The organism is Streptomyces sp. NPDC001270, from assembly GCF_042896695.1.
Taxonomy (GTDB): domain Bacteria; phylum Actinomycetota; class Actinomycetes; order Streptomycetales; family Streptomycetaceae; genus Streptomyces.
The window spans coordinates 1-57,671 of record NZ_JBIAXM010000025.1 but is presented as its reverse complement, the minus strand read 5'-3'; the positions used below and the strand labels follow the sequence as shown (position 1 = coordinate 57,671).

Annotated in this window: 43 protein-coding genes and 2 pseudogenes (1 of these 45 running past the window's edge); 36 read left to right on the top strand and 9 right to left on the bottom strand. The window is 72.5% G+C overall.

Going from position 1 to position 57,671, the window contains the following annotated elements:
- On the top strand, positions 1 to 596 hold the 3' portion of the coding sequence (locus ACFY2B_RS32940) for an AIM24 family protein (protein WP_390766734.1). 220 nt of this gene lie to the left of the window's left edge; only the last 596 of its 816 coding nucleotides appear in the window; its start codon lies off the left edge, out of view; it ends in the stop codon at positions 594 to 596.
- Between the two features lie 179 nt (positions 597 to 775).
- Here the strand turns inward: ACFY2B_RS32940 and ACFY2B_RS32935 are convergent, their stop codons facing one another.
- Positions 776 to 1,171, bottom strand: coding sequence for a ribonuclease domain-containing protein (locus ACFY2B_RS32935; RefSeq protein ID WP_390766733.1), 396 nt, complete (start codon positions 1,169 to 1,171; stop codon positions 776 to 778).
- 259 nt (positions 1,172 to 1,430) lie between these two features.
- Positions 1,431 to 1,631 (bottom strand): hypothetical protein, encoded by a 201-nt coding sequence (locus ACFY2B_RS32930; protein WP_376532972.1) that lies wholly within the window; start codon positions 1,629 to 1,631, stop codon positions 1,431 to 1,433.
- A 198-nt stretch (positions 1,632 to 1,829) separates the two neighbouring features.
- On the opposite strand from ACFY2B_RS32930, the gene ACFY2B_RS32925 reads away from it, so the two are divergent.
- The 3 genes from ACFY2B_RS32925 to ACFY2B_RS32915 all read left to right on the top strand — a co-directional run bounded on the left by ACFY2B_RS32925 (position 1,830) and on the right by ACFY2B_RS32915 (position 5,342).
- Positions 1,830 to 3,077, top strand: coding sequence for a sensor histidine kinase (locus ACFY2B_RS32925; protein ID WP_390766785.1), 1,248 nt, complete (start codon positions 1,830 to 1,832; stop codon positions 3,075 to 3,077).
- A 161-nt stretch (positions 3,078 to 3,238) separates the two neighbouring features.
- Positions 3,239 to 3,955, top strand: coding sequence for a response regulator (locus ACFY2B_RS32920; protein ID WP_390766732.1), 717 nt, complete (start codon positions 3,239 to 3,241; stop codon positions 3,953 to 3,955).
- 202 nt (positions 3,956 to 4,157) lie between these two features.
- Positions 4,158 to 5,342: a cytochrome P450 gene (locus ACFY2B_RS32915; protein ID WP_390766731.1), complete on the top strand. Its 1,185-nt coding sequence runs from the start codon at positions 4,158 to 4,160 to the stop codon at positions 5,340 to 5,342.
- Positions 5,343 to 5,519: 177 nt separating this feature from the next.
- On the opposite strand, the gene ACFY2B_RS32910 is transcribed toward ACFY2B_RS32915, so the two are convergent.
- A complete protein-coding gene (locus ACFY2B_RS32910; RefSeq protein ID WP_390766730.1) occupies positions 5,520 to 6,560 on the bottom strand; it encodes a Gfo/Idh/MocA family oxidoreductase in 1,041 nt (346 codons plus the stop codon).
- Between the two features lie 116 nt (positions 6,561 to 6,676).
- Here ACFY2B_RS32910 and ACFY2B_RS32905 point away from each other — a divergent pair, with 116 nt between their 5' ends.
- The 14 genes and pseudogenes from ACFY2B_RS32905 (at position 6,677) to ACFY2B_RS32840 (ending at position 23,697) form a co-directional block, all read left to right on the top strand.
- Positions 6,677 to 7,426, top strand: coding sequence for a GntR family transcriptional regulator (locus ACFY2B_RS32905; RefSeq protein WP_390766784.1), 750 nt, complete (start codon positions 6,677 to 6,679; stop codon positions 7,424 to 7,426).
- Positions 7,427 to 7,525: 99 nt separating this feature from the next.
- Positions 7,526 to 8,674: an ROK family glucokinase gene (locus tag ACFY2B_RS32900; RefSeq protein ID WP_390766729.1), complete on the top strand. Its 1,149-nt coding sequence runs from the start codon at positions 7,526 to 7,528 to the stop codon at positions 8,672 to 8,674.
- Positions 8,671 to 9,252, top strand: a complete 582-nt coding sequence (locus ACFY2B_RS32895; RefSeq protein WP_390766728.1) for a sugar kinase — start codon at positions 8,671 to 8,673, stop codon at positions 9,250 to 9,252. Before ACFY2B_RS32900 ends, ACFY2B_RS32895 begins: the two co-directional genes overlap by 4 nt.
- 183 nt (positions 9,253 to 9,435) lie before the next feature.
- Positions 9,436 to 12,421, top strand: a pseudogene (locus tag ACFY2B_RS32890) (SNF2-related protein).
- 449 nt (positions 12,422 to 12,870) lie between these two features.
- Positions 12,871 to 15,309 (top strand): SWIM zinc finger family protein, encoded by a 2,439-nt coding sequence (locus ACFY2B_RS32885; RefSeq protein WP_390766727.1) that lies wholly within the window; start codon positions 12,871 to 12,873, stop codon positions 15,307 to 15,309.
- A gap of 542 nt (positions 15,310 to 15,851) precedes the next feature.
- The gene (locus tag ACFY2B_RS32880; protein ID WP_390766726.1) at positions 15,852 to 17,243 is read left to right on the top strand and encodes a sulfite oxidase; all 1,392 of its coding nucleotides are present in this window, start codon (positions 15,852 to 15,854) and stop codon (positions 17,241 to 17,243) included.
- An 86-nt stretch (positions 17,244 to 17,329) separates the two neighbouring features.
- Positions 17,330 to 18,628, top strand: coding sequence for a 4-carboxymuconolactone decarboxylase (gene pcaC / locus ACFY2B_RS32875; protein WP_390766725.1), 1,299 nt, complete (start codon positions 17,330 to 17,332; stop codon positions 18,626 to 18,628).
- Positions 18,629 to 18,662: 34 nt separating this feature from the next.
- A complete protein-coding gene (locus ACFY2B_RS32870) occupies positions 18,663 to 19,298 on the top strand; it encodes an MBL fold metallo-hydrolase (protein WP_390766724.1) in 636 nt (211 codons plus the stop codon).
- 43 nt (positions 19,299 to 19,341) lie between these two features.
- On the top strand, positions 19,342 to 20,121 hold the full coding sequence (locus ACFY2B_RS32865) for an exodeoxyribonuclease III (RefSeq protein WP_390766723.1): 780 nt from the start codon (positions 19,342 to 19,344) through the stop codon (positions 20,119 to 20,121).
- Positions 20,122 to 20,179: 58 nt separating this feature from the next.
- Positions 20,180 to 20,599, top strand: a complete 420-nt coding sequence (locus ACFY2B_RS32860) for a DUF6278 family protein (RefSeq protein WP_390766722.1) — start codon at positions 20,180 to 20,182, stop codon at positions 20,597 to 20,599.
- A 123-nt stretch (positions 20,600 to 20,722) separates the two neighbouring features.
- Positions 20,723 to 21,199, top strand: a complete 477-nt coding sequence (locus ACFY2B_RS32855) for a hypothetical protein (protein WP_390766721.1) — start codon at positions 20,723 to 20,725, stop codon at positions 21,197 to 21,199.
- 19 nt (positions 21,200 to 21,218) lie between these two features.
- Complete coding sequence (locus ACFY2B_RS32850) at positions 21,219 to 22,166, top strand: glutamate ABC transporter substrate-binding protein (RefSeq protein WP_390766720.1); 948 nt, start codon at positions 21,219 to 21,221, stop codon at positions 22,164 to 22,166.
- A gap of 11 nt (positions 22,167 to 22,177) precedes the next feature.
- A complete protein-coding gene (locus ACFY2B_RS32845; protein WP_390766719.1) occupies positions 22,178 to 22,822 on the top strand; it encodes an amino acid ABC transporter permease in 645 nt (214 codons plus the stop codon).
- Positions 22,819 to 23,697, top strand: coding sequence for an amino acid ABC transporter permease (locus tag ACFY2B_RS32840; protein WP_390766718.1), 879 nt, complete (start codon positions 22,819 to 22,821; stop codon positions 23,695 to 23,697). Before ACFY2B_RS32845 ends, ACFY2B_RS32840 begins: the two co-directional genes overlap by 4 nt.
- 228 nt (positions 23,698 to 23,925) lie before the next feature.
- On the opposite strand, the gene ACFY2B_RS32835 is transcribed toward ACFY2B_RS32840, so the two are convergent.
- Complete coding sequence (locus ACFY2B_RS32835) at positions 23,926 to 24,681, bottom strand: hypothetical protein (RefSeq protein WP_390766717.1); 756 nt, start codon at positions 24,679 to 24,681, stop codon at positions 23,926 to 23,928.
- A gap of 105 nt (positions 24,682 to 24,786) precedes the next feature.
- Here ACFY2B_RS32835 and ggt point away from each other — a divergent pair, with 105 nt between their 5' ends.
- Complete coding sequence (gene ggt / locus ACFY2B_RS32830) at positions 24,787 to 26,586, top strand: gamma-glutamyltransferase (protein WP_390766716.1); 1,800 nt, start codon at positions 24,787 to 24,789, stop codon at positions 26,584 to 26,586.
- Between the two features lie 124 nt (positions 26,587 to 26,710).
- On the opposite strand, the pseudogene ACFY2B_RS32825 reads toward ggt, so the two are convergent.
- Positions 26,711 to 26,912 (bottom strand): annotated as a pseudogene (locus ACFY2B_RS32825) (type I methionyl aminopeptidase); the annotation flags it as partial.
- 32 nt (positions 26,913 to 26,944) lie between these two features.
- Between ACFY2B_RS32825 and ACFY2B_RS32820 the strand changes: the two are divergent.
- The 12 genes from ACFY2B_RS32820 to ACFY2B_RS32765 all read left to right on the top strand — a co-directional run bounded on the left by ACFY2B_RS32820 (position 26,945) and on the right by ACFY2B_RS32765 (position 41,974).
- Complete coding sequence (locus ACFY2B_RS32820) at positions 26,945 to 27,196, top strand: helix-turn-helix domain-containing protein (protein WP_390766715.1); 252 nt, start codon at positions 26,945 to 26,947, stop codon at positions 27,194 to 27,196.
- Between the two features lie 148 nt (positions 27,197 to 27,344).
- Positions 27,345 to 29,153: a hypothetical protein gene (locus tag ACFY2B_RS32815; RefSeq protein ID WP_390766714.1), complete on the top strand. Its 1,809-nt coding sequence runs from the start codon at positions 27,345 to 27,347 to the stop codon at positions 29,151 to 29,153.
- 159 nt (positions 29,154 to 29,312) lie between these two features.
- Positions 29,313 to 30,155, top strand: coding sequence for a nitrilase-related carbon-nitrogen hydrolase (locus ACFY2B_RS32810; protein ID WP_390766713.1), 843 nt, complete (start codon positions 29,313 to 29,315; stop codon positions 30,153 to 30,155).
- Positions 30,152 to 31,435 carry an aspartate aminotransferase family protein gene (locus tag ACFY2B_RS32805; RefSeq protein WP_390766712.1) on the top strand — a complete coding sequence of 428 codons (1,284 nt, stop codon included), beginning with the start codon at positions 30,152 to 30,154 and terminating at the stop codon, positions 31,433 to 31,435. The genes ACFY2B_RS32810 and ACFY2B_RS32805 overlap by 4 nt, the downstream gene beginning before the upstream one ends.
- 110 nt (positions 31,436 to 31,545) lie before the next feature.
- On the top strand, positions 31,546 to 33,108 hold the full coding sequence (locus ACFY2B_RS32800) for a PucR family transcriptional regulator (protein ID WP_390766711.1): 1,563 nt from the start codon (positions 31,546 to 31,548) through the stop codon (positions 33,106 to 33,108).
- Between the two features lie 155 nt (positions 33,109 to 33,263).
- A complete protein-coding gene (locus tag ACFY2B_RS32795; RefSeq protein ID WP_390766710.1) occupies positions 33,264 to 34,106 on the top strand; it encodes a nitrilase-related carbon-nitrogen hydrolase in 843 nt (280 codons plus the stop codon).
- A gap of 382 nt (positions 34,107 to 34,488) precedes the next feature.
- Positions 34,489 to 35,892, top strand: coding sequence for a dihydropyrimidinase (hydA, locus tag ACFY2B_RS32790; RefSeq protein WP_390766709.1), 1,404 nt, complete (start codon positions 34,489 to 34,491; stop codon positions 35,890 to 35,892).
- A gap of 11 nt (positions 35,893 to 35,903) precedes the next feature.
- Positions 35,904 to 36,923: a TIGR03842 family LLM class F420-dependent oxidoreductase gene (locus ACFY2B_RS32785; protein WP_390766708.1), complete on the top strand. Its 1,020-nt coding sequence runs from the start codon at positions 35,904 to 35,906 to the stop codon at positions 36,921 to 36,923.
- Positions 36,924 to 37,024: 101 nt separating this feature from the next.
- A complete protein-coding gene (locus tag ACFY2B_RS32780; protein ID WP_390766707.1) occupies positions 37,025 to 38,557 on the top strand; it encodes an NCS1 family nucleobase:cation symporter-1 in 1,533 nt (510 codons plus the stop codon).
- 201 nt (positions 38,558 to 38,758) lie between these two features.
- Positions 38,759 to 40,090 (top strand): crotonyl-CoA carboxylase/reductase, encoded by a 1,332-nt coding sequence (gene ccrA, locus ACFY2B_RS32775; RefSeq protein ID WP_390766706.1) that lies wholly within the window; start codon positions 38,759 to 38,761, stop codon positions 40,088 to 40,090.
- 1 nt (position 40,091) lies between these two features.
- Entirely contained in the window at positions 40,092 to 41,090 is a 999-nt protein-coding gene (locus ACFY2B_RS32770; protein ID WP_390766705.1) for a 3-oxoacyl-ACP synthase III family protein, read from the top strand.
- Positions 41,087 to 41,974 carry a 3-hydroxybutyryl-CoA dehydrogenase gene (locus tag ACFY2B_RS32765; RefSeq protein WP_390766704.1) on the top strand — a complete coding sequence of 296 codons (888 nt, stop codon included), beginning with the start codon at positions 41,087 to 41,089 and terminating at the stop codon, positions 41,972 to 41,974. The genes ACFY2B_RS32770 and ACFY2B_RS32765 overlap by 4 nt, the downstream gene beginning before the upstream one ends.
- A 287-nt stretch (positions 41,975 to 42,261) precedes the next feature.
- Here the strand turns inward: ACFY2B_RS32765 and ACFY2B_RS32760 are convergent, their stop codons facing one another.
- A complete protein-coding gene (locus tag ACFY2B_RS32760; protein WP_390766703.1) occupies positions 42,262 to 44,940 on the bottom strand; it encodes a BTAD domain-containing putative transcriptional regulator in 2,679 nt (892 codons plus the stop codon).
- Between the two features lie 230 nt (positions 44,941 to 45,170).
- A complete protein-coding gene (locus ACFY2B_RS32755; protein ID WP_390766702.1) occupies positions 45,171 to 46,058 on the bottom strand; it encodes an ROK family protein in 888 nt (295 codons plus the stop codon).
- Between the two features lie 193 nt (positions 46,059 to 46,251).
- On the opposite strand from ACFY2B_RS32755, the gene ACFY2B_RS32750 reads away from it, so the two are divergent.
- Positions 46,252 to 47,775 carry an FAD-binding oxidoreductase gene (locus ACFY2B_RS32750; RefSeq protein ID WP_390766701.1) on the top strand — a complete coding sequence of 508 codons (1,524 nt, stop codon included), beginning with the start codon at positions 46,252 to 46,254 and terminating at the stop codon, positions 47,773 to 47,775.
- Positions 47,776 to 47,836: 61 nt separating this feature from the next.
- On the opposite strand, the gene ACFY2B_RS32745 is transcribed toward ACFY2B_RS32750, so the two are convergent.
- Complete coding sequence (locus ACFY2B_RS32745) at positions 47,837 to 48,271, bottom strand: type II 3-dehydroquinate dehydratase (RefSeq protein WP_390766700.1); 435 nt, start codon at positions 48,269 to 48,271, stop codon at positions 47,837 to 47,839.
- A gap of 266 nt (positions 48,272 to 48,537) precedes the next feature.
- Between ACFY2B_RS32745 and ACFY2B_RS32740 the strand changes: the two genes are divergently transcribed.
- The 3 genes from ACFY2B_RS32740 to ACFY2B_RS32730 are packed head-to-tail and all read left to right on the top strand — an operon-like array spanning position 48,538 to position 51,577.
- Positions 48,538 to 49,704, top strand: a complete 1,167-nt coding sequence (locus tag ACFY2B_RS32740) for a DegT/DnrJ/EryC1/StrS family aminotransferase (protein ID WP_390766699.1) — start codon at positions 48,538 to 48,540, stop codon at positions 49,702 to 49,704.
- Entirely contained in the window at positions 49,701 to 50,840 is a 1,140-nt protein-coding gene (locus ACFY2B_RS32735; protein ID WP_390766698.1) for a Gfo/Idh/MocA family protein, read from the top strand. Before ACFY2B_RS32740 ends, ACFY2B_RS32735 begins: the two co-directional genes overlap by 4 nt.
- Before the next feature lie 38 nt (positions 50,841 to 50,878).
- Positions 50,879 to 51,577 carry an HAD-IA family hydrolase gene (locus tag ACFY2B_RS32730; RefSeq protein WP_390766697.1) on the top strand — a complete coding sequence of 233 codons (699 nt, stop codon included), beginning with the start codon at positions 50,879 to 50,881 and terminating at the stop codon, positions 51,575 to 51,577.
- A gap of 93 nt (positions 51,578 to 51,670) precedes the next feature.
- Here ACFY2B_RS32730 and ACFY2B_RS32725 read toward each other — a convergent pair whose 3' ends face one another.
- On the bottom strand, positions 51,671 to 52,522 hold the full coding sequence (locus ACFY2B_RS32725) for a lantibiotic dehydratase C-terminal domain-containing protein (protein WP_390766696.1): 852 nt from the start codon (positions 52,520 to 52,522) through the stop codon (positions 51,671 to 51,673).
- Between the two features lie 236 nt (positions 52,523 to 52,758).
- Here ACFY2B_RS32725 and ACFY2B_RS32720 point away from each other — a divergent pair.
- Positions 52,759 to 57,671: beta-ketoacyl synthase N-terminal-like domain-containing protein (locus ACFY2B_RS32720; protein WP_390766695.1), on the top strand; the 4,913-nt coding region annotated here is incomplete at its 3' end.

Here is a 57,671-nt window from a genome sequence, read left to right as displayed (position 1 = left end):
CCATGCAGGTCGGCCAGCGTGCGCTCGCCGGTGAGTCACTGGCCTTCCAGCACTTCTCCGCCCAGGGCGGCGCGGGCACCGTCGGCTTCGCGGGCGTGCTGCCCGGCGAGATGCGCGCCCTCGAACTGGACGGCACGCGCGCGTGGTTCGCGGAGAAGGACGCCTTCGTGGCCGCCGAGTCGACGGTCGATTTCGGCATCGCCTTCCAGGGCGGCCGGACCGGCATGAGCGGCGGTGAGGGTTTCATCCTGGAGAAGTTCACCGGGCACGGCACGGTGATCATCGCCGGCGCGGGCTACTTCATCGACCTCGACCCGGCCGACTTCGGCGGCCGCATCGAGGTCGACACGGGCTGTGTCGTCGCCTTCGAGGAGGGCATCCAGTACGGCGTCCAGCGCATCGGCGGCCTCAACCGCCAGGGGATCATGAACGCGGTCTTCGGCGGCGAGGGGCTGTCGCTGGCCACCCTGGAGGGCAGCGGCCGCGTCATCCTGCAGTCCCTCACCATCGAGGGCCTCGCCAACGCCCTGAAGAAGGCCCAGGGCGGCGACAAGCAGGGGCCGACGGGCGGACTGTTCTCGACGCACGCCGGGTGACCGGGCGGTTCCCGGCCCACGACGGTGGCCCCCGCGGGGCCGGACGCACCCGCGCCGGCGACGCAGGGCACCCCCGGCCCCGCGGCGAATGCGTGGGGGCCGCGGAGTCAGGGGTGTCCGGGAGACGCGGTCTTCCTCAGCCGTGCGTCCGGTGGGTCAGCCGGTGACGCCGACGGCTCTCAGCAGCCGTAGTCGATGAGGTCGAACGAAACGTAGTGGTCGGCCGTGTAGTAGTCCTCCCGGTAGTCCTCACCGGTGACGATGCGGCGCGCGCCGCGTGTGGAGGAGCCCGGGGTCTTCACGGTGTACTCGTGGTAGTAGCCCTGCGACTGGCTCGGCAGCACGCCCTCGCGGTTCTGGAAGACGATGCCGTCCTGCGGGTAGGGGTAGGGGCCGCCCTGGTCGATCAGCCTGAGTGTGTCGTACGCCTGGGAAGGCAGGGCGCCGTAGCAGATGTCGCCGACCGCGGTGGCTGCGGCGTCGGCCGTGGTGGCGGTGACGGTGGCGCCCATGAGCAGCGCGGACAGGAGCGCCGCTGTGGCGCCGATACGGGTGCGGTGTGGGGGGAATCTCATGGCCCCATGATGACGCGCGTAGATGGTGGCATGTCAATGACAACTCAGGGATTTTTGCCTCAGGTTCGATGAGTTTTCGGGAAGTTAACCCGTTCTGTCTCACCCCGCCGGTCGCGGCTCAACCGGAGCCCGGTTCCCACCCTGGCTCGACCGGATTCCGATGCGCCTCCACGACCGAACCAGTTCCCGGCCCTCCGCCCAGGTCCAGCCGGATCCCGCTGCCGTCACGGTTCAACCGGAGCCGCCTCTCCGTCACGGTTCAACCGGATCCCCGGCTCTCCGCCGCGGCGAACAGGGCGACCGCGAGCACGATCAGCGCGATGCTGGCGTAGACCTCGTAGCCGTCGAGGAAACCCACCCGCTGGAGGAGCCCGACGTGCCAGTCGGTGAACTCGTGCACCAGCCCCATGACCCCCTGCGCCAGGGCGAGGAATCCGATCAGCTCCAGAAACTGCTTCATGCCACGACCCTCGCGCCCGGCCCGCCGCGGCGCATCGGCCGTGGGGCGCTCCGCACCCGCCACAAGTCGGCCGTGTCCGCCACCGGGACCGCCGAAAGTATCCGCCGCCCCGACTTTGGTCGCCGATATCGCGCTCGAAGCGGTCGCCGCCACCGAACCTGCGTAGATTTGTCGACCGTGAGTGGTACGACGCAGGAGATGGAGCCGCAGCGGGCGGCGCACGGTTTCGCGGGCCGACGGTGGCTGTTCCCGTCGGCCGTGATCCATGAGCTGGACCCGGACGCCGGGCAGGCCGGGCGGCGCCCGCGCCGGACCGCACGCGACTGGTTCGTCGACTTCTCCTGCTTCCTGCTGGCGGTCCTCCTCGGCCTGGCGGGCGCCGAGTCCCTGCGCAACGAGGTCGACCTGCCCCACTCGCTCGCCGTTCTCGACCAGTCGCTGGGCGCCCTGGCCTGCGCCGCCGTCTGGCTGCGCCGCCGGTGGCCGGTCGCGCTCGCCGTCGCCATGGTCCCGGTCAGCCTCCTGTCCACCACGGCGGGCGGCGCCGGCATGGTCGCCCTGTTCACGCTCGCCGTGCACCGGCCCTTCCGGTACGTGGCCTGGATCGGCGCCGCCAACCTCGTCCTGGTCCCGGTCTTCTACTGGCTGCGTCCCGACCCCGAGCTGCCCTATCTGGGCGTTGTCGTGTTCGCCACGCTGCTCACCGTGTCCGTCATCGGCTGGGGCATGGTGGCCCGCTCCAAACGCCAGCTCATGCTGAGCCTGCGGGACCGGGCGCGGCGCGCCGAGGCGGAGGCCCGGCTGCGCGCCGAGCGGGCGCAGCGGCTCGCCCGCGAGGCCATCGCGCGGGAGATGCACGACGTGCTCGCCCACCGGCTCACCCTGCTCAGCGTGCACGCGGGCGCCCTGGAGTTCCGGCCCGACGCGCCCCGCGAGGAGGTCGAGCGGGCGGCCGGAGTGATCCGGGAGAGCGCCCACGAGGCGTTGCAGGACCTGCGGGAGATCATCGGCGTGCTGCGGACCGGCGACTCCGACGACACCGGGCGCCCGCAGCCGACGCTGGTCACGCTGGAGGCCCTGGTCGCGGAGTCCCGGGCGGCGGGCGCCAAGGTCGGTCTGGACAGCCGGGTCACCGAGCCCGCCGCCGTCCCCGCGTCCATCGGCCGTACCGCCTACCGCATCGCCCAGGAGGGACTGACCAACGCCCGCAAGCACGCCCCCGGCACCGAGGTCACGGTGACCCTCACCGGCGCCCCCGGGGAGGGACTGACCCTCTCGGTGCGCAACTCCGCCCCCGACGGAGACGTACCGCACGTTCCCGGCTCCGGCCAGGGGCTGATCGGACTCACCGAACGGGCGACACTGGCCGGCGGCCGCCTCGATCACGGCGCCACCGGGGACGGCGGCTTCGAGGTGCGGTCGTGGCTGCCGTGGGCCGCCGCCTGAGACGTCCGCGCCACCGGGCCCGCCGGTGGGCCGCACATCCGTGAGTCCGCGGGCCGCCGTGCACCCATCAGGCCCGTGGGGACCGTGCACCCATGAGGCCCGTAGAGGCTATACACCCGTGAGGCCCGTGGGGGCCGTACACCCGTGATTACGTAAGGGCCATGACTGCGATCAGACTGCTCCTCGTCGACGACGACCCGCTCGTGCGGGCGGGCCTGGCCCTCATGATGGGCGGCGCCGATGACATCGAGATCGTCGGCACCGCCGCCGACGGGAGCGAGGTCGAGGCGCTGGTCGACCGCACCCGTCCGGACGTCGTCCTGATGGACATCCGCATGCCGTCGGTGGACGGGCTCACGGCCACGGAGCGGCTGCGCGATCGCGAGGACGCGCCCCAGGTCGTCGTCCTCACCACCTTCCACGCCGACGAGCAGGTGCTGCACGCCCTGCGTGCGGGCGCCGCGGGCTTCGTCCTCAAGGACACCCCGCCCGCCGAGATCGTCGACGCCGTGCGCCGGGTCGCGGGCGGCGACCCCGTCCTGTCACCCGCCGTCACCCGCCAGTTGATGGCGCACGCGGCCGGAGCCTCCGCCGACACCCGCCGCTCACGCGCGCGTGAGCGGCTCGCCGCGCTCAACGACCGCGAACGGGAGGTCGCCGTCGCGGTCGGCCGCGGTCTCGCCAACGCCGAGATCGCCGCCACGCTGTTCATGAGCGTCGCCACCGTCAAGACCCACGTCTCCCGCGTCCTCGCCAAGCTCGGCCTCAACAACCGCGTACAGATCGCTCTCCTCGCCTACGACGCGGGACTCCTGGACGACACGAGCGACACGAGCGACACGAGCGACACGAACGGTGTGAACGGCGTGAACAGCTGAACGGCACGAGCGACATGAACGGCCCGGGGCGGGGTGGACCGGGGCGGAACGGGGCGGAGCACGGGTGAAGGGGACGAAGCCGAAGAGGGACGGCTGCGGTCCGCCGGGCACTTGACGGGGTCGGAGCGCGTTGTCGGGGTGACGGGACGTGCCCGGAACGTGTGCCGGTGGTCACGGGGAGCCGTCCGGAAGGGGGAAGGGCATGACGGGGGTCATCGATCTGCGGGAGTTCGGGGATCAGCTGCGGACCGACCCGCATCCGGTGTACGCGCGGCTGAGGGAGCGGGGGCCGGTCCACCGGGTGCGGTTGCCGGCGCCCGACGGGCACCACGTGATGTGGATCGTCGTGGGGCACGAGGAGGCGCGCGCGGCCCTCGCGGACCCCCGGCTGGCCAAGGACGGCAGCAGGATCGGCATGACCTTCCTCGACGAGGAGATGATCGGCAAGTACCTGCTGGTCGCCGACCCGCCCCTGCACACCCGGCTGCGCGGGCTCGTCACGCGCGCGTTCACGATGCGCCGCGTGGAGGAACTGCGGCCCAGAATCCAGGAGATCACCGAGCGACTGCTCGACGAGATGCTGCCACGTGGCCGCGCCGACCTCGTCGACGCCCTCGCCTTCCCGCTGCCCATCACCGTCATCTGCGAACTGCTCGGCGTCCCCGAACTGGACCGCGCCGAGTTCCGGAAGATGTCCACGGAGGCCGTCGCGCCCACCAGCGCGCAGACCGAGTACGACGCCTTCGTCCGGCTCGCCGCCTACCTCACGGAGCTGATCGAGGACAAGCGGTGCGCCGGACCGGGCGACGATCTGCTCAGCGACCTGATCCGCACCACCGCCGAGGACGGCGACCGGCTCTCCCCGCAGGAACTGCGCGGCATGGCGTTCCTGCTGCTGGTCGCCGGACACGAGACCACCGTCAATCTCATCACCAACGGCGTGCACGCCCTGCTCACCCACCCCGCCCAACTCGCCGCCCTGCGCGCCGACACGACCCTCCTGGACGGCATGGTCGAGGAGACGCTGCGGTACGAGGGACCGGTGGAGAACGCGACGTTCCGGTACGCGGCCGAGCCCCTGGAGATCGGCGGCACGCCCATCGCCCGGGGCGAGCCCGTGATGATCGGCCTCACCGCGGCCGACCGGGACCCGGCCCGCTACCCCGACCCGGACCGCTTCGACATCCGCCGCGACACCCGGGGCCACCTGGCCTTCGGCCACGGCATCCACTACTGCCTGGGCGCACCCCTGGCCCGCCTGGAGGCTCGTACGGCGATCGGCTCCCTGCTCGCCCGCGCCCCCGGCCTGACCCTGGACGGCCCGCCCGGCGACTGGCTGCCCGGCATGCTGATGCGCGGGACGCGCAGCCTGCCGGTGCGCTGGTAGGCCGGCTCCGCTGGTCGGGCGACTCCGCTGGTGGTACGGGTTCGCCGATGGTGCGGCTCCGCTGGTGGTGGCGCGGGTGCGCCGGCGGTGCGTGTCCGCCAGTGGCACGGTACGGCGGTCCGTTGAGGGCGGCGAGGCTGTTGCTCCGGCTCCGACCCCGGGCCCGGCTCCGGCCCGTCACCCGGCGGTCGGCCGGGCCCCGCCCGGGACTGCTTCCTCGCCCTGGATCTCCGCCAGCCGCACCGGCCGGTGCTCCCGGCGGGACACCTCGCACGCCTCGGCGATCCGCAGGGCCTGCAACGCCTCACGGCCGTCGCAGGGATTGGGCCGCTCGCCGCGCACCACCTCGACGAAGGCGCGCAGCTCGGCCTCGTAGGCGGGGCCGAACCGCTCCAGGAACCCTGGCCAGGGCTTGTCCGCGGGTGGCGGGCCGGTCGGTTCGGTCGAGGCGACCGGTGTGCGGTCGTCCAGTCCGACCACGACGGTGTCCCGTTCCCCGGCCAGCTCCATGCGGACGTCGTAGCCCGCGCCGTTCAGCCGGGTCGCCGTCGCCGTGGCCAGCGTGCCGTCCTCCAGGGTGAGCACGGCCGCACCCGTGTCGACGTCACCGGCCTCGCGGAACATCGCGGGACCGGCGTCCGACCCGGTCGCGTACACGTCGACCACCTCGCGCCCGGTCACCCAGCGCAGCGCGTCGAAGTCGTGGATCAGGGTGTCCCGGAACAGCCCGCCGGACAGCGGCAGCCACTCGGGCGGGGGCGGGGACTGGTCGCAGGTCATGGCGCGCACCGTGTGCAGCCGCCCGAGCCGCCGGGACCGTACCGCCTCGCGCGCGCCGGCGTATCCCGCGTCGAACCGTCGCTGGAACCCCATCTGCAGGACCGTGCCGGCCGTGTCGACCTCGGCGAGCGCGTGCAGAGTGCCCGGCAGATCGAGAGCTATGGGCTTCTCGCAGAAGACAGGGAGCGCGGAGCGTGCGGCGCGGCCGATTAAGTCGGCGTGGGCCGCCGTCGCCGCGGTGATGACCACGGCGTCCACTCCCCAGGTGAAGATCTCGTCCACCCCGGGCGCAGCCGTCTCCCCGAGGCGGTGCGCCAGTTCCTGGGCCCGCGCCGGGTCCGCGTCCGTGAGGATCAGTGAACCGACCTCGCGGTGACGGCTGAGCGTGTTCGCATGGATGGTGCCGATGCGGCCCGTACCGATGATCCCGATGCGCATGGAAACAAAGTGAGGGCCATCCCGGACCATGTCAATCACCATGTCCGGACAATCGAACCTCACGACTTCCCGTCAACCGGCCCCGGAGCTACGCTCAGGCCGTGCCGAAACCAGATGTGGACCCGACCGCCGCCCTCGATCTCAGCGTGGACCGCAGCTCGCCGGTTCCCCTGTACTTCCAGCTGTCCCAGCAACTGGAGGCCGCGATCGAACACGGAGCGCTCACGCCCGGCAGCCTGCTGGGCAACGAGATCGAGCTGGCCGGGCGGCTCGGCCTGTCCCGGCCCACCGTCCGCCAGGCCATCCAGTCCCTGGTCGACAAGGGGCTGCTGGTCCGCCGTCGCGGGGTCGGTACCCAGGTCGTGCACAGCCAGGTCAAGCGCCCGCTGGAGCTGAGCAGCCTCTACGACGACCTGGAGGCGGCCGGTCAGCGGCCCGCGACCTCGGTCGTCGTCAACACGGTCGTCGCCGCGTCCGCGGCGGTGGCGGCCGCGCTGGACGTGGCCGAGGGCAGCGAGGTGCACCGCATCGAGCGGCTGCGGCTGGCGCACGGCGAGCCGATGGCGTACCTGGTCAACCATCTGCCGCCCGGCCTGCTCGACCTGGACACCGCGCAACTGGAGGCCACCGGCCTGTACCGGCTGATGCGTGCCGCCGGGATCACCCTGCACAGCGCCCGGCAGTCCATCGGGGCCCGCGGCGCCGAGGCGGCCGAGGCCGAGCGGCTCGGCGAGGCCGAGGGCGCCCCGCTGCTCACCATGCAGCGCACCACCTTCGACGACACCGGCCGCGCGGTCGAGTTCGGCGACCACATCTACCGGCCGTCGCGCTATTCCTTCGAGTTCCAGTTGCTCGTACGGTCCTGAGCGGTCGGCCGGTCCGCCGGATCCGTCATCATGTCCGGACAATACGACCGCCGGGCCGCGACCCCACTCACCCCCCACGGTGAGGCAGAATCGGCCGTGATGAGCACCTACCGCGATCTCACGGCCCCCATCGGATCCCGCAGAGCCCCCGTCCTGCGTACGGTCGGCACGCGGGAACGCCGGTCCCACCTGACCGCCCCCCGAGTCCCCACCGTGGGCATCGACATCGGCGGTACGAAGGTCATGGCGGGCGTGGTCGACGCCGACGGCAACATCCTGGAGCGGCTGCGCACCGAGACCCCGGACAAGTCGAAGAGCCCCAGGGTCGTCGAGGACACCATCGTCGAACTGGTCCTGGACCTGTCCGACCGGCACGACGTGCACGCGGTGGGCATCGGCGCGGCCGGCTGGGTCGACGCCGACCGCAACCGCGTGCTGTTCGCCCCCCACCTGTCCTGGCGCAACGAGCCGCTGCGCGACCGGCTGGCTGGCCGGCTCGCCGTGCCCGTCCTGGTCGACAACGACGCCAACGCCGCCGCCTGGGCCGAGTGGCGGTTCGGCGCCGGCCGCGGCGAGGACCACCTCGTGATGATCACGCTGGGCACCGGCATCGGCGGCGCGATCCTGGAGGACGGCCAGGTCAAGCGGGGCAAATACGGGGTCGCGGGCGAGTTCGGCCATATGCAGGTCGTGCCCGGCGGGCACCGCTGCCCGTGCGGCAACCGCGGCTGCTGGGAGCAGTACAGCTCGGGCAACGCGCTGGTCCGCGAGGCCAGGGAACTGGCCGCCGCCGACTCCCCGGTGGCGTACGGGATCATCGAGCACGTCAAGGGCAGCATCGGCGACATCACCGGCCCAATGATCACCGAGCTGGCCCGTGACGGCGACGCGATGTGCATCGAACTGCTCCAGGACATCGGCCAGTGGCTGGGCGTCGGCATCGCCAACCTGGCGGCGGCCCTCGACCCGTCCTGCTTCGTAATCGGCGGCGGTGTCTCGGCCGCCGACGACCTGCTGATCGGCCCCGCGCGGGACGCCTTCAAACGCCACCTCACCGGCCGCGGCTACCGCCCCGAGGCGCGCATCACCCGCGCCCAGCTCGGCCCCGAGGCCGGCATGGTCGGCGCCGCCGACCTCGCCCGGCTGGTCGCCCGCCGCTTCCGCCGGGCCAAGCGGCGCCGGGTGGAGCGCTACGAGCGCTACGAGCGGTACGTGGCGGCGGCCCGCCGCCCCCGGGACACCGCATGACCGTGTCGCTGCCGCACCAGTCCGAGCCGTCCGGGACACCGGCCCGGCCCGTCGAGAGCCCCAGCCGCAAGGCCCCCCGCCGGGCCCTGACCCTGCTGATCATCGTGCTGCTCATCGGCGTCCCGGCCGGGTATCTGATGATCTCCGCCGACCAGAGCAGGGACAGCGGCAAGGACAAGGAGGCCAAGTACTCGGCGACCGGCCTCACCGAGGGCTGGCCGTCGAAGGTCCAGCGCCGCCTCTACCAGGTGAACGTCCCGCACCCGGCCGACCGGATCGCCTACTACGAGACCAACAACTGGAAGACCAGCCGCCTCTACGTCCAGTTCCGCACCACCGTCGCCGGCCTCGACAGCTTTCTGGAGGCCATGGGCGTGCAGCAGAACGGCCTCAAGGCGAACGACATCGCCATCGCCGACCGGGACCAGAAGGTCACCGGCTGGGACTTCACCGGCCCCGGCCCGTGGTCGGGCTTCAGCCTCAGGAAGAAGAACCCGGCACCCAGCCAGGACGTGGTCGTGAACATGTCCGACCCGAAGTTCCCGATGGTGTACGTCGTCTCGCTCACGGTGCCCTGACCGGTCCACCGGATCTGACTGATCCCAGGATCGGGCTGATCCCCGTTTCCGACCGATCCCCGACCCGCACCGATCCGATCCGATCCGGGCCGCGCCGGGCCGGTCGTCGGGGCCGATTGTCAGACCCCGCCCGTACAGTCGAAGACGTTCGATCCGACGCACGGGCGGGAGGTGGCAGAACGTATGAGCGGCACGGCTGCGACGGCCGAGCGCACGGGGCGGCCCCGGGAGACCGAGGGCCCGGTTCCGCTGCGCCTCGCCGCGATCTACCTTCCCGCGCCGCTTCCGCGTGACGGCCGGATCGCCTTCTGGGATCCCGACGGCGGTCCATTGCCGGCCGTCGACGACGCGGAACCGCCGCTCACCCCGGGGGAGGAGCCACCTCGGCCCGCCCCCGCCGACGCACCACCGCCACCCGCCCCCGCCACCATCCCCATCAGGGCGACCGCGGCCGGTCCCGGACCACGAGCGGCCGCCGGGCGTACGGCGCGACGAGCTGACGGTGGTCCGCCCGCACGGCGCGAGCGTGCGCCGCAGGACCGTGCCCGCACTGTCGCTGCCGCTCGTCACCGCTCTCCCGCTGCTCGTACGGGCCCGGCACCACCCGGCCGCCCACCCGGCGACGGCCTGCTGGGGCGCGGCGGCCCTGCACGCGCTGCGGCTGGCGGCCCGCGGCCGACTGCTGCCCGGCCTGACCCCCGCCGGGCACGACGCCTGGCGGGCCGGCCCCCTGGAGCCGGACGACATCGCCCACCTGCGCGCCGTGGCAGCCGCACTCCCCGCCGAGGGCCACGCCGCACCGCTGTCCGGCCCGGGCCCGCTCAGGCTGCCCGAGCCGGAGGCACTGGTGCGCTCCTTCCTGGACGCGGTCGCGGACACCCTGCCCCGCACCCCGGCTGCCCCGCACACCGTCGGCGGGCCCTTCGCCGCCCGCGCGCCCCACCTCCTGCCCGACGCCCACGACTGGGCCGCGGAGGTCGCCGCGGGCATGGACACGGGCGTACGGATCTCGCTCCGCCTCGACCTGTCGGCGTACGACCTGTTCGACGAGACCGCGGGCGGCGCCGGGGCCCGCGCCGCGGGTGTCGCGATCATCCAGGTGCACAGCCTCGCCGATCCCACCCTGGTGGCCGACGCCGCCGCCCTGTGGGCGGGGGAGGCCGACGCGGCGTTCGGGCCACGCGCGCGCGTGGACGCGGCCCTCGCCGTCCGCCGGGCGGCGCGCGTGTGGCCGCCGCTGGACCGGCTCGCCGAACAGGACGCGCCCGACGTGCTCGCCCTGTCCGAAGCGGAACTGGGCGATCTGCTCGGTGTGGCCGCCACCCGCCTCACCGCGGCCGGAGTCGCCGTGCGCTGGCCCAGGGACCTGGCGCACGACCTGTCGGCGACCGCAGTGGTGCGCACCGCGCCCGGCTCGGCGACCGACGGCACCGGCTTCTTCGAGAGCGAGGAACTGCACCAGTTCCGCTGGCAGTTGGCCCTCGGCGGTGATCCGCTCAGCGAGGCCGAGATGGACGCGCTCGCCGAGGCGCACCGGCCCCTCGTCCGGCTGCGCGACCGCTGGGTGCTCGTCGACCCCGCGCTGGTCCGCAAGGCCCGCAAGCGCGAACTGGGCCTGCTCGACCCTGTCGACGCCCTGTCCGTGGCGCTCACCGGCGTCGCGGAAGTCGACGGCGAGAGCGTCGAAGCGGTGCCGGTCGGTGCGTTGGCCGCACTCCGCGACCGGCTCACGGCCGGGATCCGCCCCGCCCGGCCGCCCGCCGGGCTGCACGCCACCCTCCGCGAGTACCAGCTCCGCGGACTGGCCTGGCTCGACCTGATGACCTCGCTCGGCCTCGGCGGCTGCCTCGCCGACGACATGGGCCTCGGCAAGACGATCACGGTCATCGCACTGCACCTGAAGCGGGCCCGCCAGGAACCCACCCTGGTGGTCTGCCCGGCGTCGCTGCTCGGCAACTGGCAGCGGGAGATCGCCCGGTTCGCGCCCGGCGTCCCGGTCCGCCGCTTCCACGGCCCGGACCGCACCCTCGACGACCTGGCCGGCGGCTTCGTCCTCACCACGTACGGCACCCTGCGCTCGACCGCCCCCCACTTGGCCGAGCAGCCGTGGGGCATGGTCGTCGCGGACGAGGCACAGCACGTCAAGAACCCGTACTCGGCCACGGCCAAGGCCCTGCGGACGCTTCCGACCCCGGCGCGTGTCGCCCTCACCGGGACACCGGTCGAGAACAACCTCTCCGAACTGTGGGCGCTGCTCGACTGGACCACCCCCGGACTCCTCGGACCGCTGAAATCCTTCCGTGCCCGGCACGCGCGCGCCGTGGAGAACGGCGAGGACCCGCAAGCGGTGGACCGGCTGGCCCGCCTGGTCCGGCCCTTCCTGCTGCGCCGCAAGAAGTCCGACCCTGGCATCGTCCCGGAACTGCCGCCCAAGACGGAGACGGACCACCCGGTACCGCTCACCCGCGAACAGGCCGCGCTGTACGAGGCGGTGGTGCGCGAGTCGATGCTGGAGATCGAGACGGCGGAAGGCATCGCCCGCCGGGGCCTGGTCCTCAAGCTGCTCGGCGCGCTCAAGCAGATCTGCGACCATCCCGCGCTGTACCTCAAGGAACCGCCGCACGGACCCGGCATGGCGGCGCGCTCCGGGAAACTGACTCTGCTCGACGAGCTGTTGGACACCGTGCTCGCCGAGGACGGCTCGGGCCTCGTCTTCACGCAGTACGTCGGCATGGCCCGGCTGATCACCGCCCATCTGACCGCCCGCGCGGTCCCCGTGGACCTGCTGCACGGCGGCACACCGGTACCGGAGCGCGAACGTATGGTGGACCGCTTCCAGAGCGGGGCGACCCCGGTCCTCGTGCTGTCCCTCAAGGCCGCCGGGACGGGCCTGAACCTCACCCGTGCCGGCCATGTCGTCCACTTCGACCGCTGGTGGAACCCGGCCGTCGAGGAACAGGCCACCGACCGTGCCTACCGCATCGGGCAGACCCAGCCGGTCCAGGTCCACCGCCTGGTCACCGAGGGCACGGTGGAGGACCGCATCGCCCGGATGCTGGAGTCCAAGCGCGCGCTGGCCGACGCGATCCTCGGCTCGGGCGAGTCGGCCCTCACGGAGCTGTCGGACCGTGAGCTGGCGGATCTGGTGTCACTGCGGAGGATGTCATGACGGCCCGGGACCCCGGGGAGGCCAGGGCGGAGCGCCCGGCCGACATCGCCCGGCGCGCACTGCGGGCCGCCCGCGAACGGGCCGGCGCCCAAGGGGAAGGCACGGCGCCGACCCGTTCCCGGGCGGAGAAACGGGCGCATGGCGCGTCTTCGGACATGACGGACGAGCGGCTGGGGGGTGCGGTGTCGGGGGTGCCTGGGGACCGGTCGCGTGGTGTGGGTTCGGACAGGTCCGGGGAGCGGGTGCGCGATGCGGTGTCGGGTGCGGCGGAGGCGCAGCCGCGAGGGGCGGAGCTGGAGCTGCCGGAGTTGCCGGGGCTGCCCGGGGCGCAACCGCCGGGGAAGGGGCCGGAGTCGGCGGAGGAACTGCTGCGGGATCCGGTGCGGGACGCCGGGGGCGGAATGTCGCGGGATACGGTGCGGAACGCCGTGGGGGGAGCGTCGCGGGGTATGCGGTGGGACCCTGAGGCGGGATTCCCGCGGGGTACGGAACGCGATGCCGGGGAGGGACTGCCGCGGGGTACGGCTTCGGGCGGTCATGAGGCGCCCCCGGCAGCCGACGCCGAGGGCGACGATCCGCCGGTACGGCGATCGAGGCCCGGCGATGCGGCCCGGGCCGCACTACGGTCGGCCGCCATCGCCGGGCGCGTTGGGCGCGGGGCCCGCCGGACGGCCCCGGACTCCGCTGCCCTTGGCCCGGCAGCTCGGCTGGAGGTCGGTCCCGACGGGCCGCGGCCCAGGACGGACGACACATCGGCCAATGCATCCAACGCACCGGCCATCGCATCGGACAACGCGGCCGGGGCTCCCGCCGACCGAGCCGCTCCGCAGGCCGCGCCACCGGCCGACGGCGCCGCCACCACCACTGCCCCCACCGACGCCCGCCCTGGGGCCGGCTCCGGCTCCGGCAGCCGACCGGGCGATGTCGCCCGAGAGGCGCTGCGCGCGGCATGCCGGAAAGCAGAGAGGACCGGGGAGGAACGCCGGTCCGTCACCCCACCGCGCGCCGCCCACCGCGCTCCGGCACCCCGTGGCACCGGGGCGGCAGCATCGGGGACGACTTCCGGCGTCCCGTCGGCGGGTGCGGGTGCGGGGGCCGGGGTCGCCCCGGGTGGAGCCAGCCGGGATGTGCGGCAGTTGCTGGCGGACGCGCTCCGTCGGCCGCCCTCGGCGGTCGCGGCGGCCAGGACCGAGCCCGTGGCCCGGGCCGTGACCCGCCCCGGCAGCCACAGCGACGCCGATACCGATGCCGATGCCGACACCGAGTGGGTCACCACCCCTGCCGATCAGGGAGCTTGGCCCTGGCAGCACCGTGCGGCACAGGCCGGCCCGCATCCGGACGCACACGCGGGCCTGCGCCCGGAGGTACGGACCGACTCGCATCCGGAGGTACAGCCGGACGTACGGACCGACTCGCGTCCCGCCGTACAGGGCGGTCGGCGTTCCGACGCCCGGGTCGGCCGGACCCCGCACACACCCGCCGTCCCGCGCCGGGCCGCGTCGGGAACCGGCCCGGACCATGAAGGGCCACCCGCGGACAGCCTCGATTCCGATTCCGATTCCAGCTCCGGCTCAGGTTCAGGTTCCGGATCTGTTCCGTCGCGCGGGCCCTGGACCATGGGCGCCCCGCACCGGGACGGCGAACTGCGCCGTACGTTCCCGCCGTTCCCCGGTCGGTCGGCCACCGGCGGCGCCGAGAAGCCCTTCGCCGCGACCTGGTGGGGCAACGCCTGGGTGTCCGCCCTGGAACAGAGTGCGCTGGACACCAAGCGGCTGGCACGCGGACGCGGATACGCCGAGCAGGGGCAGGTGGACGCGATCACCGTCACACCGGGGCTGGTGCTGGCGTACGTACGCGGCAGCCGCCCGCGGCCCTACCTGGTGCAGGTGCGGCTGCGTACGTTCGACGACGCCGACTGGGAGCGGTTCCTGGACGTCGCCGCCGAACGGCCCGGCCGTATCGCCGCGCTGCTCGACCGGCAGCTGCCCGAGTCGCTGGCCGACAGCGGCGCCACGTTGCTGCCCGGCCCCGGCGACCTCGATCCGCGGTGCAACTGCCCCGACTCCGGCCACCCCTGCAAGCACGCCGCCGCCCTCTGCTACCAGACGGCACGGCTGCTCGACGCCGACCCCTTCGTCCTGCTCCTGCTGCGCGGCCGGGGCGAGCGCCGGCTCCTCGACGCGCTGTCCCGCCGCAGCGCCACCGCCGAGGCCCGCGCCGCGCAGCACCGGCGACCGGAACCGCTGCCCGGTGTACGGGCCGCCGAGGCACTTGCCGCACGCGAACTCCCGCCGCTTCCGGCCCCGTTGCCCCCGCCCGCGCACCCCGAACAGCCCCCGGTGTACCCGGCGGCGCCGGGCGGCCCCGACCCGTTCGCCCTGGACCAGTTGGCGACGGACGCCGCCGCCCGCGCGCACGTACTGCTGTCCACCGGCCGGGACCCGGTCGGCGAACTGACCCTGTGGCAGGACGCGGTGCGCCTGGCCGCCGCCCGTCCCGGTTCCGGCCTGACTGCCGCCACCCGGGCGCTCTACTCCTCTCTGGCAGCTGCCGCGGACCGCACCCCGGCCGACCTGGCGCGCGCGGTCGCCGCCTGGCGGCAGGGCGGACCCGACGGGCTCGCCGTCCTGGAGGAACCCTGGGACCCGCCGGCGGGCCGCTTCGACCGGGCCCGCCCCCTGCTGCTGGCAGCCGACCTCCCCGCGTTCCGTCCCTGGCGCAACCACCTCACCCACCCCCGGGGCCACGTTCAACTCCGCCTCGGCCGCGACGGCTTGTGGTACGCCTACGAATCGGAGCCGGGCCGCGAGGACTGGTGGCCCCGCGGCACCTCGGACCCGGACCCGGTCGGCGCGTTGACCGGTTTGGACACCCTGGGCGACGGCTGACCGTGCGGAGGCCGGGTGCCGCAGGCGAGGTGGTGGTGCCCGGGTCGGTCGGCGGGTGGCCGTTCCGACTTGCTTCCGCCGTGATTCCGCCTGATTCCCTGTCTGCGCGGCCCCTCCCCTCGTACCATGGCGCCATGATCAGCAGCCGACGCCGCCCCGCGGTTCCGCGCGTTCGCGTTCCGTCGCTGTTGTTGTTGATCGTCATCGCCTGACGGCCCTCTCACCACCGGCCCCCCACTTCCGGCTCGTCCGGCCTTTCCGGCCCTCACCGATCCGCCTCGCGGCACCGGGGCCGGTCACCGCGTCCCCGCGGCTCGTGACCTGTGCCCCATGCTTCGTGACCCGTGACCCGTGACCCGTGACCCGTGGCACATGGCCTCCACTTCCGGTTCGAGGGCCACCGTCTGCCTATTGCCGTCCGCGCCACCCCCCATACACACGCCGTCCGTCCGCGCACCGTCCGTCCGTGGACCACCCGCCCGCACTCCCCGGCACCCGCCATCCACCCGCGCACCGCCCCCTCCGAAAGGCAGGCCCGCACGATGCACAACTCCGAATCCACCCCAGGATCCACCCCAGAATTCACCCCAGAATTCACCCCCGAATCAGCCCGATCCACCGCCGACCACACCGCCGACCGTGCCCCCGGCCGTACCCACCACTCCACCGGCGAGTCCGCCTACGACCGGCTTCGCCTGCGGCAGTGGCTGGCCGGTGAGGCCCGTGCCGACGGAGTCTCCCGGCGGGACATGCTCAGGTTCCTGGCGGCGGCCGGCCTCGGAGCCGCCGCCACCCCGGCCCTCGCCGCATCCACCCCCGACGTGCCCACCCCCGCGATGCCCGTTCCGGCCGCCGGTGGCATCGTCAAAGCCCTCCCCGACGAGTGGTTCACGGTGCGCGGTACCAACGCCGAGACCAGGTTCGCCTCCCTCTCCGGTACCGGTTACCACACCCCGGTCGACCACTTCTTCGTCCGCAACCACACCGTCACCCCCGTCATGGACGCCGCCGACTGGACCCTCACCGACCGGGGCGACGGCCTCGTCCACGACCGGACCGTCGAGTTCTCCCTCGACGACCTCAAACGTCTGCCCGCCGTCACCCGCACCGCATTCGTGGAGTGCGCGGGCAACGGGCGCAGCCTCTTCACCAGCCAGCAGGGCGAGACCGTGTCCGGCACGGCCTGGACGCTCGGCGCGATCGGCACCGCCCGCTGGACCGGCGTCCGGCTGGCCGACGTCCTGCGCCGGGCCGGGCTCGGCGCCCACGCGGTCGACGTCATGCCCCGCGGCCTCGACCCCGACTACGTCACGGCCGACGGCACCGGCCTCGGACAGGTGCGCCGCCCCTTGCCGCTGTCCAAGGCACTGGACGACGTACTCCTCGCCTACGAGATGAACGGCGAGCCGCTGCCGTACGACCACGGCCACCCGGTACGGGTCGTGGTGCCCTCCTGGGCAGGCATCGCCTCGATCAAGTGGGTCGGCGACATCGAGGTGTCGGCACAGCCGCTCTACTCGCCGTGGAACACCGACTTCTACCGGCTGTTCGGCGACGCCTATCCGGAGGGCGGCAGCGCGCCGCTGACCCGGCAGACGGTCAAGAGCGCCTGGGAACTGGACTGGGGCGCGAGCCTCGACGCCACCGGACACCGGCTCACCGGCCGCTCCTGGTCCGGCGCCGGGGGCGTCGTCCGGGTCGACGTCAGCACCGACGACGGCACGACCTGGCGGCGGGCCCGGCTGCACGACGCGCCGCGCCGGGCGGGCTGGGTCCGCTGGTCCACCGACTGGCGTCCGCCGGCCCCGGGCGGGTACGTCCTGCTGGCCCGCGCCACCGACGCCGCGGGCCGCACTCAGCCCGACATCACCACGCCGAACACACAGGGTTACCTCTTCGATGCAATAGTTCGTCATCCGGTGAATGTTGCGTGAGAGTTCTCCGATGATTCCAGGGAACCCGGTGTGGAGAGTGGGGGGCCAGGGAGCCGTTGGAGGGAACCGGCGGTTAGCGTGGAACAGTGAGTGAGACGACGACCCCTGCCCTCCAGTACCGCTTCGACGGCCCCGAAGATGCTCCGGTCCTCATCCTCGGCCCCTCGCTCGGCACGACGTGGCACATGTGGGACCGCCAGGTCCCCGAACTGACCAGACAGTGGCGTGTCTTCCGGTTCGACCTGCCGGGGCACGGCGGCGCGCCCGCCCATCCGGCCGGCTCCGTCACCGAACTGTCCGACCGGCTGCTCGCCACGCTCGACGCGCTCGGCGTGCAGCGCTTCGGCTACGCGGGCTGTGCGCTGGGCGGCGCGATCGGCATGGAACTGGCCCTGCGCCACCCGGAGCGGGTCGCCTCGCTCGCGCTGGTCGCCACCTCGCCGCGGTTCGGCACGCCCGACGAGTTCCGGCAGCGCGGCGTGATCGTGCGGACGAACGGGCTCGACCCGATCGCCCGCGTCTCGCCCGACCGCTGGTTCACCGGCGGTTTCGCCGCCGCGCAGCCCGCGATCACCGAGTGGGCCGTGCAGATGGTGCGCACGACCGACCCGGGCTGCTACATCGCCGCGTGCGAGGCGCTGGCCACCTTCGACGTACGTCCTGAGCTGGGCCGCGTCGGAGTGCCCACGCTGGTGCTGGTCGGCTCGGACGACCAGGTCACCGGCCCGGCCGAGGCGCGCACCCTGGTCGCCGGGATACCGGACGCCCGGCTCGCGGTGGTTCCCGGCGCCTCCCACCTGGTCCCGGTGGAGCAGCCGGGCGCCGTCACCGACCTGCTGGTGCGGCACTTCTCCAGCGCCTGGCAGCCGGCCTTCGACTCGACGACCGGCCAGATGGCCGCCATCGTGGCGCCCCCCGTCAAGCCGGTCCTGGCCGCCGCCCCGCCGCAGACCGCGCCCATAGCCGAGATAGCCCCGCCCGTCGTACCCGCCAAGCCGGCCGGGCGGCCCGACTCGTACGAGACGGGTCTCAAGGTCCGCCGTGAGGTGCTGGGCGACGCCCATGTCGACCGGGCGCTGGCGCAGTCCGACGACTTCTCCGAGGACTTCCAGGAGTTCATCACCCGGTACGCGTGGGGCGAGATCTGGAACCGGCCCGGACTCGACCGCCGCTCGCGCAGCTGTGTCACGCTCACCGCGCTGGTCGCGGGCGGTCATCTGGAGGAGCTGGCCTTCCACACCAGGGCGGCGCTGCGCAACGGCCTGACCCCCGACGAGATAAAGGAAGTGCTGCTGCAAGCGGGCGTGTACTGCGGCGTACCGGCGGCGAACAGCGCGTTCAGGGTGGCCCAGCGGGTCATCCGGGAAGAGACCACGCCGGAGTGAGCGCACCGCACGGGGGAGGGGGAGGATGGGTTGCATGAAGCTCACGAAGAAGTCCCACTCCTGCGTCCGGCTGGAGCAGGACGGGCGGACGCTCGTCCTCGATCCCGGTGGTTTCAGCGAGGCCGACGCCGCTGTCGGCGCGGACGCGATCCTGATCACGCACGAGCACCCGGACCACTTCGACGAGGGACGGCTGCGGGCCGCCATGGAGGCGAACCCGGCGGCCGAGATCTGGACCCTGAAGTCGGTCGCCGACCAGATCACGGCGGCTTTCCCGGGCCGTGTGCACACGGTCGGCCACGGTGACACGTTCACCGCTGCGGGCTTCGACGTCCAGGTCCACGGCGAATGGCACGCGGTGATCCACCCGGACATCCCGCGGATCACCAACGTCGGCTATCTGATCGACGGCGGCCGAGTCTTCCACCCCGGTGACGCGCTCACCGTCCCCGACCGCCCCGTCGAGACGCTGATGCTCCCGGTGATGGCCCCCTGGAACAAGATCTCCGAGGTCATCGACTACGTCCGCGAAGTCGGACCGCAACGCGCCTACGACATCCACGACGCCCTGCTCACCGACCTCGCCCGGCCGGTCTACGACCGGCAGATCGGCGCCCTCGGCGGCTCGGACCACCAGCGGCTCGCGGCCGGGGCCAGCGCCGAGGTCTGAGCGCGGGCGGGCGTTGTCAGTGCCGCCGGGTAGGTTGTGAAGCATGCGCATCGCGACCTGGAACGTGAACTCGATCACCGCCCGCCTGCCGAGGCTGCTGGCCTGGCTGGAGAGCAGTGGCACGGACGTGCTGTGCCTCCAGGAGGCCAAGGTCGCCGAGGACCAGTTCCCCCGGGACCAACTGCGCGAGCTGGGCTACGAGGCGGCGGTCAACGCGACCGGCCGGTGGAACGGCGTGGCGGTGCTCTCCCGCGTCGGCCTGGCGGAGGTCGTCAAGGGCCTGCCCGGTGACCCCGGCTACGAGGGCGCGGTGGAGCCCCGGGCGATCTCCGCGACCTGCGGCCCGGTCCGCGTCTGCTCGGTGTACGTGCCCAACGGCCGCGAGGTCGACCACCCGCACTACGCCTACAAGCTCCAGTGGTTCGAGGCGCTGCGGGCCGCCGTCGCCGGTGACGCGTCGGGCGGCCGGCCGTTCGCGGTCCTCGGCGACTACAACGTGGCGCCGGCCGACGAGGACGTCTATGACGTGGCCGCCTTCGAGGGCCTCACCCACGTCACCCCGGCCGAGCGCGCCGCCCTGGCCGCGCTGCGCGAGACGGGCCTGTCGGACGTCGTCCCCCGCCCCCTCAAGTACGACCGGCCCTACACCTACTGGGACTACCGCCAGCTCGCCTTCCCCAAGAACCGGGGCATGCGCATCGACCTGGTCTACGGCAACGGACCGTTCACCGAAGCCGTCAAGGACGCGTACGTCGACCGCGAGGAGCGCAAGGGCAAGGGCGCCTCGGACCACGCCCCGGTGGTGGCGGACCTGGACGTCTAGGACGACACCCGCGCCCGCCCTGTGGTGCCCCGGACCTGGTCGGTGCCACGCTGGGCGTATGAACATCCCCTTCCTGGGCAATCGGCACAGACGAAGCGCTCCCACGGTGCTGCCCCTCGATCCCGAGGGTCTCGCCGAGCTGCTGTCCGAGTGCGATCTGCTGCGCTCCCAGGCGTTGCGGGAGGAGGTCCGGCTCGACGACTCCGTGGCCTCGCTGGAAGCGCTCGACCAGGTGCTGCCGCGCTGGCGCGACGACCCGGAGGCCCTGGCCTGGCTGGGCAATGACGCGGGGCTCTATCTGGGCACGGTCCTCGTGCGCACCGTGCCCGGCGCGCACTGGGTGATCCGGCCCGGCGGGCAGCCCGTCGTCCGGCTCGCGTCAGGGCGCGAGTTCGACGTCGTCGCGGACGGCCAGGAGTGGGCCGCGAACGGTGTTCCTGAGCTGTCGCAGCTGTACGCGGAGGTCGCCGAAGCCTGAATGGGGGAGATAAAGCACAGTAAATACGGCTAATGCCCGAAAGTGCGTGTCGTGCGTTAAGTCCACCTTTGTCTGGATAGTTTTCGGCAACCACGACACAGCTGAGAGTGAGTAGGGCTGCGTATGGCCGTTGATCCCTTGATCGAGCTGAGTGACGTCAACAGGTACTACGGCGAGCCGCATGTGCTGCGGGACATCGGCCTCACCGTCGGCAAGGGAGAGGTGGGCGTCGTCATCGGCCCGTCGGGATCCGGGACATCGGCGCCGGGCAGGAGGGTCGACCGGCTGGAGGACGCCCGTTCGGGAACGGCCGGACCCGACGGCCGCCCGCGGCCCGCGGCGGGCCGGACACCGGCACGGCCGGACAGGGAGCGGCCGGGCAGGGCGCGCGGGCACCGGCGGGAGGAGGCCGACCGCCGTTCCCCCGCACCCCTCCACTCCCCTGAACCCCTCGCCCGGGCCGCCCGGGCCGGCCGGCCGGTCCGGGCCGTCTTCAGGGCCGACGGCCGCGTCGCCGAGGACCGCGCCCCAAAGGAGCGCTCCACCAGCCCCGGCAGCGGCCGGGCCAAGCACTCCCTGCCCAAGATCCGCACGCACTGAGCCGGGGGGAGTGCCACCCATGTTCCGTACCAGACGTGTGCACCCGGGCCGTGTCGCGATGCGACATCCGCACCTCACCCTGGCCCTGGCCGCGCTCGCCGCGCTGCTCGCCGCCGGGTGCGGCAAGGCGGGCAGCCCGCCCGGCAAGGGCCCCGCGGCCGCGGCGCTTCCCCGCTACCAGGTGGCCCGGGGCTTCCGGCTCCCCGACTCCCCGACCTGGACCAGGGCGAAGCAGCGCGGCCACGTTGTCGTCGGGGCCAAGGAGGACCAGCCCTACCTCGGCGAGCGGGACCCGGCGACCGGAACCTACTCCGGCTTCGACATCGAGATCGCCCGGATGATGTCCGCCTCGCTCGGTCTGCCGCCGGAATCGATCGACTTCAGGACCATCGCCTCCGCCAACCGCGAAACCGCCCTGCAGAACGGCCAGATCGACTACTACGTCGGCACCTACACCATCAACGCGGGCCGCAAGAAGCTGGTCGGCTTCGCCGGGCCCTACTACCTGGCCGGGCAGTCGCTGCTGGTCCGCACGGGCCAGAAGCACATCCACGGCCCCGAGGACCTGGCGGGCAGACGCGTGTGCTCGGCGGCCGGCTCCACCCCCTACCAGCGCATCCTGACCGACTATCCGCAGGCGATCCTGGTCTCCTACGACGCCTACTCGGTGTGCGTCGACAACCTGCTCACCTACCAGGTCGACGCCGTCACCACCGACGACGCGATCCTCCTCGGCTACGTGGCCAAGGCCCCCCGCGAACTCAAGCTCGCCGGCGAGCCGTTCTCCGAGGAGCCGTACGGCATCGGCGTACCGCGCGGCGACAACGCCCTGCGCTTCGCACTCAACGACGCGTTGGAGGCACATGAGAAGAACGGCGACTGGAAGAGGGCGTACGAGGCGACGCTCGGCCTGTCCGGCGTGCCGGCGCCCCGCCCACCCGCGATCGACCGCTACCCGGCGAGCTGAGCGAGGACGGCTTGAACGTACTGACAGGCAACTTCCCCACCTACCTCCGGGGTTTCCTCGGCACTGTCGAACTCACCGTCTACGCCTCGGTGCTGGCCCTCCTCCTGGGCTTCCTCATGGCGTCCTTCCGGGTGGCGCCGGTCGCCTCGCTGCGGGCGATCGGCACCGCCTGGGTCACCGTCCTGCGCAACACCCCGCTGACCCTGCTGTTCTTCGCGGTGCTGCTCGGACTGCCCCGGTTCGGACTCGTCCTGCCGTTCCAGGTGTTCGCGGTCATCGCGCTCGGCTGCTACACCTCCGCGTTCATCTGCGAGGCGCTGCGCTCCGGCATCAACACCGTGCCCAAGGGGCAGGGCGAGGCGGCCCGCAGCCTTGGCATGACCTTCGGGCAGACCCTCAACCTGGTGATCCTTCCCCAGGCGTTCCGGTCCGTCATCCCGCCGGTCGGCTCCACCCTCATCGCGCTCGCCAAGAACTCGGCCATCGCGGGCGCGTTCAGCGTCACCGAACTGCTCGGCACGTACCGGACCCTCGGCGAACTCGGCTACGACATCGTCTGGACGTTCGTCTGGATCGCCGTCGGCTACCTGATCGTCACGCTCGCCATCAGCGCCCTGTTCCACCTGCTGGAGCGGAAGTGGGGGGTGGTCCGATGAGCCAGGCCGACGCCCTCTACGACATCCCCGGGCCGCGGACCGTCCAGCGCCACCGCGTCTACGGAGTGCTGTCCGTCGCCGTGATCCTCGCCGTGCTCGGCTGGATCGTCTCCCTCCTGCTCACCACCGGCCAGTTCGCCTACCGGAAGTGGATGCCCTTCGAGTACCAGGGCATCCAGGAGCTGCTGCTGCGCGGCCTCGGCAACACCCTCAAGGCGTTCGCGCTGGCGGCCGTCCTGTCGCTGGCGCTGGGCGGGGCGCTGGCTGCCGGGCGGCTGTCGGACCACCGGGCGGTGCGCCTGGGGGCGACGGCCGTCGTCGAGTTCTTCCGCGCGATGCCCGTACTGGTGATGATCTTCTTCATCTTCGTGGCGCTCAGGGTGCAGCCACTGCCCGCCCTGGTCGCCGGGCTCGCCCTCTACAACGGGTCCGTGCTCGCCGAGGTGTTCCGCTCCGGTGTGAACGCCGTCGAACGGGGCCAGAAGGAGGCGGCGTTCGCGCTCGGCATGTACAAGACCCAGGTGATGATGTACGTGCTCGTGCCTCAGGCGGTGCGGGCGATGCTGCCCGCCATCATCAGCCAGTTGGTGGTGGCCCTGAAGGACACCTCGCTGGGCTATCTGATCACCTATGAGGAGTTCCTCCATGCCGGGAAGCTGATCGCGTCCAACCTCGACTACGATTTGCCGTTCATCCCCGTGGTGATGGTGATCTCACCGATCTACATCGGGATGTGCATGCTGCTCTCGTGGTTCGCCGGCTGGGTGGCGCGGCGTGAGCAGCGCAGTCCCAAGACCGAGGCCGTCGACGTCGTTGCGGCCGGACCGGAGAAGCTGCTGCCCGGTGGGGGCCCACCCACCGCCCCGCGACCGTAGGGGGGCAGCGGCTCACGGGGCCAGGCCCGCCCGGCGGCAGCCGGAGATCACTGCTCGCGCGGTGGCAGGGACCCGCAGGACGGGTCGTCCGCCGGTGAGGAGAAGGTCAGCTGCGCGCCGGACGGGTTGCGCCCGTTGTGGACCGCCCGCACCCGTTCCCAGGCAACCGCTGGCAACCGCCGGGCGGTGCGCCCGTCCGGACACCCGGGTCCGCCGGGCGGAGCGGCTTCAGGACGCCCGGTGCGAGCGCGGTGCCTCCGTCGTCGGCAGCGGTGCCTGCGCGGCCCGCGTCACATCGCCGACCAGTTCGACCACGTCCGGTCCGTACGCCTGCGAATTGACCACCTTCAGCAGCAGCACGAAGGAGCCGGCGCCGTGTTTGCGCGCCAGCCGCTCGTGGTTGCGGGCGAGATAGCGGGACGCGGCCTGGTTGGCGATCGCACGCTGGCCGCAGAACAGGAACACCGGCCGTGCCTCGCGCCGCTCGCCCGCGGTCAGCCGGGCCAGCAGCACGTACTCCGTGACGCCCGACTCCAGCCGGTAGCGCTCGCTGCCGATCTGGAAGGCGGCTCGGTCCGGCCCCGGCTCCGGGTCGATGTTCACCCGTACCCCGGGTAGCATCGCGGACATGTGGGCCAGCATGCGCCGGTTCGACCCCGGGCCGCCCACGCAGAACTCGGTGCGCTCGCCGAAGCTCTGCTGGACGTTGTCCTGGGTCACCATCTGCGGATGGGCGCCGCACTCCTTGATCAGCCCGGCCAGTTCCAGGAGGGCGAAGACGTCGAAGCGGTGGACCGCGGGCTCGGAGGTCGCCGGGTCGCGGTTGACGACGAGCAGCGACTCAGCGTTCTCCGGAAGCCCGAAGAACGCCTGCTTGCGCCGCAGCCTGCGCCTCCACAGGGTGGTGCGGGCCAGCCAGCCGAGCCCGGCGCTGATGCCGGCCGCCAGCACGCCCAGGATGATGTTGCGTACGTCGTCACTCATGGGCGCGCATGGTAGCGGGCCGAGGCAAACCGGTGTTCGAGACGGGCCTGACGGGGACATGGCATTGGGTTAAGCTGCGCGAAAGATCACCCGGTGGAGGTGCGGATGCGTCGCCCTGTCGCGCGAAAACTGTCGGTCCTGACGGTCTCGGCCGCCGTCGTGTGTGTGGGGGCGGCCGCGCCGCCCGGTGCCGCGGGCACCACCCCTAAGAAGGTCCCCGTGGCCGTCGGCTACGGCGGCGCGGTCGCCAGTGTCGACGCGGACGCCTCGGCCGCGGGCATCGAGGTCCTGAAGAAGGGCGGCAACGCGGTCGACGCCGCCGTCGCCACGGCCGCCGCCCTCGGGGTCACCGAGCCGTACTCCTCCGGCGTCGGCGGGGGCGGATACTTCGTCTACTACGACGCCAGGACCCGGACCGTGCACTCCCTCGACGGGCGGGAGACCGCGCCGCTCAGCGCCGACTCCGGCCTGTTCACGGAGAACGGCAAACCCCTCGCCTTCGCCGACGCCGTCAGCAGCGGCCTCAGCGTCGGGACTCCGGGCACGCCCGCCACCTGGCAGACGGCCCTGCGGAACTGGGGCAGCCGGAACCTGGCGACGGTCCTCAAGCCGGCCGAACGGCTCGCCCGCGACGGCTTCACCGTCGACGACACCTTCCGCTCGCAGACGGCCGCCAACGAGACCAGGTTCCGCTACTTCCCGGACACCGCCGAGCTGTTCCTGCCGAACGGGCAGCTGCCGGTCGTCGGCTCCACCTTCAAGAACCCCGATCTGGCCCGCACCTACGAGGAGTTGGCCCGCAAGGGCGTCGACACCATCTACCACGGGGACCTCGGCAAGGACATCGTCGCCACCGTCAACCACCCGCCGGTGGACCCGGCTTCGGGCTGGAACGCGCGCCCCGGCGACCTCTCCGAGAAGGACCTCGCCGCCTACCGGACCAAGCTCCAGGCGCCCACGAAGACCTCGTACCGCGGGCTCGACGTCTACTCGATCGCGCCGTCCTCCTCCGGCGGCACCACGGTCGGCGAGGCCCTCAACATCCTGGAGAAGACCGACCTCTCGAAGGCGACCGAGACGCAGTACCTGCACCGCTACATCGAGGCGAGCCGGATCGCGTTCGCGGACCGCGGGCGCTGGGTCGGCGACCCGGCCTTCGAGGACGTGCCGACGAAACAGCTGCTGTCGCAGTCGTACGCCGACTCGCGGGCCTGCCTGATCAAGGACGACACGGTGCTGACCAGCCCGGTCGCGCCCGGCGACCCGCGCCACCCCGCGCCCTGCGGCGCCGGGGGCACGGCGGCGCCGACGACGTACGAGGGGGAGAACACCACCCACCTCACGGTCGCTGACAAGTGGGGCAACGTCGTCTCCTACACCCTCACCATCGAGCAGACCGGCGGCAGCGGGATCACCGTGCCCGGCCGCGGGTTCCTCCTCAACAACGAGCTGACGGACTTCTCCTTCGCCCCGGCCAATCCGGCCGTGCACGACCCGAACCTGCCCGGTCCCGGCAAGCGTCCGCGGTCGTCGATCGCGCCGACGATCGTGCTCGACCGGCACGGCAAGCCGGTGGTGGCGCTGGGCTCGCCCGGCGGCGCGACCATCATCACGACCGTGCTGCAGACCCTGACCGAGTTCCTGGACCGGCACCTGCCGCTGGTGGACGCCATCGCCGCGCCGCGCGCCAGCCAGCGCAACGCGGCCACGACCGAACTCGAACCCGGCCTCTACAACAGCAACCTCCGGGCCCGGCTCGAAGCCATCGGACACGCCTTCTCGCTCAACCCCGAGATCGGCGCCGCGACCGGCGTGCAGCGCCTGCCGAACGGCAAGTGGCTGGCGGCGGCGGAGACGGTCCGCAGGGGCGGCGGCTCGGCCATGGTGGTGGAACCGACCCGCTGATCCCCCCCGTCCGCCCCCGGCTCCGGACACCTCCGGAGCCGGGGGCGGACGGCTGCCGGGCTTCCGGTGCATGCGCGCCGTCCGGGCGGGGGACGTCCCGGGAGGTGGCGCTCCGTGAGGATGCGGGGTTCCGCCGCGGGAGGGGCGGCAGGAACGGCGAGCCGGCGCCCGCCTCGCGCAGCACCTCACGCGCCATCTCGTCGAGTTCCATCAGCGGGACGCAGACGCTCCCGGCCCTCCGCGCGGCGCGGCCGTCAGGGCCTGCCCGACGATCCGCCCGCCGCGTGCGTCGCGTCGATCGACGAGTCCGTCTTGAACTCCCGCATGCCAATTCCTATACCGGTATTAGAATGGCCGTATGGTGCGCACCCCTCTCACCCCAGAAGAACGCGAGCGCGGCGAACGGCTCGGGCGGCTGCTGCGCGAGGCGCGCGGCGGTCGGAGCATGACGGCGGTCGCCGCCGAGGCGGGCATCTCCGCCGAGACGCTCCGCAAGATCGAGACCGGCCGGGCGCCGACCCCGGCCTTCTTCACCGTCGCCGCGCTGGTCCGGGCGCTCGGGCTGTCCATGGACGAACTGGCGGAGGGCTGCGTACTGGTCGACGTGTGAGTCCGGCGAACGCCGCGGCCCCCGGCGGCCACGTCGGGCGGGCCGTCCGCGGCGGTGGCACGCGCCCGGAAAACTCCCTGTAGCTGGGGCGTAACACGGTTGGTGTTCTCTGTCGGCCTGAGTGCTCCGGTCCGTCAGGAGTTGGGCGATGGCAGTGGATCAACTCCCCGGACAGGTGAGGGAGTTCGCGAACTATCTGAACGGTCTGCTGGCGCGCCTTGACGGGCGCGACGGCTGGTGCGCGGTCTTCTGGCAGCGGGACCCGGACGGCATGCGGGCCTGTCTCGACGGCCGGGAGATCCCGCCGTGGGATGTGGTGGAGGCGCTGTTGCAGGACCTGGCGGCGGTCCACGGCGCCGGCGTCGCCACCGCGCAGCGGGACCACGCCCGGCTGCTGCACTCGGCCGCGCTCACCGCGTACGACACCCGGCCAGGCGCCCGGAACGAGCTGACCGGCCGCCTCGACGCGATGTTCCGAGAGCGGCGGCACGCTGCCGAACGGCACCGGGAACTGGAGCGGCTGCTGGCCTCGGCCACCACCTCCGAAGCGGCCCGCGCCCTGCGTCATGACCTCGCCTGGGCCCGCGACGACCACCGACGGGCGACCGCCCGCTGCGAGGAACTGCGCACACGGCTGGCCGCGTCGGACCGCCGGGAGGCCGCGGGCCGGGCCCGGGACGCCCGGCCGATCCGGCGCGGCGCCGACGGGAACGCGGTCCGGAGCGGCGACGACCTCCCCGCGGGGCCACGGGACGGTGCCGCGCCGGGGGCCGCGGGCTCGTCGCCCGGCCTCCCGGCCGGAGCCCCGGTGCCGCGGGACCGTCCGGGCCCGCGGCCCGCGGCTCCGTCGGCCGACGGGCGGCTCCCGGCGACCGAGGGGTTCGGATACGGGGCTGCGGCCGGTGGCGGCGCGCCAGGGGACGGCCGGCATCCGGGTGCGCCTGATGCCGTACGGGACGGCGGCCCGGCCGTCGGGGCGCACCCGGTGGACCGCGCCACCGAGGCTTCACCCGGCGACTCCCTGCGCCCGGTGGGCCCGCGTGCCCGGGAACACGCCCACGACGTTCCGGCCGACGGCCACCGTGCCGTTCCTGCGACGCCGCCCGGGGCGGCCGGTGTCCGTACTGGCCCTGGCGGTGTTCGAGCCACTGCGGCCACTGCGGCCACTGCGGCCACTGCGGCCACGCCGCCCGGAGCGGCCGAGGCCGCCCCACCCGCCGAGCACCCCAGGCGCCGGCGCCGCGGCAGTGCGCGGTCCGCCGGCGCGGGGGAGGACGGCGGCGGGCCCGTCCCCGTGCCCCCGGTGTCCGGGCCGGTGCCGCCCGGGGCGGCGGTCCCCGCCGGGCGCCGTGCCCCGCGCGGCGCCCGGTTCGCCGGGGCCGGGGAGGCGGCCGAGCCGTCGCAGCCACGGGCGGAGCCGCCCGACACCGCAGCGGCCCATGCCGTCGCGGGCGCCGTACGGGCACTGGGACGGCTGCGCGGTGCCGGCCGCACCGGCGAGGCGCACGCCCTGCTGGTCGAGGCCGCGCAGTGGCCGCCCGCCCGGCTCCCGCTGCTCGCCGCCGAACTGCACCGCGCCGGGCTCGGCGCCGACTGGGCCACCCTGCTGTGGGAGGCCGCCTCGCTCCCGGCCGGCCGGCTGGTCGCCGCGGCCGACGCGCTCGTCGCGGCGGGGCGCGCCGCCGACGGGGAGCGGATCCTGCGCCAGGGCGTGGCCCGGCCCGCCGGGGAGATCGGCGCGGCGGTGCTCGGGCTGGCGCACGAGGGGCGCGCCCGCGAGGTGCGGGCCCTGCTCGACGCGTACGTCCGCGTCCGCACCCCGCAGGAGGCGGCCCGCAGTGCCGCCGCCGACCCGCAGCGCCTCGTGCCGCTCCTGCTGGAGGCCGCGCGGAATGTCTCCGATGAGCGACACTGGGACCTGGTGCACGCCCTCCGGGTGGCCGGATTCGCCGCCTGACCTGCCCGGCGGCTCGCCCACTGGAGTGTGAAACATGATCGACTCCGCGGGGTTGGCGACGATGGTCTTGGCAAGCCCGTCCCGGAGGCTTACGTTCATTCCCCCTACAACCGTGTCTACAGGCGTAGAGGCTCTGACGTCCCGTCGAAGGAGCAGCTCATGGCCACTGTCGTACGTGCCGCTCTGGTCCAGGCCCTCTGGACCGGCGACACCGAGTCCATGGTCGCGAAACACGAGGAGCACGCCCGCGAGGCGGCCCGCCAGGGTGCCCGGGTCATCGGCTTCCAGGAGGTCTTCAACGCCCCCTACTTCTGCCAGGTCCAGGAGCCGGAGCACTACCGCTGGGCCGAGCGGGTGCCGGACGGGCCGACCGTGCGCCGGATGCAGGAGCTGGCCCGGGAGACCGGCATGGTGATCGTCGTACCGGTCTTCGAGGTCGAGCAGTCCGGCTTCTACTACAACACCGCGGCCGTGATCGACGCGGACGGCTCGTACCTCGGCAAGTACCGCAAGCATCACATCCCGCAGCTCAAGGGCTTCTGGGAGAAGTACTACTTCAAGCCCGGCAACGCCGGCTGGCCGGTCTTTGACACCGCCGTCGGCAGGGTCGGCGTCTACATCTGCTACGACCGGCACTTCCCCGAGGGCTGGCGTCAACTCGGCCTGAACGGCGCCCAGTTGGTGTACAACCCGTCGGCCACCTCGCGCGGCCTGTCCGCCTACCTGTGGCAGCTGGAGCAGCCCGCGGCGGCGGTCGCCAACGAGTACTTCATCGCCGCCATCAACCGGGTGGGGCAGGAGGAGTACGGGGACAACGACTTCTACGGTACGAGCTACTTCGTCGACCCCCGCGGACAGTTCGTCGGTGACGTCGCCGGCGACAAGGATGAGGAGCTTCTCGTCCGCGACCTCGACTTCGACCTCATCGACGAGGTGCGGCAGCAGTGGGCGTTCTACCGCGACCGCCGCCCCGACGCATACGAAGGGCTGATGCAGCCGTGAACGACCTCTACGCCCGCCACCGCGCCGTCCTCCCCGACTGGCTCGCCCTCTACTACGAGGACCCGCTGGAGATCACCCATGGCGAGGGGCGCCACGTCTGGGACGCGCACGGCAACCGGTACCTGGACTTCTTCGGCGGCATCCTCACCACGATGACCGCCCACGCCCTGCCCGAGGTGACCAAGGCGGTCAGCGAGCAGGCCGGACGGATCATCCACTCCTCGACCCTGTACCTCAACCGGCCGATGGTCGAACTCGCCGAGCGGATCGCCGAGGTCTCGCAGATCCCCGACGCCCGGGTGTTCTTCACCACCTCCGGCACCGAGGCCAACGACACCGCCCTGCTGCTCGCGACCGCCCACCGGCGCAGCAACACGATCCTGGCGATGCGCAACAGCTACCACGGCCGTTCCTTCAGCGCGGTCGGCATCACCGGCAACCGCGGCTGGTCCCCGACCTCGCTGTCCCCGCTCCAGACCCTGTACGTGCACGGCGGCGTCCGCACCCGCGGTCCCTACGCCGCACTGAGCGACGCCGAGTTCACCGCCGCCTGCGTCGAGGACCTGAAGGACCTGCTCGGCCACACCCGGGCGCCCGCCGCCCTGATCGCCGAGCCCGTCCAGGGCGTCGGCGGCTTCACCTCGCCGCCGGACGGCCTGTACGCGGCCTTCCACGAGGTGCTCAAGGAACACGGCATCCTCTGGATCGCTGATGAGGTGCAGACCGGCTGGGGCCGCACCGGCGACCACTTCTGGGGCTGGCAGGCGCACGCCCGCAGCGGTCCGCCGGACATCGTCACCTTCGCCAAGGGCATCGGCAACGGCATGTCCGTCGGCGGCGTCGTGGCCCGCGCCGAGATCATGAACTGCCTCGACGCCAACAGCATCTCGACGTTCGGCGGTACCCAGGTCACCATGGCGGCCGCCCTGGCGAACCTCACCTATCTGCTGGAACACGATCTCCAGGGCAACGCCCGGCGGGTCGGCGGACTGCTCATCGACCGGCTGCGGACGGCCACCGCGCAGCTGCCCGGCGTACGGGAGGTGCGCGGGCGCGGGCTGATGATCGGCGTCGAACTGGTGCGGCCGGGAACCGACGAGGCCGACCCGGGCGCGGCCTCCGCCGTCCTGGAGGCGGCCCGCGAGGGCGGGCTGCTGATCGGCAAGGGCGGCGGCCACAACACCAGCGCGCTGCGCATCGCGCCACCGCTGTCACTGACCGTCGCGGAGGCCGAGGAGGGCGCCGACATCCTCGAACGCGCCCTCCGCGGCGTGCGGTAACACCCGTGCCCGGCCGCGGCCGGGCACGGACGGGCGGCCCGGCACGGCATCCCGCGCCCCGAAGGAGAAACGAGCAGCACGAGCAGGCGGAGAAGAAGGAGGAACGCGCCATGACCACCGCCCCGGAGCACCCGGAACCCGTTCTGTCGGTCCGTCAGGTCCTCGCCCTGGAACGGGTGCTGGCCGGGGAGCCCGAGGTGGTGGCCGGCGCGGCCCAGCTCGACCGGCCGGTGCGCTGGGTGCACGTGGCCGAGGCCGCCGACGTCGGCGTGATGCTCAGCGGCGGCGAGATGGTGCTCACCACCGGGGTGCTGCTCGCCGGTGACGAGGACAAGCAGGCCGAGTACATCCAGTCCATGGACCGCGCCGAGGCCGCCGCCGTCGTGCTGGGCCTCGGCCGGGCGTTCCCGGCCCCGCCCGACACCATGCGCCGGGTCGCCGAGCGGTGCGGGCTGCCGCTGGTCGTACTGCACCGGCCGTTCCCCTTCGCCGAGCTGACCGAGGAGGTGCAGTGCCGGCTGGTGCGCCGCAAGTTCGCCGCGGTCAGCCTCTCGGAGGCCGTACGGACCGCGCTCACCGCCCTGATCACGGCGGGTGCGCCGCTGCAGAGCCTGCTCGACGAGGTCGCCTCGCACAGCGCCTGCCCCGTCGTCGTCACCAACCTCGCCCACCGGGTGCTGGCCACGGCGGGGGAGCGGCCGGCGGTGGACGACGTGCTGCGCGACTGGGAACGCATCGCCCGCCAGGCGGGCGGCGGCGAGGGCGACGACTGGATCCGGGCCGAGCTGGGCGGGCGCGGGGAGCGCTGGGGCCAGATCGTGCTGTGCGGGTACCGCGGCGACACGGCCGCGGGCCGGCTGCTCGCCGACCGGGCCGCCGAGGCACTGGTGCTGCACCGCATGCTCGGCGGCGCGGCCCACTCCTGGGAGGAGCAGTCCGCGCTCGGCCTGCTGACCGACCTGGTCTCCGGAGCCGTACCGGCGCGGCAGCTGCTGCCGCGGGCCCGCGCGGCCGGGCTGCCGGTCAACCGGCGGACCTTCGTCCCGCTGGTGGTGCGGGACGCCGAACCCGTGGGAGTCGACCGGGTGCTGCGGATGCTGGGTCTTGCGGGGCTGGTCGCCGAGGTCGCCGACGGCGTCACCGCCACGCTGCTCAGCCTGCCCCGGGACCAGGACGCGGACGCCCTCACGGCGCACTTCGCGACCCGGCTGCGGACCGAGTCGGGCCCGGCCCGGACCGTGGTCGCCGCGGCCGGGCCGCGGACCGCCTGGGACGAGGTGCCCGCCGGGCTCCGCGAGGCCCAGCACGTCGCCGACGCCGTGACCGACTCCGTCGCCGCCCTTGACCTCCCGGCCGTCGTCCGGCTCAGGGACGTCCATCTGCGCGGCCTGGTCCGGCTGCTGCGGGACGACCCGCAGGTGCAGTCCTTCGCGGAGCGCGAGCTGGACGGGCTGCTGTGCGGCGCCGACCTGGACCTGCTGAACGTACTGCGGACCTACCTCGCCACCGGCCGCAACAAGTCCCGCACCGCCCAGTTGCATCATGTCTCCCGGCCCGCGCTCTACCGGCGCCTGGAGGCGATACAGGCCCGGCTCGGTGTCGACCTCGACGACTTCGAACAGGCCGCTTCGGTGCACATCGCGCTCCTCGCGCACGACGCGCAACAGCGGTGAAACATACAACGACCTGCGAAAACGGTGGTGGAACATGGCGTGGAGCGGGTGTGACACGGTGGCACGCCACACCCGCGCAGACGTGACACACTGCCACTCAAACCGCATCCCAGGACTTCCTAGGCTCACCGCACACCGAGCGACCGGAGGTCCCGATGAGCAGAGTGATCCGTGCCGCCCTTTTCCAGACCGCCTGGACCGGCGACAAGGAATCGATGATCCAGGTCCACGAGCAGGCGGTCCGCGACGCGGCCGCGCAGGGTGCCCGAGTCCTGTGCTTCCAGGAACTCTTCTACGGCCCCTACTTCTGCCAGGTCCAGGACAAGGCGTTCTACGAGTACGCCGAGCAGATCCCCGAGGGCCCGACCGTACGCCGTTTCCAGGCCCTGGCCCGGGAGGCGGGCATCGTCCTCGTCCTGCCCATGTACGAGGAGGAGCAGCCGGGCGTCCTCTACAACACCGCGGCCGTGATCGACGCGGACGGCTCGTACCTCGGCAAGTACCGCAAGACCCACATCCCGCAGGTCGACGGCTTCTGGGAGAAGTTCTACTTCCGCCCGGGCAACAGCGGCTGGCCGGTGTTCGAGACGGCGGCCGGCCGGATCGGCGTCTACATCTGCTACGACCGGCACTTCCCGGAGGGCTGGCGGGCCCTGGGCCTGGCCGGTGCCGAGATCGTCTTCAACCCGTCGGCCACCTCGCGCGGCCTGTCCCGCTATCTGTGGCAGCTGGAACAGCCGGCCGCGGCGGTGGCCAACGAGTACTTCGTCGGCGCGATCAACCGGGTCGGCGTCGAGGACCTGGGCGACAACGACTTCTACGGCACGACCTACTTCGTCGACCCGGAGGCCCAGTTCGTCGGCGAGCCGGCGAGCGACAAGGAGACCGAACTCGTCGTGCGCGACCTGGATCTGGCCAAGCTGCGGGAGGTCCGCGACCGCTGGCAGTTCTACCGCGATCGCGCACCGGGCGCGTACGGACCGCTGACCGCTCCGTGACGGGCGGCGGGTTCCCCGGCGCCCGGTCCGGGGAGCGGGACCACGCCGGTGCGGCGGCCCGGGGCGGTGCCTGCCGTTCGGCGGCCCCGGTCCCGGGTGACCGCCCGGCCGCCGGCGCGGGGTACTGCGTGTGCACTTCGACGGTCGGCGCGGGGTACCGCGGCTGCCGCCCGGCCACCGGTGCGGGGTGCCGTGCCCGCCCCGAACCGGCCGGCACAGGCCGCCGTGCCCGTCCCGCAGCCGTCCGGGCGCGGTGTCCTGCCCGCGCCGCGGTCACCGGCGCGCCGCGCCCCGCCGGCCGTCCGGCCACCCGCGCGCGTGCCGGACCCACCGCCCATGACCTGCGTTTTCCACGACCGCCGTCAACGCGAGGAGAGGGAACATGAGCAGCCGTACCGTCATCCGCGGTGGACTCGTCGTCACCGCGTCCGACGAGATCCACGCCGACGTCCTGATCGAGGACGGCCGCGTCGCCGCCCTCGCGGCCTCCGGCACCGCGGCGGCCGATGCCTTCACCGCCGACCGGACCGTCGACGCCACCGGGAAGTACGTCATCCCGGGCGGGGTCGACGGCCACACCCACATGGAGATGCCGTTCGGCGGCACCTACGCCTCGGACACCTTCGAGACCGGTACCCGGGCCGCTGCCTGGGGCGGTACGACGACCATCGTCGACTTCGCCCTCCAGAGCGTCGGCGGCTCCCTGCGCGAGGGCCTGGACGCCTGGCACGCCAAGGCGGAGGGCAACTGCGCCATCGACTACGGCTTCCACATGATCGTCTCCGATGTGCACCCGGAGACGCTGAAAGAGATGGACCTGCTGGTGGAGGAGGGCGTGACCTCCTTCAAGCAGTTCATGGCGTACCCGGGCGTCTTCTACAGCGACGACGGCCAGATCCTGCGCGCCATGCAGCGCGCCGCCGACAACGGCGGGCTGATCATGATGCACGCCGAGAACGGCATCGCGATCGACGTCCTGGTCGAGCAGGCCCTGGCCCGCGGCGAGACCGACCCCCGCTACCACGGCGAGGTCCGCAAGGCCCTGCTGGAGGCCGAGGCCACCCACCGCGCCATCCGGCTCGCCCAGGTCGCCGGGGCCCCGCTGTACGTCGTGCACGTCTCCGCCGAGGAGGCGGTGGCCGAGCTGACCAGGGCCCGCGACGCCGGCCTGAACGTCTTCGGCGAGACCTGCCCCCAGTACCTGTTCCTGTCGACCGACAACCTCGCCGAACCCGACTTCGAGGGCGCCAAGTACGTCTGCTCCACCCCGCTGCGACCGCGCGAGCACCAGGCGGCGCTGTGGCGGGGCCTGCGCGGCAACGACCTCCAGGTCGTCTCCACCGACCACTGCCCCTTCTGCTTCACCGGCCAGAAGGAGCTGGGCCGGGGCGACTTCTCCAAGATCCCCAACGGTCTGCCGGGCGTAGAAAACCGCATGGACCTGCTGCACCAGGCCGTCGTGGACGGGCACATCTCCCGCCGCCGCTGGATCGAGATCGCCTGCGCCACCCCGGCGCGGATGTTCGGCCTCTACCCGAAGAAGGGCACCATCGCGCCCGGCGCCGACGCCGACATCGTCGTCTACGACCCGCACGCCGAGCAGGTCGTCTCCGCCGCGACGCACCACATGAACGTCGACTACTCGGCCTACGAGGGCAGGCGGCTCACCGGCCGGGTCGAGACCGTGTTCTCGCGCGGCGAGGCCGTCATCACCGAGCGGGAGTACACCGGACACGCCGGGCACGGCGTCTACACCCCGCGCTCCACCTGTCAGTACCTCACCTAGGAGTGGCGCTCATGGACTTCGGACTCGTCCTGCAGACCGACCCGCCGGCCTCCCGCGTCATCAGCCTGATGCAGCGGGCCGAGAGCAACGGGTTCACCTACGGCTGGACCTTCGACTCCGCCGTGCTGTGGCAGGAACCCTTCGTGATCTACAGCCAGATCCTGTCGAACACCACGAAACTGACCGTCGGCCCGATGGTCACCAACCCCGGCACCCGCACCTGGGAGGTCACCGCCTCCACCTTCGCCACTCTCAACGACATGTTCGGCAACCGCACCGTCTGCGGCATCGGCCGCGGCGACTCGGCGATGCGGGTGGCGGGCCGCAAGCCCAACACCCTGGCCCGGATCAGCGAGGCCATGAAGGTCATCCGGGCGCTGGGCCGGGGCGAGGAGGCCGACCTCGGCGGCACCGCCGTCCGGTTCCCGTGGATCGGGCCGGGCGCCGAACTCCCCGTGTGGATGGCGGCGTACGGGCCGAAGGCCCTGAAGATGGCCGGCGAGCAGGCCGACGGGTTCATCCTGCAACTCGCCGACCTCTACCTCACCGAGTACATGGTCAAGGCCGTGAAGGACGCCGCCGTCGCCGCCGGCCGCGACCCCGCCGAGGTGACGATCTGCGTCGCCGCCCCGGCCTACGTCACCGCGGACGACTCGCCCGAGACACTCGCCCACGCGCGCGAGCAGTGCCGCTGGTTCGGCGGAATGGTCGGCAACCACGTCGCCGACCTGGTCGCCAAGTACGGCGAGCACTCGGCCCAGGTCCCCGGCGAACTCACCGACTACATCAAGGCCCGCCAGGGCTACGACTACGCCCACCACGGGCGCAGCGGCAATCCCGACACCCGGTTCGTGCCCGACGAGATCGTCGACCGGTTCTGCCTGATCGGCCCGGCCGAGGCGCACGTCGAGAAGCTGCGGGCGCTGCGGGACCTGGGCGTGGACCAGTTCGCGGTGTACGCGATGCACGACGCGCAGGAGCAGGTCGTCGACCGCTACGGGCAGGACGTCATTCCCGCGCTGAACGCATGACCGACGACCGTCCCGTCGTCGCACCAACCCGAACAGAAAGGGCAGTCGACGGCACCCGCAGGGCCACCTTCCCCCGTCCCCCTCCGTAGAACGGAGTGCCCATGACCGACACCGCTCCGCCCGCCGCCATACCCTCGGGCGCCGTCGAGCTGACCGCCGACGCCTACCCGGCCGGAAGCCGTTACGCCAACGACGACCTGCGCCCGGTCCCGCTCGCCGAACGCCGCTGGACCACCTACAACTTCGTGGCCCTGTGGATCGGCATGGCCCACTGCATCCCGTCCTGGACGCTCGCCTCGGGGCTAGTCGCCCTGGGCATGGACTGGAAGCAGGCGGTGCTGACCATCGCCCTGGCGAACGTGATCGTGCTGCTGCCGATGCTGCTGACCGGTCACGCGGGCCCGAAGTACGGCATCCCCTTCCCGGTCCTGGCCCGCGCCAGCTTCGGCGTACGGGGCGCGAACCTGCCGGCCGTCGTGCGCGCGGCGGTGGCGTGCTGCTGGTTCGGAATCCAGACGTGGATCGGCGGCCAGGGCATCTTCGTCCTGCTGGGCAAGATCTTCGGTGGCTGGGCGGACGCCGCGAAGGTCGGCGGCTACCCCTGGACGCTGTGGCTGTGCTTCGTCGTCTTCTGGCTGATCGAACTGGCCATCATCTACCGGGGGATGGACACCCTGCGCCGCTTCGAGAACTGGGCGGCGCCGTTCGTACTGGTCGGTGCGGTGGTGCTGCTGATCTGGATCGCGCACAAGGCGGGCGGCTTCGGCCCGCTGCTGCACGAACGGTCGACGCTCGGCTGGGGCGCGGGCTTCTGGAAGGTCTTCTTCCCGGGCCTGATGGGGATGATCGGTTTCTGGTCGACGCTGTCGTTGAACATTCCGGACTTCACCCGGTTCGGCAAGGGGCAGCGGGCCCAGGTGTGGGGCCAGACGCTGGGCCTGCCGACCACGATGACGCTGTTCGCGCTGATGTCGGTGCTGGTCACGGACGGTTCGCAGCAGGTGTACGGGGTGGCGATCTGGGACCCGGTGGAGCTGGCCGGCAAGACGGACAACGTCTTCGGGCTGCTGTTCGCGCTGATCACGGTCTTCGTGGCGACGATCTCCGTGAACGTCGCGGCGAACGTCGTCTCCCCCGCGTACGACCTGTCGCACCTGGCGCCCAAGCTGATCAGCTTCCGTACCGGCGCGATCATCACGGGCATCGTGGGCGTACTGGTCATGCCGTGGAAGCTGACGTCGACGCCCGAGCTGTACATCTTCACCTGGCTCGGGGTGGTCGGCGGGCTGCTCGGCACGGTCGCCGGGATCCTGATCGCCGACTACTGGATCGTGCGCCGGACCGTGCTGCACCTGGCCGACCTGTACGTCGCCGGGGGCCGGTACTGGTACGCGGCGGGATGGAACTGGCGGGCCGTCGTCGCCTTCGTGATCGGCGGGGTGCTGGCCGTCGGCGGGTCGTACTCCACCCTGGACGGGAAAGGGAAGAAGGCGGGGCCGTTCCCGGTCGACGGGATCATTCCGTTTCTCCGGCCGCTCGCCGATTACGGGTGGGCCGTCGGGCTCGGGGCCTCCCTCATCGTGTATGTCGCGCTGATGGCGGGCAAGCAGCGAGACATGACGATGCAGCGGTGAACCGAACCCTCCCGCCCCTCGGTTCGGTTTTGTTCGGCCGTTCGGAACCCCCTGATGCCGTATACCTTTTCCCGGGCATTGGAGAGCGCGGATAGGGGGCTAGTAAGGGTAGGCGGCACGTAGCGGGTCCCGTAGCGTGTTGCTGGCTCGGGCGGTGGCCTCTGATTCCGTCGGCGCGTTCTTCATGGTGGAGGGGAAGACATGGATTCTTTGGCCGAGGCGCTGTATGCGAATGCCGGCCCGGCAGAACTGGAGCGCGCGCCACTGCCCGAAGAATATCTGGCCGCCCATCTGCGCGCGGCGGATGTCGGGATGTTCGACGACGTCGCCGACAAAGACGTCCGTAAGTCGATACACGTCGACCGGGTCCCCATGCCGGACATCGCGCCGGACGAAGTCGTCGTGGCGGTGATGGCCAGCTCCATCAACTACAACACGGTGTGGTCGGCGACCTTCGAACCCGTGCCGACCTTCGACTTCCTCGAACGCAACGCCCGCCAGGGAGGGTTCGCGGCCCGTCACGACCTGCCGCACCACGTGGTGGGCTCGGACGCGGCCGGCGTCGTGGTACGGGTCGGCGCGGGCGTGCGCCGCTGGCGGGTCGGCGACCACGTCGTGGTGAGCTGCGTCCAGGCCGACGAGGAGGAGCCGGCCACCCACGCCGACGCCATGCTCGGCGCCCAGCAGCGGATCTGGGGCTTCGAGACGAACTTCGGCGGACTCGCCCACTACGCGGTGGCGCGGGCGAGTCAACTGCTCCCGAAGCCGGCCCATTTGACCTGGGAGGAGGCGGCCGGGATCCTGCTCACCGCCGCCACCTCCTACCGCATGCTGGTCAGTGACCGCGGAGCGCGCGTCAAGCAGGGCGACATCGTCCTCATCTGGGGAGCCACCGGCGGCCTCGGCGCGTTCGCCGTGCAGATGGTGAAGAACGGCGGTGGCATCCCGATCGGCGTGGTCGGCTCCGAACACCGGGCCCGGGCACTGCGCAGGCTCGGCTGCGACGTGGTCATCAACCGGAACGACATCGGTCTCGGCGACGACGTTCCGCGCACCCCCGAAAACACCATCGAACTCGGCAAACGACTGGGCCGCGAGATACGGCGGCAGGTGGGCGAGGATCCGCACATCGTCTTCGACTACATAGGCCAGGCCACATTCGGAATCTCCGTCTTCGTCGTGCGCAAGGGCGGTGCCGTGGTGACCTGTGGATCCAGCACCGGATTCAACCATCATTTCGACAACCGCTATCTCTGGATGAACCTCAAGAGAATCATCGGAAGTCACGCAGCGAATCTCCAGGAACAGGCGGAATGCATTCGCCTGTTCCAGCTCGGACATCTCATGCCGACCCTTTCCAAGGTTTATCCGTTGGCCGAGGTCGCCGAGGCGACGCGCCTGGTGCAGCAGAACCGCCACATCGGGAAAGTCGGCGTGCTGTGTCTGGCACCTCAGGAGGGTCTGGGCGTGACCGACCCCGAAATGCGCGCCCGGCTGGGTGTGCGGCGGATCAATCCGCTGCGGGAGGACTGAGATGGCGAAGGCACGCACCGGCATCCTCTCGACCGGGTCGTACGTGCCGAAGCACGAGGTCGGCAACGACGAAGTGGCCGGGCGGGTCGGCGTCACCCCGGACTGGATCGAGCGCAAGACCCAGATCCGCTCCCGGCGCTACGCCGCCCCGCACGAGGCGACCTCGGACCTGGCCGTCCGGGCGGGCGCCGCCGCCCTCGCCCAGGCAGGGCTGACCGCGGACCGGCTCGACTACATCATCGTCGCGACCTCCACCGGTGACTTCCCGCAGCCGCCCACCTCCTGCCTGGTCCAGGACGGACTGGACGCCCGTTCGGCCGCCTGCTTCGACATCAACGCCGTGTGCAGCGGCTTCGTCTACGCGCTCGCGCTCGCGGACAGCCTGGTCACCGTCCGGCCCGACGCCCTGGCCCTCGTCATCGGCGCCGACGTCTACTCCCGGATTCTCGATTTCGACGACCGCAGGACCGCCGTGCTGTTCGCCGACGGAGCCGGCGCCGCGGTCGTCGGCGCGGTACCGGCCCCGTACGGGATCGTCGGTGTCGAACTCGCCAGCCGAGGCGACGCCCACCAGCTCATCCGGGTCGAGGCCGGCGGCAGCCGCACCCCGGCGTCCGCCGAGACCGTCGCGACCGGCGGGCACTTCTTCCGGATGGACGGCCGCGGCGTCCGCGACTTCGTCGCCGACCAGGTGCCGCGGGCCCTGTCCGGACTGGCGGAACGCGTTGGCGTGCCGCTCGACCAGGTGCGGCACTTCGTCCCCCACCAGGCCAACGGGGTCATGCTGGACGACCTCGTGGTCCGCGCCGGCCTCGGCAACGCGACCACGCACCGCACCTTGCACAAATACGGGAACATGGGCAGCGCCTCCGTGCCCGTCGCCCTCGACGAGGCCAACCGGGACGGGGCGCTCCACCGGGGTGACCTCGTGCTGCTCACCGGGTTCGGGGGCGGCATGTCCATCGGAGCGTCACTGCTGACCTGGGGAGCCGCCGCATGACCGGCACGAGCAGCGACCGGCACGAGGGGACCGTCAGCCGGATCGGAGTCGTCGGCAGCGGCGTCATGGGCATGGGCATCGCCCAGTTGTGCGCCGCCGCCGGACTCGACGTCGTCGTCACCGTCTCCTCCGACGCCTCGCTGGAGTCGGGCCCCGGACGGCTGACCGCCGTACTCGACCGCGCCGTCGCCAAGGGGAAGATCAGCGAGGAGGCGCGTCAGGCGACGCTCGACCGGGTCCGGTTCACCCGCGATCTGGGCGAACTCGCCGACCGCCAGCTGGTGATCGAGGCGGTGACGGAGAACGAAGCCCTCAAACGCGAGCTGTTCACCACCCTCGACAAGATCGTGCAGAGCCCGGACGCCCTGCTCGCGTCCAACACCTCGTCCATCCCCATCGTGCGGCTGGCCCGGGCCACCGAGCGACCGGACCACGTGGTCGGGATACATTTCTTCAACCCCGCGCCGGTGCTGCCGCTGGTCGAGATCATCCCCTCGGTGCTGACGGCGGACTCGGTCGCGCGGCGAGCCACCCGGTTCGTCACCGACGTACTCGGGAAACAGCCGGTCAGCGCCCCCGACCGGGCCGGCTTCATCGTCAACGCGCTGCTGTTCCCCTACCTGCTGTCCGCCATCAGGATGGTCGACGCCGGACTGGCCACCGCCGAGGTGATCGACCAGAGCATGGTCCAGGGCTGCTCGCACCCGCTCGGCCCGCTGCGCCTCGCCGATCTGATCGGACTCGACACCACGGTCTCGATCGCCGAGGCCATGTACGAGGAGTTCAAGGAACCCCTGTACGCGCCGCCCGCCCTGCTGCTGCGGATGGTCGAGGGCGGCCTCCTCGGCCGCAAGTCCGGCCGGGGCTTCTACGCGTACGCCTGACGCGGGCCGCTCAAGGCGGTGCGCCGTCCGACGCAATGGCACTGCCCAGGCCGGGCCGTGCCGGGCCCGTCGGACGGCCGCGAGGGGACGACCTCGATCGGACGACCGCGAGGGGACGGCCGACCGCAAGGGGACGACCTTGATGATCGGACGACCCTCGATCGGACGACCGCTGGGGGACGACCTCCAGCGGACGGCCACGACCGGCGACCGTGACCGCGTCGTGGCCGGTCGCGTACTTCCCCGCGCCCTTCCGGGGCGTCCGCCGCGCGGCGGACGCGGCCCGCTCAGTACGCGCTCGCGCTGCCGTTCGGTACCCCCGTGGACCTGCGGCCCGGGCGGCCCGTGGGCCCGGCGGGACGGTGGGCCGCCACCTCGTTGAGCCAGTCGTCCGCGAGATGGCGTTTCACCGCCCTCGTGGTGCGCGGCAGCTGGGAGTACGCGACCTCACGCACCAGCAGCTGCCGGAACGCGTACTCGACCTCACCCGGGATCGCGGTCCGCCGGCGCCGGTGCAGGAAGTGCCTGCGCTCCAGGTGCGCGAGATGGCGGGCCACCTCCTCCCGGTCGCGGTCGCCGAGCGCGGCCACCGCGCCCACCCACACGGTGTCGCCGAGCACCGAGGCGTCCAGCAGCACGGCCTTCTGCACCGGCAGCAGCGTGTCGAGCCGGGCCGCTATCACCGTCTGCACCACGTCGGGCAGCGGCACCAGCTCCGTACCGATGTCCGCGCTCAGCGCCTGCACGTACTCCTTGGCGAACAGCGGGTTCCCGCCCACCCGGGCGATCAGCTCCGCGTCCGCCGTGTTGCCGAGGCTGCTCATCAGCCGTGCGATCACCTGGTCCGGCAGCGGATCCAGGGTCATGACCAGGGCGTCCCGCTTGCCGCAGGTCCACCGCGGACGCGTCTGGAGCAGCTCGGGCCGGGCCGTCGCCAGCAGCATCAGCGGCACCGGCGCCAGCTGTTCCACGAACTCCGAGACGGCGTCCATCAACTCCTCCGCCGCCAGGTGCATGTCCTCCAGGACCACCAGGAGCGGCCGCCGCGCGGCGATCTCCTCGACGAGCTGCCGCCAGGCCCGGAAGAACCGGCGGAACGCGTCCGGGGCGAGCGGATCGCCGCCCTGGCGCATCGACAGACAGGGGCGCACCGCACACAGCAGTTCGGTGCCCGCTGCGCCGTCGCCGACCAGGTCCTGCACCATCTGTTCCAGCTTGCGGTCCGCGACGCCCGGACTGTCGCCGGGCTCGATCCCCGCGTACGTCCGGATCACCGACACCAGCGGCGCCGCCGAGGTGCCTTCACCGAAGGACGAGACACGGCCGCTGAGCACGGTGGGCGCGACGCGCGGGACTCCGGGACGATGCGTGCCCGGCCCGGCCCCGCGCGTACGCAGGAACTCGGCGACGAGCCTGCTCTTGCCCAGGCCCGGTTCCCCGATCACCGTCACCAGATGCGGCCGCTGCCGGCGCAGCATGTCCCCGAGCAGCCCGCTCAGGACCTCGATCTCGCGCTCCCGGCCGAGGAACGGCGGGGCCGGCTCGGTCGGCGCACCGCGCGGCGCGGGGCTCCCCAGCCCCCAGGTGTCCCCGCCGCCGGCGCAGGCTTCGCCGACGATCCGCACCGTGCACTCGCAGACCTTCAGCTCGCCCGGCTCGGCGGAGTCCAGCAACCGCTGGCAGCGGTCGAGGACCTGGCCGGTCACCTCCGTGGGCTCGGTGTGGTTCTCGGACTCGAAGGTGACGATCATCTCGCCGGTGGAGACGGATAGCCGGCAGACGCTCGGTGCCTGGGCCACCCGGTCCCGGATCGCGAGGGCGGCGCGCACGGCACGCTCCGGATCGTTCTCGTGCAGCTGCGGTACGCCGAACAGGGCGAGCCAGGTGCCGCCCACGGCGGAGCGCAGTATCCCGCCGAACCGCTGCACCTCGCTGCGTACGACCCAGGTCAGTGCCTTGTGCAGGGCGTCCGCCTGCTCGGGGTCCTCGGGCCCCGCGAGCTGTGGGCGCTGCGCGCGCATCAGCAGCACCGACACCCGCTTGCGCTCGATCATCACGGGCATCCGGGCGACGGGTTCGAGCGTGCCGAAGTGGCCCGGGACCGACGGCGTGACGAGTCTGTGCGACGTCTTGGCGGACCGGGGCGGACCGTCCGACGGTTCGGCGGCCCGCGGATAGGAGCTGAGCAGCCGCAGGTTGGAGGGAGCGTGGGCCGACTCGTCCACGGGGTGGCCGCCGGGCAGGGCGAGTTCCGGCGCGTGGGTCAGTATGGCCCGCTCCATGTCGAGGAGTTCGGGACCCGGGTCGAGCCCGAACTCGTCGGCCAGCGCCGCCCGGGTGCGCTGGTAGGCGGCGAGCGCTTCGGGCTGCCGGCCGCACCGGTACAGCGCCAGCATCAGCTGGCCGCTCAGCCGCTCCCGGACGGGGGTGCAGGAGGAGGCGCGCTCCAGCTCGCCCACCAGGTCCCAGTGCTTGCCGAGGGCCAGCTCCGCCTCGGCGCAGTCCTCCAGGGCGGTCAGCCGCTCGTTGCGGACGACTTCCTGTTCGGGCCAGGCGATGCCCGCCTCCGTCAGGTCCGCGAGGACCGGGCCGTGCCACAGGGCGAGGGCCTTGCGCAGCGCCGTGGAGGCGGCCTGCCACTCCTCGGCCGCGAGATGCCGGCGTCCCTGGTCGGCGAGGATCTGGAACATCGACAGATCGACATGCCGTGGATTGACCGTGAGCAGATAGCCGGGCGAGCGGGTCTGGAGCGAGACGTCGGGGGCGGCGGCGAGGATCCGGCGCAGCCCGGCGACCGCGTTCTGCACCATCTTGCGACAGGTACGGGGGGCGTCGTGGCCCCAGACGGCTCGGATGATGCTGCTGGTGGCGACTACCTTGTTCGCATTGAGAAGCAGGTAGCCCAGAACGGCCCGCTGATTGAGCCCGCCCAGTTGGACAGGCCCGTCGACGCCCGTGATCTCCATCGGGCCTAGGATCTGGAACCGCACAGCAACCCCCGTCCACTCGTTCCGCAGTGGATTCAGGCGAGTAGTCGACTCGGTCCGAACCCGGATGAGTGGCCTCATTGCCGCTCCCGGTGAAGCCGAGACAATCAGACAGCACCGTACCTCTGTCAACATCCCTTCGGACCGGGGGCTTGACAGACGGCCTGAAATCGCCCCCGAGTCCGCGTGACGCCGATGCGTGCCGTCCGCTACTCCTCGCGGGCCAGCAGCAGCGCCCCGTACAGCGAGGAGAGGCCGCCCAGGGCGGCGCCTCTGATCACCGGGCGCGGTCCGCCCGGGCGGGCCAGCTCCGCCGCGCGGGCGGCCACCTCGGGGACCAGAGCGGGCAGACCGTCGGCGAACCCGCCGCCGATCACCACGAGTTCGGGGTGGGCCAGTTCCGCCAGGCTCACCACCGCCGCGGCCAGCGCCGAGCAGGTCTCGCGCAGCGCGGCCGCCGCCCAGGGCCACCGCCCCGCCACGGCCTCCCGCAGATCCGCGAATCCCACGTCCCGGCCGACGAGTCCGGCGGCCCGGCCGAGGGTGGCGGGCCCGGACGCGAGCGCCTGCAGACAACCGAGTCGTCCGCACCCGCACCTTGGCCCGAATCGATCGACCGTCATGTGACCGATTTCGCATGAGCCCGCGGCGGGCCCCGGGAACGGGCGACCGTCGTGCACGATGCCCCCGCCGATCCCGGTGCCCACCCCGAGGTAGACCACGTTCCGGCAGCCCGCCGCGTCCGCCTCGGCGAGCGCCGCGAGGTCACCGTCGTCCGCCATCCGGACCGCCGTGCCCGGGAACAACGCACCGAACGCGCCACGCAGATCGAGGCCCTGCCAGGCCGGCCGCCCCGGCCAGGCCGAGACCCGCCCCGCCTCGTTCACCGTGGCGGGCATGGCGACCCCCACCGAGGTGACCGGCCGCCGCCACCGGCAGAGCAACGCGTCCGTGTGCCGGCGCAGTTCGGCGACGTCCGCGTCGGCGGACGGCGCGCGCTGCGGCCAGCGGAAGACGGACTCCACCGGATCCTGCCCCTCCGCTTCCAGTCGCAGTGCCACCTTGGTGCCCCCGACGTCGATCCCCAGATAGCCCATGGCCCCCTCCGCCGCCCGCACAGCCGGACGGTCCGGCCTCGCGACGGCTGCAGGATAAGTCGCCCCCGAAGCCGCAGGTTTGCTGTTCACGGCAGTGTCCTCGCAGGTCAGGGGAGGCATAGGGGTTCCAGTCGGGATGTCTTGGTTCATAGCTTCGAACCGTCCTGCAGAGCGAGCAGAGAGGCAGCAACGCGTGATCACCCGACGATCAGTTCTCCAGCTGGGCGGTGCTCTGGCGGTGGCCGGCAGCATGGGCGCGGCGCCTGCGGCGGCCGGACGCAGGAGCTCCACCGCCGTGCCCTGGGACCAGCTCCGCGCCCAGCTGCAGGGCGATGTCGTCCTGCCCGCGGACAGCGGCTACGACATCGCCAAGCAACTGGCCGTCGCCGAGTACGACGCGATCCACCCGCAGGGCATCGCCTACTGCGAGACCCCCGGCGACGTGGCCACCGCCGTGCGGTTCGCCCAGGACAACGCGATACCGGCCCGCACGCGCAGCGGCGGCCACAACTTCGCCGGCTGGTCCACCGGCGAGGGCATCGTCATCGACGTGTCCCGGATCAAGCACGTCCAGGTCACCGGCTCCACCGTCCGGGTCGGCCCCGGCGCGATGTCGGTCGAGGCGCTGGCCGCGCTCAAGCCGTACAACAAGCAGATCGTCACCGGCACCTGCCCGACGGTCTGTCCCGGCGGGTTCCTGACCGGCGGCGGCATCGGGTACCAGACCGCCAAGTTCGGGCTGGGCAGCGACCGGCTGGTGTCCGCCCGTGCCGTGCTCGCCGACGGCAGCCTGGTGACCGCGTCCGCCACCCGGGAGCCCGACCTCTACTGGGCGCTGCGCGGCGGTGGCGGCGGCAACTTCGGCATCCTGGTCGACTTCGAGGTGCGGCCGATCGACCAGCCGCGCGGCGTCTACTTCGCCACGACCTGGCCCTGGGACAAGGCGAAGGACCTGCTTGAGGCATGGCAGCAGTGGAGCCTGGCCGACGCGGGCAACCTGGGTTCCTCGCTGGGCGTCCTCCTGCCCGACGCGGCTCCCGGCACCACACCGATGGTCACGCTCAACGGGGGCTACTGGGGTGCCCAGGCGGATCTTGAGGCCGGCCTCGCCGCCCTGACGTCCGCGACCGGCGCCCAGCCGCTGAGCCGGTCCGTCACGGAACTGCCGTACGACGAGGTGATGATGCACGTCTACGGCTGCGACCAGATCACCGTGAAGCAGTGCCACCGCGTCGGACAGAACGACGAGGGCACCATCCCGCGCGGCGGCGCCCTGCGCGAGCGGCACCGGCTGTTCGCCAAGCCGCTCACGGGTTCGGCCCTCGCCGCCACCCTGGCCGCCTTCGACGCCGACCGGTACGCCGGCCACACCCGCTTCCTCGGCTTCAACCACCTCGGCGGCGCCGCGACCCGGCCCGGCCGCACCGACACGGCCTTCTGGCACCGCGACACCCAGTTCCTCGTCGGCATCGGGGCCGCCCTGCCCAGCCCCGCCCCGTCCGCCGAGGAGGAGGCGGTCACCCGGACCTGGGTCGACCGCGGCTACGGCATCATCGACCCGCTGTCCACGGGCCACTCGTACATCAACTTCCCCGACGAGCGGCTGACGGACTGGCAACAGGCGTACTACGGCGGCAACTACGACCGTCTGGTCCGCGTGAAGAACGCCTACGACCCGGACAACTTCTTCAACCACCCGCAGAGCATCGGCAGCTGACGTGACCCGACGCCACGCGGCCCGGCCCCGGGAAGGGGCCGGGCCGCGCGACGCGCCGTGGTCAGGAGGGGACCTTCTCCACCAGGGCGCGGGCCGCGAGACGGTAGCCGAACGAGCCGAGACCCACGATCACCCCAGCGGCCAGCGGCGCCAGCACCGATTCGTGCCGGAACGGCTCGCGGGCCCACACGTTCGAGATGTGCACCTCCACGAACGGACGCGGATAGGCGGCCAGCGCGTCCCGCAGGCTCCAGCCCGCGATCATCAGCGCACCCGGATTCACCACGGCACCCACGGTGTCCTGACTGTCGTTCACCGCCCGGACGAGCGCGCCCTCCGAATCGTCCTGGACGGAGCGCACCTTCCAGCCGCGGGACTCGATTTCCGCGGCAACGGCCTCCTCGATATCGGCCAGCGTATCGGTTCCGTATATCTCGGGTTCCCGGCGGCCGAGAATGCCCAGGTTCGGCCCGTTCAGCAGGAGTACGCTGCTCAAGATTCACCTCGTTCGTAGAGCCGGTCGGCCCGTGTGATCGATGACGGAACGAGCCTATCCAGCGCCCTCGGAACCCTTGCACCTGATCGTTCGCATAATTCCTGGACAAGGGGGCTGTAGGGGTGAACATAGGGGAGATGACAACGCCGTTCGGTGTTCGCTAGCGTGCTGGCAGTCGTCCGGTCCCCGCAATGGCCCAATTCTGCGCGCCATGGATCCGGATGCTTCCCGGAACGGTTTTCCTCCCATGAAAAGACGGTGAATTGATGAGCGGGAATCCGCTGCAGGCCCCGGAATTCCCCGACTGGCCCCAGTACAGCGACGAGGAGCGGATCGGTCTGATCCGGGCCCTGGAGCAGGGGCAGTGGTGGCGGATGGGCGGCGGCGAAGTCGACGCCTTCGAGCGCGAGTTCGCCGACTACCACGGCTCCGCACACGCCCTGGCCGTCACCAACGGCACCCACGCACTCGAACTCGCACTCCAGGTGCTCGGTGTGGGCCCCGGCACCGAGGTCATCGTGCCGGCCTTCACCTTCATCTCCTCCTCCCAGGCCGCCCAGCGCCTCGGCGCGGTGGCCGTCCCGGTGGACGTCGACCCCGGCACCTACAACATCGACCCCGAGGCCGCGGCCGCCGCCGTCACCTCCCGGACGGCCGCCATCATGCCGGTCCACATGGCCGGGCACTTCGCCGACATGGACGCGCTGGCCAAGCTGTCCGCCGACGCCGGCGTGCCGCTCATCCAGGACGCCGCGCACGCCCACGGCGCCCAGTGGCACGGCAAGAAGGCGGGCGAACTCGGCTCGATCGCCGCGTTCAGCTTCCAGAACGGCAAGCTGATGACCGCCGGCGAGGGCGGCGCCGTGCTCTTCCCCGACGCCGAGTCCCACCAGACCGCCTTCCTGCGGCACAGCTGCGGCAGGCCGCCGACCGACCGCCACTACTTCCACCAGACCTCCGGCTCCAACTTCCGCCTCAACGAGTTCTCCGCCTCCGTACTGCGGGCCCAGCTCCGCCGCCTGGACGAACAGATCACCACCCGGGAGGCACGCTGGCCGCTGCTGGCCGACCAGCTCGCCGCCATCACGGGCGTCGTCCCGCAGAGCCGGGACGACCGCAACGACCGCATCCCGCACTACATGGCCATGTTCCGGGTGCCCGGCATCGGCGAGGAGCGCCGCAACGCCGTCGTCGACGCCCTGGTGGCCCGCGGACTGCCCGCCTTCGCGGCCTTCCGCGCCATCTACCGCACCCCCGGCTTCTGGGAGACCGGCGCACCCCAGGAGAGCGTCGAGGCCATCGCCGCCCGCTGCCCGAACTCCGAGGCCATCAGCGGCGACACCATCTGGCTGCACCACCGGACCCTGCTCGCGGACGAGGAGCAGGTGGGCCGGATAGCCGGCATCGTCGAGCACGTCCTGGCCACCACATGAGCCCCGTCCGGCCGGCTGCCACGCACTCCGGCCCGCCCCTGCGGGTGGCCGTCGTCGGCCTGGGCTGGGCCGGGCGCACCCTCTGGCTGCCCCGGCTGCGCCGTCACCCCGCCTTCGAGGTGACCGCCGTCGTGGATCCCAGCGAACCGGCCCGCGCCGAGGCACTGGCGCAGGTCCCCGGCGCCCGGTCGCTGGCCACCCTCGACGAACTGTCCGCGACGACGGTGGACCTCGCCGTCGTCGCGGTCCCCAACCACCTGCACGCCGAGGTCGCCGCCCGGCTGCTCACCGGGAACACCTCGGTCTTCGTGGAGAAACCCGTCTGCCTGGACTCCGCCGAGGCGGACCTGCTGGCCCGCGCCGAACGGTCCGCCGACGCGGTCCTGCTGTCCGGCAGCGCCGCCCGCCACCGGGCGGACGTACGGGCCCTGGGCGAACTGGCCGCCGGCCTCGGGCCCGTCCGGCACATCGACGTCTCCTGGGTCCGGGCACGTGGCGTGCCCGACGCGGGGGGCTGGTTCACCCACCGCACCCTCGCGGGCGGCGGCGCCCTGGTCGACCTGGGCTGGCACCTGCTCGACACGGCCATGCCGCTGATCGGCCCGGGAGTCGGCTTCGACCAGGTCGTGGGCACCCTCTCCGACGACTTCCTCGGCAGCGCGACCGCCGGGGCGGCGTGGCGGGGCACCCGGCCCGGGGACCCGGCCGTGGACGGCGCGGGCGACGTGGAGGACACCGCACGGGGCTTCCTCGTCGCCGCCAACGGGGTCTCGGTGGCGCTCCGCGCCAGCTGGGCCTCGCACGAGCAGTACGACGTCACCCGCATCACGGTCGAGGGCGCGGCCGGCACCGCCGCACTGCGCTGCACGTTCGGCTTCAGCCCCAACCGGGCGGGCGGCTCCCGGCTGACCCTCACCCGGGACGGCCGTACCGAGCCGGTGCCCGTACCCGACGAGCCCATCGGCGCCGAGTACCAGCGCCAACTGGACGAACTGCCCCGGATGCTGGCCGACCCGGCGGCCCGCGGCCGGGCCGCCACCGAGACCCGGCTGACCATCGGCGCGATCGAACGCCTCTACCGCTCGGCCCGACGCGCCGGCCGGCCGGCCGTGCCGGCCGGACAGGGCGCCCGTTGATTCCGCCACCCGGTGGCCGCACGGAGTGAGGAGACCTCATGGAGGACGACAACAACCCGGCCCGGCCCGGCGGCCCGCTGCTCGACGAGCGGCACGGACCCCTGGCCGTGGTGTTCGACATGGACGGCGTCCTCGTGGACAGCTTCGCGGTCATGCGCGAGGCGTTCACAGTGGCGTACGCCGAGGTGGTGGGGGACGGCCCGGCCCCCTTCGACGAGTACAACCGGCATCTGGGGCGCTACTTCCCCGACATCATGCGCATCATGGGGCTGCCCCTGGAGATGGAGGAACCGTTCGTGCGCGAGAGCTACCGGCTCGCCCACGAAGTCACCATGTTCGACGGCATACCGGACCTGCTGGCCGGCCTGCGCGCCCGCGGCATCGGACTCGCCGTCGCCACCGGCAAGAGCGGTGTGCGGGCCCGGTCGCTGCTGGACCGGCTCGGCATCCTGCCCCTGTTCGACCACGTCATCGGCGGGGACGAGGTACCGCGCGCGAAACCCGCCCCCGACATGGTCCTGCGGGCGCTCGACCTGCTGGACGTGCCGCCCGGCAACGCGCTGATGATCGGCGATGCCGTCACCGACCTGCAGAGCGCCCGCGCCGCCGGCGTGTACGCGGTCGCCGCGCTGTGGGGCGAGACCGTCGAGGCGGAACTGCTCGCCGAACAGCCGGACGCCGTGCTGCGCAGCCCGGCGGAACTGCATGCGCTGCTGCCCCGGGTACCGGTGCACTGACCCGCCGGCACCCGGCCGGGCAGCAGCGAGGGGCCCGCTCGTCGAGGACGACGAGCGGGCCCCTCGCTGCGTGCGCGTGCGGGTGCCGGCGGGTCAGACTGGTTGAGGGGTCCGGGCGAGCAGGGCGGAGACGGGCTCGGGCAGCGCCACCCCGGTGCGCAGCGCCGTCCGCAGGGCGTGCGCCGCCAGCGCCTCGTCGGCGACGTCGACCCCCAGCCGCCGATGCGTCAGATGGGCGTGGTCGAACAGCAGGTAACTCACCGGCGCCGTCGTCGTACACCCCTCGACCAGCGAGCGCACCGTGAGCGCGTAACGCTCCCAGTGCCCGGCGTACTCGGCTCCGGCCCACCGCAGCCCCGCCAGTTGCCGCAGGGCGCGTTCCAGCGCCGGCCGGCGCAGTACGGACAGCTCCGCGCGGCGCTGCGCCGGCAGCTCGTTCGACCAGTGCTGCCAGCACTGGAACAGGAACGGGACCCCTTCCTCCGGCGCGAGCAACTCGGTGAGCTGTGCCAGATGCAGAAACGGAACGCTGATACCGGAGACCGATTCCAGCGGCCCGCACGCCGAGCGGGCCCGCAGCAGACCGAGCGTCAGATCGCTGGACGCCGTGGCCAGCCGGGCGGCGAGATCCACCGTGGCGTGATCGAGATATTTCGACATGGGCGGTTCATAGTGGTCCCAGACAACCGAACGGCCGCGTTCCGCGGCGGCCCGGTCCAGATCCCTCCTGGCGTCCTGGAGAATCCCGGGCCGGGAAAACAGCCACAGCCCGAGGTGCGGACCCGGTCGGCCCTCCAGGGGTTCGAAGTACCAACGTGCGTCGGTGTCCGCGGAACGCACCTGGTCGACCAGTTCGGAAACGAGCGACGGGAATAACGCTCTCTCCGCACCCGGCGCCGAGGCGGGGTGTTCGAGAAGGCGGACGAACAACCAATTGCGCGTCATGGGCCCGAGCCTAGTGTCGGCGTCACTCTCATTCCACGCGCCCCGGACGAAAGACCACCCGCCCAGGAATTTAGGGATGCCGTAGGGGGTGGCACAGGGGTCATAGAGGCGGAATGCCGATCCAGACTCTCCAGTGGCACGCACGGCCGCGGAGGAAAGCTCCCCGTTCGGCCCGCACCGTTTTCGGCCGGGCCCCCGACACATGATGTCTGCCCGCAGACAAGGGATGTGGTGACATGCTGCGCACCGAACTCATTCGGCCACTGCCCGAGCTGCTACGCTCGCACGCCGAGACCCACGGGGACAAGGTCGCCTTCCACGACGCGCGGCGCAGCGTCACCTACGCCGAACTCGAACTGCGCACCCGCCGGATCGCCGGACACCTGGCCGACCTGCGGCTGCAACCCGGCGACCGGGCCGCCATCCTGCTCGGCAACCGGGTGGAGACGGTCGAGAGCTATCTGTCCGTCGTGCGCGCGAGCGCGGTCGGCGTACCGCTCAACCCACGGGCCACCGACGCCGAACTCGGCTACCTCCTCGACGACAGCGGCGCCCAGGTGGTCATCACCGACGAGGCGCACGCCCCGCAGCTGGCCCGGCTGGTCGCCGGCCGGCCGGGGCTGCGGGTCGTCGTCACCGCCGAGGCGGGCATACCGGACGACGCGCCACTCGGCACGGTGTCCTACGAGACCATGGCCGCCACCGAACCCCTCGCCCAGGCCCGTGACGACCTCGGCCTCGACGACATCGCGTGGACCCTCTACACGTCCGGGACCACCGGCCGCCCCAAGGGCGTGATGTCCACCCAGCGCAACTGCCTGTGGTCCGTGGCCGCCTGCTACGTCCCCATCCCCGGGCTGTCCGCCGCGGACCGGGTGGTGTGGCCGCTGCCCCTCTTCCACAGCCTGTCGCACATCGCCTGTGTCCTCGGCGTCACCGCCGTCGGCGCCACCGCCCACATCCTCGACGGCTTCGCCGCGGACGAGGTGCTGGACGCGCTGCGCGCCGACTCCGCCACGTTCCTCGCCGGCGTGCCGACCATGTACCACTATCTCGTCCAGGCCGCCCGCGAGAGCGGCTTCCAGGCACCCGCCCTGCGGATGTGCCTCGTCGGCGGCGCGATCACCACCGCCGAACTGCGCCGCTCCTTCGAGGAGTCCTTCGGCGCACCGCTGCTGGACGCCTACGGCTCCACCGAGACCTGCGGCTCCATCACCATCAACTGGCCGGTCGGCGCCCGCGTCGAAGGCTCCTGCGGGCTCCCCGTGCCCGGACTCGGCGTGCGCCTCGTCGACACCACCACCGGTCTGGACGCCGCGGCCGGGGCCGAGGGCGAGGTGTGGGTGCGCGGCCCCAGCGTCATGGCCGGCTACCACAACCAGCCCGAGGCCACCGCCGACGCCTTCCAGGACGGCTGGTACCGCACCGGCGACCTGGCCCGCCGCGACGCGGACGGCTACTTCGTCATCACCGGCAGGATCAAGGAACTCATCATCCGCGGCGGTGAGAACATCCACCCCGTCGAGGTGGAGGAGGTCCTGCGCACCGTCCCCGGCGTCGCCGACGCCGCCGTGGTCGGCAAACCGCATGACGTGCTCGGCGAGGTGCCCGTCGCCTTCCTGGTCGCCGGACCCGAGGGCCTCGACCCAGAACAGCTGCTGGCCACCTGCCGGGAACGGCTCTCGTACTACAAGGTCCCCGAGGAGCTGTACGAGATCGACCGCATCCCCCGCACCGCCTCCGGCAAGACCACCCGGCACGTCCTGCTCGACCTGCCCGCCCGGCTGCGCGCCGTCGGGGCCGGGCGCTACGAGTCGCTGTTCCGGGTCGACTGGGTCCCGCTGCCCTCCGTACCGGTACCCAGCGCCCCCGCCCCGGGACGCTGGACCCTGCTCGGCACCGACCCCTTCGCGGTCGCCGACGCGCTCCGGGCGGCCGGCCTGCCGGTCGAAGCCGGCACCGGCACCAGCACCAGCACCAGCACCAGCACCGGCACCGGTACGGACACCGACGCGGCGGAGGTCACCCTCCTGTCGTCGGACATACGGCCGTTCGCCACCGCGGGGGACGCCGACCAGGACAGCGGGCAGGCGGCGGACGCCGTACGGACCGCGGTCGACGGACTCCGGCGCGGCATCGAGGACTGGCTCGCCGCCGACCGCCGGTCCACCGACCGGCTCGTCGTGCTGACGCGCGGCGCGGTCGCCATCGGCGGCGCCGAGGAGGGCCAGGAACCGGGCGGCCTGCCCGCCTGGGGCCTGGTGCGCTCCCTCCAGGCCGAGCACCCCGACCGCCTGATCCTGGTGGACCTCGACACCGCGGACACCTCGGCCGCCGCCCTGCCGGCGGCCGTCGCCGCCGGCGAACCCCAACTCGCCGTCCGTGACGGGGTGTTCCTGCGGCCCCGGCTGATCCGGGTGACCGCCGAGGGCGAACCGCAGCCGTCCGACCCCGCGGCCTTCGCGGGCGCCACCCTGGTGACCGGCGCCGACGGAACCGCCGCCGCCACGGTCACCCGCCACCTGGTGACGGCGCACCACGCCCGCCGGCTGCTCCTGCTGAGCCCGCACGGCACCGCCGACCCCACCGCCGCGGAGCTGGCCGGTGAACTGCGGGCCGCGGGCGCCGAGGTGACCCTCGCCGCCGGCGACCCGGCCGATCCCGGCACACTCGCCGCGGCGCTCACCGCGTACGAACACCCGCTCACCGCGGTCGTGCACACGACCGGCGCCGCCCCCACGACCGACCTCGGGCGGGCCGTCGAAGGTGCCCTCAACCTGCACCACCGCACCGCCTCGGCGGCGCTGTCCGCGTTCCTCGTCCTCACCGCGTCCCACGGGCTGCTCGGCACGGCGGGACGCGGCACCGAGGCCGCCGCCGACGCCTTCCTCGACGCCCTGGTACGCCACCGGACCGCCCGTGCCCTGCCCGCGCTGTCCCTCGCGTGGGGCCCCTGGGACAGCAGCGAACTGCCCGCGCCCTCCGGCGTCGGCATGCTGCCGCCGACGGAGAGCCTGGCCATGTTCGACGCGGCGCTCGCTACCGGCGGCGCGCACCTGGCCGTACTCCACCCCGAGCCGGCGTCCCTCGGCGCCGCCGTGCCGGCCCCGCTGCTGGGCCTCATCGACGCCCAGCCCAGGTCGGCCCGGCCCGACGCCGCCGTCACCACCGACCTCGGCCGCAGGCTTGCCACCCTGTCAAGACCCGAACAGGACCGCACACTCCTGGACCTGGTGCGGGCCGCCGCGGCCGAGGTGCATCCGGACGCGACCGCGGTGACAGCCCCCGAACGGGCCTTCAGGGAACTCGGCTTCACCTCCCTGACCGCCGTTGCGCTGCGCAACCGCCTCACCGCCGAGACGGGGCTCGCCCTGCCGGCCACCCTGGCCTTTGACCACCCCACCCCCGCAGCCGTCGCCCGCCACCTGCGGGTGCGCCTGCTCGGCGGCGAGAAGACCACGGTCGCCACCCGCCCGCGCCCCCTCGCATCCGACGAGCCGATCGCGATCGTGGGGATGGCGTGCCGGCTGCCGGGGGGTGTCACCTCGCCGGAGGAGCTGTGGGAGCTGGTGGCCGAGGGGCGGGAGGGTCTGGTGGACTTCCCGGCGGATCGCGGCTGGGACCTGGACAACCTGTTCGACGCGGACCCCGACCGGACGGGCACCTCGTACGTCCGCAAGGGCGGATTCCTGGACGCCGTCGGTGACTTCGACGCCGGCCTGTTCGGGATCTCGCCGCGGGAGGCGTTGGCGATGGATCCGCAGCAGCGGTTGCTGCTGGAGGTGTCGTGGGAGGCGCTGGAGCGGGCCGGTCTGGACCCGACCTCGCTCAAGGGCCGGGATGTGGGTGTCTTCTCGGGTGTGATGTACCACGACTACGCGAGCAAGCTCGATGAGGTTCCGGAGGGGCTTGAGGGTTTTCTCGGTACGGGCAACTCGGGCAGTGTGGCCTCCGGCCGCGTGTCCTACACGCTGGGACTTGAAGGTCCCGCGGTCACGGTCGACACCGCCTGCTCCTCCTCACTCGTGGCGATGCACCTGGCCGCGCAGGCCCTGCACAACGGGGAGTGCCCCCTCGCCCTGGCCGGCGGCGTGGCCGTCATGGCCCAGCCCACCTCGTTCGTGGAGTTCTCGCGGCAGCGGGGGTTGGCGCCTGATGGGCGGTGCAAGGCGTTCGCGGACGCGGCGGACGGTACGGGGTGGGCCGAGGGTGTGGGTGTGGTGCTGTTGGAGCGGTTGTCGGATGCGCGGCGTCATGGGCGTCGGGTGCTGGCGGTGGTGCGTGGGTCGGCGGTGAATCAGGATGGTGCGTCGAACGGGTTGACGGCGCCGAATGGTCCGTCGCAGGAGCGGGTGATCCGTGCGGCGCTCGCGAGTGCGCGGTTGTCGGCGTCGGATGTCGACGCGGTGGAGGCACACGGTACGGGTACGACGTTGGGTGATCCGATCGAGGCGCAGGCGCTGCTGGCGACATACGGGCAGGAGCGGTCGGCCGAACAGCCTTTGTGGCTGGGGTCGTTGAAGTCGAACATCGGTCATGCGCAGGCGGCTGCGGGTGTGGCCGGTGTGATCAAGATGGTGGAGGCGATGCGGCGTGGGGTGTTGCCGCGGACGTTGCATGTGGATCGGCCGTCGTCGCATGTGGACTGGTCTTCGGGTGCGGTGGAGCTGCTGACGGAGGCGCGGGAGTGGCCGCAGTCGGACGGGCCGCGGCGTGCGGGTGTGTCGTCGTTCGGGGTGAGCGGCACCAACGCCCACGTCATCCTGGAACACGTCCCGGACACCGGCGGTGAGCCGGACGAACAGCCCGTCCCCGAGACCCTTCCCCTGATCGTCTCCGGCCGTGGCCGCGCCGCCCTGGCCGGCCAGGCGCAGCGGCTGGCCGCGTACGCGCGGAACACCGAAGGTCTGTCCGTGCCCGCACTCGGGAGCACGCTCATCACCGGCCGGGCACAACTCGACGACCGTGGTGTGGTGTTGGCGGGGTCGCGGGGTGAGGTGGTTTCGGGGTTTGAGGCGTTGGGTGGGGGTGTTCCGTCGTCGCAGGTGGTCGCGGGTGTGGCGGATGTGGAGGGGCGTCGGGTGTTTGTGTTTCCGGGTCAGGGGACGCAGTGGTTGGGGATGGGTGGGGAGTTGTTGGGTGTGTCGGG

Coding starts and splice junctions, on each gene's coding strand:
- ACFY2B_RS32935 (WP_390766733.1), bottom strand. CDS start 1,171: ATGAGATTCCCCCCACACCGCACCCGTATCGGCGCCACAGCGGCGCTC.
- ACFY2B_RS32930 (WP_376532972.1), bottom strand. CDS start 1,631: ATGAAGCAGTTTCTGGAGCTGATCGGATTCCTCGCCCTGGCGCAGGGG.
- ACFY2B_RS32925 (WP_390766785.1), top strand. CDS start 1,830: ATGGAGCCGCAGCGGGCGGCGCACGGTTTCGCGGGCCGACGGTGGCTG.
- ACFY2B_RS32920 (WP_390766732.1), top strand. CDS start 3,239: ATGACTGCGATCAGACTGCTCCTCGTCGACGACGACCCGCTCGTGCGG.
- ACFY2B_RS32915 (WP_390766731.1), top strand. CDS start 4,158: ATGACGGGGGTCATCGATCTGCGGGAGTTCGGGGATCAGCTGCGGACC.
- ACFY2B_RS32910 (WP_390766730.1), bottom strand. CDS start 6,560: ATGCGCATCGGGATCATCGGTACGGGCCGCATCGGCACCATCCATGCG.
- ACFY2B_RS32900 (WP_390766729.1), top strand. CDS start 7,526: ATGAGCACCTACCGCGATCTCACGGCCCCCATCGGATCCCGCAGAGCC.
- ACFY2B_RS32895 (WP_390766728.1), top strand. CDS start 8,671: ATGACCGTGTCGCTGCCGCACCAGTCCGAGCCGTCCGGGACACCGGCC.
- ACFY2B_RS32885 (WP_390766727.1), top strand. CDS start 12,871: ATGCGGTGGGACCCTGAGGCGGGATTCCCGCGGGGTACGGAACGCGAT.
- ACFY2B_RS32880 (WP_390766726.1), top strand. CDS start 15,852: ATGCACAACTCCGAATCCACCCCAGGATCCACCCCAGAATTCACCCCA.
- ACFY2B_RS32870 (WP_390766724.1), top strand. CDS start 18,663: ATGAAGCTCACGAAGAAGTCCCACTCCTGCGTCCGGCTGGAGCAGGAC.
- ACFY2B_RS32865 (WP_390766723.1), top strand. CDS start 19,342: ATGCGCATCGCGACCTGGAACGTGAACTCGATCACCGCCCGCCTGCCG.
- ACFY2B_RS32860 (WP_390766722.1), top strand. CDS start 20,180: ATGAACATCCCCTTCCTGGGCAATCGGCACAGACGAAGCGCTCCCACG.
- ACFY2B_RS32855 (WP_390766721.1), top strand. CDS start 20,723: ATGGCCGTTGATCCCTTGATCGAGCTGAGTGACGTCAACAGGTACTAC.
- ACFY2B_RS32850 (WP_390766720.1), top strand. CDS start 21,219: ATGTTCCGTACCAGACGTGTGCACCCGGGCCGTGTCGCGATGCGACAT.
- ACFY2B_RS32840 (WP_390766718.1), top strand. CDS start 22,819: ATGAGCCAGGCCGACGCCCTCTACGACATCCCCGGGCCGCGGACCGTC.
- ACFY2B_RS32835 (WP_390766717.1), bottom strand. CDS start 24,681: ATGAGTGACGACGTACGCAACATCATCCTGGGCGTGCTGGCGGCCGGC.
- ggt (WP_390766716.1), top strand. CDS start 24,787: ATGCGTCGCCCTGTCGCGCGAAAACTGTCGGTCCTGACGGTCTCGGCC.
- ACFY2B_RS32820 (WP_390766715.1), top strand. CDS start 26,945: ATGGTGCGCACCCCTCTCACCCCAGAAGAACGCGAGCGCGGCGAACGG.
- ACFY2B_RS32815 (WP_390766714.1), top strand. CDS start 27,345: ATGGCAGTGGATCAACTCCCCGGACAGGTGAGGGAGTTCGCGAACTAT.
- ACFY2B_RS32810 (WP_390766713.1), top strand. CDS start 29,313: ATGGCCACTGTCGTACGTGCCGCTCTGGTCCAGGCCCTCTGGACCGGC.
- ACFY2B_RS32800 (WP_390766711.1), top strand. CDS start 31,546: ATGACCACCGCCCCGGAGCACCCGGAACCCGTTCTGTCGGTCCGTCAG.
- ACFY2B_RS32795 (WP_390766710.1), top strand. CDS start 33,264: ATGAGCAGAGTGATCCGTGCCGCCCTTTTCCAGACCGCCTGGACCGGC.
- hydA (WP_390766709.1), top strand. CDS start 34,489: ATGAGCAGCCGTACCGTCATCCGCGGTGGACTCGTCGTCACCGCGTCC.
- ACFY2B_RS32785 (WP_390766708.1), top strand. CDS start 35,904: ATGGACTTCGGACTCGTCCTGCAGACCGACCCGCCGGCCTCCCGCGTC.
- ACFY2B_RS32780 (WP_390766707.1), top strand. CDS start 37,025: ATGACCGACACCGCTCCGCCCGCCGCCATACCCTCGGGCGCCGTCGAG.
- ccrA (WP_390766706.1), top strand. CDS start 38,759: ATGGATTCTTTGGCCGAGGCGCTGTATGCGAATGCCGGCCCGGCAGAA.
- ACFY2B_RS32770 (WP_390766705.1), top strand. CDS start 40,092: ATGGCGAAGGCACGCACCGGCATCCTCTCGACCGGGTCGTACGTGCCG.
- ACFY2B_RS32765 (WP_390766704.1), top strand. CDS start 41,087: ATGACCGGCACGAGCAGCGACCGGCACGAGGGGACCGTCAGCCGGATC.
- ACFY2B_RS32760 (WP_390766703.1), bottom strand. CDS start 44,940: ATGGAGATCACGGGCGTCGACGGGCCTGTCCAACTGGGCGGGCTCAAT.
- ACFY2B_RS32755 (WP_390766702.1), bottom strand. CDS start 46,058: ATGGGCTATCTGGGGATCGACGTCGGGGGCACCAAGGTGGCACTGCGA.
- ACFY2B_RS32740 (WP_390766699.1), top strand. CDS start 48,538: ATGAGCGGGAATCCGCTGCAGGCCCCGGAATTCCCCGACTGGCCCCAG.
- ACFY2B_RS32735 (WP_390766698.1), top strand. CDS start 49,701: ATGAGCCCCGTCCGGCCGGCTGCCACGCACTCCGGCCCGCCCCTGCGG.
- ACFY2B_RS32730 (WP_390766697.1), top strand. CDS start 50,879: ATGGAGGACGACAACAACCCGGCCCGGCCCGGCGGCCCGCTGCTCGAC.
- ACFY2B_RS32725 (WP_390766696.1), bottom strand. CDS start 52,522: ATGACGCGCAATTGGTTGTTCGTCCGCCTTCTCGAACACCCCGCCTCG.